Annotated in this window: 50 protein-coding genes and 1 pseudogene; 18 read left to right on the top strand and 33 right to left on the bottom strand. The window is 37.1% G+C overall.

Annotation, left to right across the window (positions count from 1 at the left end; genetic code table 11):
- The first annotated feature begins 425 nt into the window (after positions 1-425).
- The gene (locus B3I52_RS02700) at positions 426-758 is read left to right on the top strand and encodes a nucleotide pyrophosphohydrolase (protein ID WP_293298382.1); all 333 of its coding nucleotides are present in this window, start codon (positions 426-428) and stop codon (positions 756-758) included.
- Positions 759-797: 39 nt separating this feature from the next.
- Here the strand turns inward: B3I52_RS02700 and B3I52_RS02705 are convergent, their stop codons facing one another.
- Positions 798-1205 (bottom strand): HIT family protein, encoded by a 408-nt coding sequence (locus B3I52_RS02705; protein WP_293298385.1) that lies wholly within the window; start codon positions 1203-1205, stop codon positions 798-800.
- A gap of 81 nt (positions 1206-1286) precedes the next feature.
- Positions 1287-1760 (bottom strand): transcription elongation factor GreA, encoded by a 474-nt coding sequence (greA, locus tag B3I52_RS02710; protein WP_293298388.1) that lies wholly within the window; start codon positions 1758-1760, stop codon positions 1287-1289.
- Positions 1761-2193: 433 nt separating this feature from the next.
- Between greA and B3I52_RS02715 the strand changes: the two genes are divergently transcribed.
- On the top strand, positions 2194-3258 hold the full coding sequence (locus tag B3I52_RS02715) for a chloride channel protein (RefSeq protein ID WP_293298392.1): 1065 nt from the start codon (positions 2194-2196) through the stop codon (positions 3256-3258).
- A 28-nt stretch (positions 3259-3286) separates the two neighbouring features.
- Here the strand turns inward: B3I52_RS02715 and B3I52_RS02720 are convergent, their stop codons facing one another.
- The 5 genes from B3I52_RS02720 to B3I52_RS02740 form a co-directional block, all read right to left on the bottom strand.
- Entirely contained in the window at positions 3287-3763 is a 477-nt protein-coding gene (locus tag B3I52_RS02720) for an OsmC family protein (protein WP_293298394.1), read from the bottom strand.
- 571 nt (positions 3764-4334) lie between these two features.
- Complete coding sequence (locus tag B3I52_RS02725) at positions 4335-5231, bottom strand: hypothetical protein (protein WP_293298396.1); 897 nt, start codon at positions 5229-5231, stop codon at positions 4335-4337.
- Between the two features lie 2 nt (positions 5232-5233).
- On the bottom strand, positions 5234-6097 hold the full coding sequence (locus B3I52_RS02730; protein ID WP_293298399.1) for a DUF6175 family protein: 864 nt from the start codon (positions 6095-6097) through the stop codon (positions 5234-5236).
- A 91-nt stretch (positions 6098-6188) separates the two neighbouring features.
- Positions 6189-7061, bottom strand: coding sequence for a CsgG/HfaB family protein (locus B3I52_RS02735; RefSeq protein ID WP_293298402.1), 873 nt, complete (start codon positions 7059-7061; stop codon positions 6189-6191).
- 44 nt (positions 7062-7105) lie between these two features.
- Positions 7106-7381, bottom strand: coding sequence for a hypothetical protein (locus tag B3I52_RS02740; RefSeq protein ID WP_293298404.1), 276 nt, complete (start codon positions 7379-7381; stop codon positions 7106-7108).
- A gap of 105 nt (positions 7382-7486) precedes the next feature.
- Between B3I52_RS02740 and B3I52_RS02745 the strand changes: the two genes are divergently transcribed.
- Positions 7487-7846, top strand: coding sequence for a helix-turn-helix domain-containing protein (locus tag B3I52_RS02745; RefSeq protein WP_293298406.1), 360 nt, complete (start codon positions 7487-7489; stop codon positions 7844-7846).
- A 186-nt stretch (positions 7847-8032) separates the two neighbouring features.
- On the opposite strand, the gene B3I52_RS02750 is transcribed toward B3I52_RS02745, so the two are convergent.
- Together B3I52_RS02750 and rsmA are read right to left on the bottom strand one after the other, a co-directional pair.
- Positions 8033-8962 carry a 2-hydroxyacid dehydrogenase gene (locus tag B3I52_RS02750; protein WP_293298409.1) on the bottom strand — a complete coding sequence of 310 codons (930 nt, stop codon included), beginning with the start codon at positions 8960-8962 and terminating at the stop codon, positions 8033-8035.
- The gene (rsmA, locus tag B3I52_RS02755) at positions 8959-9738 is read right to left on the bottom strand and encodes a 16S rRNA (adenine(1518)-N(6)/adenine(1519)-N(6))-dimethyltransferase RsmA (RefSeq protein WP_293298411.1); all 780 of its coding nucleotides are present in this window, start codon (positions 9736-9738) and stop codon (positions 8959-8961) included. Before rsmA ends, B3I52_RS02750 begins: the two co-directional genes overlap by 4 nt.
- Before the next feature lie 159 nt (positions 9739-9897).
- Here rsmA and pdxA point away from each other — a divergent pair, with 159 nt between their 5' ends.
- The 9 genes from pdxA (at position 9898) to rsgA (ending at position 18016) form a co-directional block, all read left to right on the top strand.
- Positions 9898-10977, top strand: coding sequence for a 4-hydroxythreonine-4-phosphate dehydrogenase PdxA (gene pdxA / locus B3I52_RS02760; protein WP_293298414.1), 1080 nt, complete (start codon positions 9898-9900; stop codon positions 10975-10977).
- Positions 10978-10994: 17 nt separating this feature from the next.
- Positions 10995-11843 (top strand): sulfurtransferase, encoded by an 849-nt coding sequence (locus B3I52_RS02765; protein ID WP_293298417.1) that lies wholly within the window; start codon positions 10995-10997, stop codon positions 11841-11843.
- Between the two features lie 271 nt (positions 11844-12114).
- Positions 12115-12645, top strand: coding sequence for a YceD family protein (locus B3I52_RS02770; protein WP_293298420.1), 531 nt, complete (start codon positions 12115-12117; stop codon positions 12643-12645).
- Between the two features lie 19 nt (positions 12646-12664).
- Positions 12665-12856, top strand: a complete 192-nt coding sequence (rpmF, locus tag B3I52_RS02775; protein WP_293298423.1) for a 50S ribosomal protein L32 — start codon at positions 12665-12667, stop codon at positions 12854-12856.
- Positions 12857-12950: 94 nt separating this feature from the next.
- Entirely contained in the window at positions 12951-13892 is a 942-nt protein-coding gene (gene plsX, locus B3I52_RS02780; protein WP_293298426.1) for a phosphate acyltransferase PlsX, read from the top strand.
- Positions 13893-13905: 13 nt separating this feature from the next.
- Complete coding sequence (locus B3I52_RS02785) at positions 13906-14901, top strand: beta-ketoacyl-ACP synthase III (RefSeq protein ID WP_293298429.1); 996 nt, start codon at positions 13906-13908, stop codon at positions 14899-14901.
- A 144-nt stretch (positions 14902-15045) separates the two neighbouring features.
- A complete protein-coding gene (gene accB / locus B3I52_RS02790; RefSeq protein ID WP_293298432.1) occupies positions 15046-15522 on the top strand; it encodes an acetyl-CoA carboxylase biotin carboxyl carrier protein in 477 nt (158 codons plus the stop codon).
- 45 nt (positions 15523-15567) lie between these two features.
- Positions 15568-16908 carry an acetyl-CoA carboxylase biotin carboxylase subunit gene (gene accC / locus B3I52_RS02795; RefSeq protein WP_293298435.1) on the top strand — a complete coding sequence of 447 codons (1341 nt, stop codon included), beginning with the start codon at positions 15568-15570 and terminating at the stop codon, positions 16906-16908.
- Positions 16909-17095: 187 nt separating this feature from the next.
- Positions 17096-18016: a ribosome small subunit-dependent GTPase A gene (rsgA, locus tag B3I52_RS02800; RefSeq protein ID WP_293298437.1), complete on the top strand. Its 921-nt coding sequence runs from the start codon at positions 17096-17098 to the stop codon at positions 18014-18016.
- A 42-nt stretch (positions 18017-18058) separates the two neighbouring features.
- On the opposite strand, the gene B3I52_RS02805 is transcribed toward rsgA, so the two are convergent.
- Positions 18059-18577: a GNAT family N-acetyltransferase gene (locus B3I52_RS02805; RefSeq protein WP_293298440.1), complete on the bottom strand. Its 519-nt coding sequence runs from the start codon at positions 18575-18577 to the stop codon at positions 18059-18061.
- A 135-nt stretch (positions 18578-18712) separates the two neighbouring features.
- Here B3I52_RS02805 and B3I52_RS02810 point away from each other — a divergent pair, with 135 nt between their 5' ends.
- Both B3I52_RS02810 and B3I52_RS02815 read left to right on the top strand, forming a co-directional pair.
- Complete coding sequence (locus B3I52_RS02810; RefSeq protein WP_293298443.1) at positions 18713-19969, top strand: metallophosphoesterase; 1257 nt, start codon at positions 18713-18715, stop codon at positions 19967-19969.
- Positions 19970-20041: 72 nt separating this feature from the next.
- Positions 20042-20935 carry a hypothetical protein gene (locus B3I52_RS02815; protein ID WP_293298445.1) on the top strand — a complete coding sequence of 298 codons (894 nt, stop codon included), beginning with the start codon at positions 20042-20044 and terminating at the stop codon, positions 20933-20935.
- Positions 20936-20948: 13 nt separating this feature from the next.
- Here the strand turns inward: B3I52_RS02815 and B3I52_RS02820 are convergent, their stop codons facing one another.
- From B3I52_RS02820 to B3I52_RS02830, 3 genes are all read right to left on the bottom strand, one after another.
- A complete protein-coding gene (locus B3I52_RS02820; RefSeq protein ID WP_293298448.1) occupies positions 20949-21641 on the bottom strand; it encodes a response regulator transcription factor in 693 nt (230 codons plus the stop codon).
- A gap of 73 nt (positions 21642-21714) precedes the next feature.
- Positions 21715-23391 (bottom strand): sensor histidine kinase, encoded by a 1677-nt coding sequence (locus B3I52_RS02825; protein ID WP_293298450.1) that lies wholly within the window; start codon positions 23389-23391, stop codon positions 21715-21717.
- 3 nt (positions 23392-23394) lie between these two features.
- Positions 23395-25287 (bottom strand): alpha/beta hydrolase family protein, encoded by a 1893-nt coding sequence (locus tag B3I52_RS02830; protein ID WP_293298452.1) that lies wholly within the window; start codon positions 25285-25287, stop codon positions 23395-23397.
- A gap of 221 nt (positions 25288-25508) precedes the next feature.
- On the opposite strand from B3I52_RS02830, the gene B3I52_RS02835 reads away from it, so the two are divergent.
- Genes B3I52_RS02835 through rfbC form a run of 3 tightly spaced genes read left to right on the top strand, consistent with a single transcriptional unit; the run spans position 25509 to position 28213 of the window.
- The gene (locus tag B3I52_RS02835) at positions 25509-27317 is read left to right on the top strand and encodes a tetratricopeptide repeat protein (protein WP_293298455.1); all 1809 of its coding nucleotides are present in this window, start codon (positions 25509-25511) and stop codon (positions 27315-27317) included.
- A 14-nt stretch (positions 27318-27331) separates the two neighbouring features.
- Positions 27332-27634 (top strand): DUF4286 family protein, encoded by a 303-nt coding sequence (locus tag B3I52_RS02840; protein WP_293298457.1) that lies wholly within the window; start codon positions 27332-27334, stop codon positions 27632-27634.
- Positions 27635-27658: 24 nt separating this feature from the next.
- On the top strand, positions 27659-28213 hold the full coding sequence (rfbC, locus tag B3I52_RS02845; RefSeq protein WP_293298460.1) for a dTDP-4-dehydrorhamnose 3,5-epimerase: 555 nt from the start codon (positions 27659-27661) through the stop codon (positions 28211-28213).
- Between the two features lie 97 nt (positions 28214-28310).
- Here rfbC and B3I52_RS02850 read toward each other — a convergent pair whose 3' ends face one another.
- The 19 genes from B3I52_RS02850 to B3I52_RS02940 form a co-directional block, all read right to left on the bottom strand.
- Positions 28311-29153: an OmpA/MotB family protein gene (locus B3I52_RS02850; protein WP_293298463.1), complete on the bottom strand. Its 843-nt coding sequence runs from the start codon at positions 29151-29153 to the stop codon at positions 28311-28313.
- Between the two features lie 19 nt (positions 29154-29172).
- Entirely contained in the window at positions 29173-29835 is a 663-nt protein-coding gene (locus B3I52_RS02855; protein WP_293298466.1) for a DUF2461 domain-containing protein, read from the bottom strand.
- Between the two features lie 75 nt (positions 29836-29910).
- Complete coding sequence (locus B3I52_RS02860) at positions 29911-30156, bottom strand: hypothetical protein (protein ID WP_293298468.1); 246 nt, start codon at positions 30154-30156, stop codon at positions 29911-29913.
- 36 nt (positions 30157-30192) lie between these two features.
- Positions 30193-30732: a DUF420 domain-containing protein gene (locus tag B3I52_RS02865; protein WP_293298472.1), complete on the bottom strand. Its 540-nt coding sequence runs from the start codon at positions 30730-30732 to the stop codon at positions 30193-30195.
- Between the two features lie 30 nt (positions 30733-30762).
- Complete coding sequence (locus B3I52_RS02870) at positions 30763-31479, bottom strand: SCO family protein (RefSeq protein ID WP_293298474.1); 717 nt, start codon at positions 31477-31479, stop codon at positions 30763-30765.
- A 2-nt stretch (positions 31480-31481) separates the two neighbouring features.
- Positions 31482-31853, bottom strand: a complete 372-nt coding sequence (locus B3I52_RS02875) for a cytochrome C oxidase subunit IV family protein (protein WP_293298477.1) — start codon at positions 31851-31853, stop codon at positions 31482-31484.
- Between the two features lie 25 nt (positions 31854-31878).
- Positions 31879-32613, bottom strand: coding sequence for a cytochrome c oxidase subunit 3 (locus B3I52_RS02880; RefSeq protein ID WP_293298480.1), 735 nt, complete (start codon positions 32611-32613; stop codon positions 31879-31881).
- 31 nt (positions 32614-32644) lie between these two features.
- Positions 32645-33226, bottom strand: a complete 582-nt coding sequence (locus B3I52_RS02885; RefSeq protein ID WP_293298483.1) for a cytochrome c oxidase subunit 3 — start codon at positions 33224-33226, stop codon at positions 32645-32647.
- Between the two features lie 2 nt (positions 33227-33228).
- The gene (gene cyoE, locus B3I52_RS02890; protein ID WP_293298486.1) at positions 33229-34149 is read right to left on the bottom strand and encodes a heme o synthase; all 921 of its coding nucleotides are present in this window, start codon (positions 34147-34149) and stop codon (positions 33229-33231) included.
- 10 nt (positions 34150-34159) lie between these two features.
- Positions 34160-35221: a COX15/CtaA family protein gene (locus B3I52_RS02895; RefSeq protein WP_293298489.1), complete on the bottom strand. Its 1062-nt coding sequence runs from the start codon at positions 35219-35221 to the stop codon at positions 34160-34162.
- Between the two features lie 96 nt (positions 35222-35317).
- Positions 35318-37189, bottom strand: a complete 1872-nt coding sequence (locus B3I52_RS02900) for a cytochrome c oxidase subunit I (RefSeq protein ID WP_293298492.1) — start codon at positions 37187-37189, stop codon at positions 35318-35320.
- A 21-nt stretch (positions 37190-37210) separates the two neighbouring features.
- Entirely contained in the window at positions 37211-38446 is a 1236-nt protein-coding gene (locus B3I52_RS02905) for a cytochrome c oxidase subunit II (RefSeq protein ID WP_293298495.1), read from the bottom strand.
- 59 nt (positions 38447-38505) lie between these two features.
- Positions 38506-39741 (bottom strand): quinol:cytochrome C oxidoreductase, encoded by a 1236-nt coding sequence (locus B3I52_RS02910; RefSeq protein ID WP_293298498.1) that lies wholly within the window; start codon positions 39739-39741, stop codon positions 38506-38508.
- Positions 39742-39756: 15 nt separating this feature from the next.
- The gene (locus B3I52_RS02915; RefSeq protein WP_293298501.1) at positions 39757-40344 is read right to left on the bottom strand and encodes a c-type cytochrome; all 588 of its coding nucleotides are present in this window, start codon (positions 40342-40344) and stop codon (positions 39757-39759) included.
- Positions 40337-40873, bottom strand: coding sequence for a DUF3341 domain-containing protein (locus tag B3I52_RS02920; protein WP_293298503.1), 537 nt, complete (start codon positions 40871-40873; stop codon positions 40337-40339). The genes B3I52_RS02915 and B3I52_RS02920 overlap by 8 nt, the downstream gene beginning before the upstream one ends.
- Positions 40874-40875: 2 nt before the next feature.
- Positions 40876-42348 carry an NrfD/PsrC family molybdoenzyme membrane anchor subunit gene (gene nrfD, locus B3I52_RS02925; protein WP_293298506.1) on the bottom strand — a complete coding sequence of 491 codons (1473 nt, stop codon included), beginning with the start codon at positions 42346-42348 and terminating at the stop codon, positions 40876-40878.
- 24 nt (positions 42349-42372) lie between these two features.
- On the bottom strand, positions 42373-45414 hold the full coding sequence (locus tag B3I52_RS02930; RefSeq protein ID WP_293298509.1) for a TAT-variant-translocated molybdopterin oxidoreductase: 3042 nt from the start codon (positions 45412-45414) through the stop codon (positions 42373-42375).
- A gap of 47 nt (positions 45415-45461) precedes the next feature.
- Positions 45462-46751, bottom strand: coding sequence for a c-type cytochrome (locus B3I52_RS02935; RefSeq protein ID WP_293298512.1), 1290 nt, complete (start codon positions 46749-46751; stop codon positions 45462-45464).
- A 254-nt stretch (positions 46752-47005) separates the two neighbouring features.
- On the bottom strand, positions 47006-47986 hold the full coding sequence (locus B3I52_RS02940; RefSeq protein WP_293298515.1) for a deoxyhypusine synthase family protein: 981 nt from the start codon (positions 47984-47986) through the stop codon (positions 47006-47008).
- 166 nt (positions 47987-48152) lie between these two features.
- On the opposite strand from B3I52_RS02940, the gene B3I52_RS02945 reads away from it, so the two are divergent.
- Complete coding sequence (locus tag B3I52_RS02945) at positions 48153-49364, top strand: MFS transporter (protein ID WP_293298518.1); 1212 nt, start codon at positions 48153-48155, stop codon at positions 49362-49364.
- A 4-nt stretch (positions 49365-49368) separates the two neighbouring features.
- On the opposite strand, the pseudogene B3I52_RS15900 reads toward B3I52_RS02945, so the two are convergent.
- Positions 49369-49539: pseudogene (locus B3I52_RS15900) on the bottom strand (response regulator transcription factor); the annotation flags it as partial.
- Positions 49540-49701: the final 162 nt, after the last annotated feature.

Genomic DNA, 49701 nt, shown 5'->3' on the forward strand with positions numbered 1-49701 from the left:
TCTTATTGAAATTTAAACAGTTTTTAAATCAAATCAATGTGTATGATCATAGATCTTAGTGTTTCCATCTATACTTAATGGTTTTCACCGCCAAACTATTAACTGCAACTTATCGATATGCAACTCTTTAGCGCTTTACTCCTCCCATAAATCATTATAAGCTCATCTATAATATTTACACCATTTTTATAGAGGTTTAACCCGAACTTTACAGGGATTTAATCCTATGACACCCCTGTTTCATCCCTGTTATCTCCCTATTATTCCCTTTTAAAAAACAATGACTTATCAATAAATTTAAAGGGGCGATATAGGCAAAGCTGTATAAATTTCTTGATGCTTGGAGTAGAAGATAATTTACAGGAAACTTGTCTGCATAGATCAAATTTTCTATACCTTAGGATTATCGATAAAAAGAACAATATATGACCATTACCGAAGCACAAGAAACGATAGACCGTTGGATTAATACCACAGGCATACGCTATTTTAACGAATTGACCAACACTGCAATTTTAATGGAGGAAGTGGGTGAAGTTGCCCGTATTATGGCCCGCAAGTACGGCGAACAATCTTTCAAGAAAAGTGATGAAGAGGTAAACCTAGCCGACGAAATGGCCGACGTACTTTTTGTGCTCATGTGCTTAGCTAACCAAACAGGCATCAATTTAGACGAAGCGTTAGTAAAAAACTTGGAAAAAAAATCTATCCGCGATGCAGAAAGACACAAAAATAATGAGAAGCTGAATACCCCCTAACCCCCAAAGGGGGCGCTATACAAGTCCCCTTTAGGGGATTTAGGATTGGTTTGGTGTTACTGCCCTCCTGATCTTCGCTGCAACTTCTGCCAATTGTTCTTGGCTTAATTTCAATTTAGGGTTAGCAAAGTTCATGTCGTTCATGGTATTAATTGGAACAAGGTGCACATGCGCATGCGGCACTTCTAAACCAATTACAGCTACACCTACCCTATCGCAGGGATAAGCTTTTTTAATGCCCGCAGCTACTTTTTTGGCAAATAGCATTAACCCTTGGTACAGCTCATCTTCTATATCAAAAATATAGTCAACCTCTTTTTTAGGGATTACTAAGGTATGTCCATAAGCTAAGGGGCTAATATCCAAAAATGCTAAAAAGTCGTCCGTTTCGGCTACTTTATGCGCCGGAATATCGCCTGCCACTATTTTAGAGAAAATGCTTGCCATAAAAGTATTAAGTTTTAAGTAATACGTTATACGTAGGCACAGCCAAAACGTAAAACGCATTACTTATTACGTACAACGTAGTTATCTAGATATTTCCAGAATTTCAAATTCAATTTTGCCTACCGGCACTTGTATTTCGGTTTTATCGCCTACCGACTTGCCTAATAAACCTTGGGCAATGGGAGATTTTACAGATATTTTTCCCGATTTTAAATCAGCTTCGCTCTCTGCTACCAATTGATAAGTCATTGTGGCACCGTTCTTTACATTTTTAATTTTAACAATAGAAAGTGCCAATACTTTAGACAGGTCTAATTTCGACTCGTCTAACAGCCTCGAGTTTGCTAACGTAGTTTCTAATTTTGCAATTTTTGCTTCGTGCAAACCTTGCGCTTCCTTGGCTGCATCATATTCTGCATTTTCCGATAAATCGCCTTTATCGCGAGCTTCTGCAATTGCTTTTGCGATCGAAGCTCTGCCTTCGGTTTTTAACTGATGTAATTCTTCTTTTAATTTTTCTAATCCTTCTTTACTGTAATAGGTAATCTCTGCCATAGCGCTATTTCTTTTCTTTAATCCTATAAAAAACAAACAAGACTACATGGGTTGTTAAACCTACATAGTCTTGCTTTGTGTTATAAACGAAGATATAAGCCTTAAATTACAAAAGCAAATAAAAATGCTTTTATTACACCAATTTTAAAAAAGCGCTTTTATTACATTCCTGCAAGCCTTAACTTTGCTTTCCCTACCGTTAATCATTTTACTACACTTTGGAACGAAAAAAAATCATCGGGCATAACTATTTTAAACTCATCATCACATCGGCCTTTGTTGGCTTTTTGAGCACTTTACTAGCATTTAGCCTAAAGCACCTTACCGAGTTTTTCGAACATCGAATTTTTGCACTAACAAATAGCTACAGCCCTTTATTGTTTATCGTATTACCTTCTATTGGCATTACAGCCATATACTTTTTACGCAAGTTTTGTTTCGTGGCAGAAAAAACAAGGGAATTACCGAAATTTATAAAACGCTTGACGAAAGAAAAGAACACTTACCTTGGTTTAAAATTCCATCCCATTACCTCAATGGTTTTCTCACCGTAATTTTTGGAGGTTCAACAGGTGTAGAAGTGTCAACCGGTGTAGCTACCGCAGCTACAGGCAATATGGTTTACGAAAAAGAGTTTTCGGCCCGAATATACAAGCGAGAATTGGTATGTGCCGGCGTTGCCGCAGGAGTTGCCGTATTATTTGCCAGCCCCTTGGCGGGATGGCTTTTTGCCATTGAGGTAATTGCCAAAAAGCTACGAAAATCGTTATTTATAAGCTGTACGGTGGCTGCCATGGTAGCTTGGGCATTCATTTATTTTTTCGATAATAAAACCTTATTAGATTATCGTATTGATAGCTGGAGTTGGTATGCTCTTCCATTTTTTGTGGTTTTAAGCATTTTAAGCGGGGGCCTTTCAGTTTATTTTACTTTATTGGTTACCCGTATGAAGCTGTTATTTTCAAAAATACCCAATAATTTTCTTAGGGTAAATATTGGCGCTGTAACGGTAGGCATCATGATTTATTTTTTCCCGAGCCTATATGGCGATAGTTACCATGGCCTTAAAGAGATTTTACATGACGCGACCACCATTCCAAGCATTGCCATTCTTACACTTTTAATTCTCGCTGTTTTAAAACCTTTGGCGGCATCGCTTACCTTAGGAGCTGGAGGCGATGGAGGTGTGTTTGCTCCGAGCATTGTAGCCGGGGCATTTTTAGGATTAATGTTTGCGATATGTTGTAACCGATATTTTGGCACTCACCTGCTTGTGCTTAACTTTGCATTGGTTGGTGCAGCAGCTACTCTATCGGCTTCCATTTACGGTCCGTTTACTTCTTTAGTATTGGTATGCAGCTTACTACCCAATGGTTTTCAGCTATTTTTCCCTATATTATTAGCCTGCATTATTGCAAAGTTGTTTGCTAAATTGTTGCTGCCTTACAACGTTTATAGCTATGATCTTTACCTATCGGCACAACATCAAAAAAGTTAATTAAATTTTAACTGCTTTTAAAAAAGGGTTAGCCTCCAATAGCGGTACAAACAGCCTTGTGCTTCACCGGAAAATTTAACGAACTGGCAATAAAGCACATCCTATTGGCCTCTGCATGTAACGAATTTGCCCAAGAAATATCCTCTGGTTTAGAAATTACCACTTCTGGACGTAAAAGGACCTCTGTAAACTTACCACTACCATCGGCATTTTCGGTCATGGTACCTTTGGCCCGGTCTCTGTATTCTATCACCACAATGCCGTTTTTAGAACACAGGTGCAAATACCATAACATGTGGCACGAAGACACCGAAGTCAACAATAAATCTTCTGGATTATATTTAGATTTATCGCCCAAGAAAATAGAATCTGAAGAACCCGAAAGTGCTTCTTTTCCGTCTATTTCTACCGTGAAATCTCTATCATAGGAGCGGTAGTCCATGGTTCCCGAACCTTTGTTGCCCATCCAAACCAAGTTGGTTTCGTAAATATGTTGCTTAGCCATAATTAGATACGAGTATTGAGATATGAGATTGGATATGATCCATGCCCCTATCAGACCTTAAATTATTTTGTTTATAGCAGCAATTTAGAAAATTATCTGTTGATTTCAACCAATTCAACAACCAAAGCACCCAAAATTTTATAGATAAGACTTTTATCTCCTTAATAACCAACTATAAGCTTTGACAACTTTAATAACAAGCCGCAAAGAAAAAGTTGTCAAAGCTCCTGTACAAGTAACCCCAATAGCATTTAATAGCTTTACTCAAGCAAATAACGCACGCACAAACAAAGTCTTAACCATAAGCTGTAAAGAAATTTGTCAAAGCTTATGGTTTTTCATGGGGTTATTCTAATATTCTGTGTAGAATTTAACAACTACATTTATTACTAACACACTGTTTATAGGTATTTTGGGGTATATATTTGGTTTTTACGGGTATTTTTGGGTGTATATTTGGACAATACAAGTCAACTCACTCCGCATAACACCCGAAATTTTAAACATCATTACAGCCATAGATGAATTTAAAGGCACTATAATCTTATATAGGCTTGTTAGCATAAAGATTTTATCTTACAATTACATTGTATTTTACAGTTCTTACAGAATTTGAATAATAGGCTTTTGCAATTTCTTTGATTGCGTTTATTCTTCTGATTTCTAAATCAAGTTCTTTTTTATCATTTTTTTCTACCTTATCAGAAATTTGATTGATTAATTTTTCAACTTCTGAATAACAGCTAGAACTACCATCAATCATATTTAAGTAGGATAATGCAGTCTCGTAGTTTTTAACGGCAATTTCTGATTTTGCCTTTGTTATATTTTCTTTACAAAGTTTTGATTGATAGCCCTTATAATAAACCAAAGTATTTTTTTGAGCTTCTGAAAAACAATTATTTCCAGTTTCTGGAATTGATTGCAATAAACTTATCGCTTGTTCAAAATCTTGTCTCGCATAAGAATTTGAGGCTTTACTCATTATTTTTGAACAGTTTTCATCAAAATATTTATAAATGTTGCCTTTTCCGATTTTGAGGAACTCAATTAAATCTTTATCGGCAGTGTTTATTAATGAGAAAGCATTCGTAATTGCAAGCTGTTCTGTTTTTCCACTCCCCTTAATTTTTCTTGAAATTATATTAAAGGACTTATTTGATGAGATTTGTTTGATGTTTAATGTCAAGTCAATTGTTGTAACTGTGATATTCTCTAATCCACCTTGTACAATACTCACATCATCAATATTTACAATTGGAAAAATTATAAAGTCATTATTATAGCCATAAGTTACAACTCCAGAGTTGTTAATTAAATTAGATAATTTGCTTTCTAACTTCGTTATCTGTGCTTCATTTATTTTTTGACTTGGCTCGGGAAGAATTATACCAAGTGTGAAATCTGTATTTTGTGAAAAACAAAAACTTGGCAAAAACAACATAAGCATTAAGAATAATTGCCCCATAACTAATTGATTGTTATATAAATTGTATTTCCTTTAATTTCTTTGCTGGGATCTAAGCCAAGCGTTTTTAAATACTTAAAAAAATCAAGAGCAAATCTGTTTGTAGTATAATTATTTTGGTTTTTATCTTTTATTGGAATTTTCACATCATCAAAAATCATTTTAAAATTGGTTGTTCCTTGTATATGATAGTTGTTATTAAAAGAATTGGTTGAAAACCATTCTTCAAGCACATCGGATAAAGCTAATTTATCGTTCCCAAAAGGGCTTGTCATATTATAAGATGAATTTTCAGAAAATGAAATGTCGACTAAAACCGAACGCCCGTTTTTATTTATCTCTGCAAATTTTAAATTCATCATGGCAATAAATTCTTCCATAGATTTATCAACCGCCTTTGAAACAAGCCTACCTATGTCATCAGTTTCAAATTTACCAGAATTACCAACCTTATTTGATAGGGAATTTCCCGTAGAAGTTTCGTAAGAAGAAATAATAACGCTGGCACTTGAGCCAGTATTATCTTTTTTTGTATCGACTTCTGCAACTACATAAATGTCACATCCAGCCATTTCTATTATTTTAGATTTAATATCACTTTGATTATCTGATGTGAATATCTGATTGTCTTTTGCGGTCTTTAGTTTGCCAACAAAATCTACTGTGGTATAGCCACGACTATCAAAACCTTCTTTAATTTTAGTAATTGCAATTCTGCTGTTAATGTCTTTATCTAAAATTGTCCTTAAATCTTCCCCATCTTTTGTGAAAGGGATTACCATTATTTTTGGCAATAGAATAGGTAATTGTGCATAAGTTAATGACGAAGATAAAACAACAATAAAAAGGAAGATTATTTTTTTCATCCGTATAAAATTTGTTTTCAATGGTGATGAAGCTATCATGACTTTATTCATTCCTCTGTGAGTTTTGAAAAATCATGATGGTTTCATAAATTTATTCAGCAATTATTTCACATTTCAAATTTGTGCCACCTTCTAATTTTGATGCAATTAATGCTCCACCAGAAGTTACTTTGCAAATTGAAAAATTTTCGTCTTCTACTTTTTCAACTACAATTTGACCGACTTCCTTTTTTCTAGGTATTTTTCTACCGTCAACTGTTAATATTGCCACCTCAAACACCTTTAAAGTCATTTGTGGTTTTAGTCCAATCCCAGTTCCACCCGAAATTAAAACTTTTGTAGCTTCGTTTGTAGCATTTTTCTCTTCAACACTAGCAATTGAAACAGTAATTTTAAAGTTATCTTTAATAAATTTTTCAATATTTGGTTTAATGATATTTAAAGCATTATCAAACCCATTTTTCCCTTTTGCTTCGGAAGAAAATTTTTCAGATGCCATAATTTCTCCTGTTGAAACATCTATCACTTTAATGTTAAATGAAATCTTTGCTTTTCTACTTGAAATAGATAAACCACCATATCCAATCGAATTATTTTGTTCTTCAAATGAAGCTTCTGTAACATTTCCCGTAACAATGTAACTTGCTCCCAGTGATTTTGATTGCTCAACAGTTTGCCCGTCTATATAGTCTTCTCCTTGTTGATTTTTTTTCTCGCCCGTTATAAGGTTCATTTTCTCTCTTTCAACAAGGGTAAATCTTTTTGCATTTAAAAAAGCGTCTGAAACTGCATCTTGGATAGCGACAATATTTTTTTCATTATTTTGATTGTAATAGACGTTATAAAGCCTATCATTATTGCCCGAAGAAGTATTAAAAGGCATTATTCCAACAATTGTTTTTGTTTGAGCAAATATTGCAAATGATAAAAATGTTAAAATTGTTGCTAAGTAGAGTCTTCTCATTGTTTTTGTCTAAAAATTTTTATTTGGTTTAAATGTTTCAATTATTACCACTTATCTTCTATTATCTCAACAGGTTCGGCCCCACTCCAGCTAATATTTATTGAGGTATTAGGATTAGTAACTATGAAATGAATAATATTTTCATGAACAATGCCGTCCCCCTTAAACTTGTATGTTCTGGCAAAAGGCTTACTTTCATGCGTTATATTAACTATCAATATATCATCAGCACATACTTTTGTTGTATCTATTTTATAGTTCTTTGATTGTTCTTGCCGAGATGATGGTCTAATAACCCTGTTTCTTATGATTTCTGCCACTATGTATAATCCTGTTTAATGCTTTCAAAGATTTCTATATTCTATTAAAATATTATTTTTCTGCTTGCAATCTTTATGTATATTTGCGCATAATTTATTATAATTATGCAGACGGCAGGTAGAAAAATCAAGAAATTCAGAGAGTTAAGAAATTTTACCCAAGGGTATATGGCCGAACGGTTGGGCATAAGCCAAAGCAATTATGCACGTATAGAAAGCGAAGACATTAGCCTCAGTGAAGACCGCTTATTAAAAATTGCGGAAATATTGGATACGGATAAAGAATCTATTTTAGGTTTCGATGAAAGATATGTATTCAACATTAACAATGCCCAAAACTCCAATAACGGCATTGTACATCAATACCAAATAAGCCCCGAAATTAAGCAATTGTACGAAGACAAAATAAAGCTGTTAGAAGAACGGATAAAAGATTTGCAGGATAAATTGACCAAAAACCATTAGCTATTTTCGTACCCGTGGTCTGTGAGCCACGGACCATGGTTGGGGCTTTTATATCTTTAATAACCAAAACACAATAAGCTTTGACAACTTTAATAACAAGACGCAAAAAAAAGTTGTCAAAGCTCCTTTTCTGGTTTAACCGCTTTAGAACAAACCGCAAGAAATCTGTAGAAGCTTATTGTTTTTTCACAACGTTATTTCCACTAACTTCTTTGCCAAAACTTCAGAAATTTTACGGTACGAATCGAAAGTCCAGCCAGCAATGTGCGGTGTTAAAATTACTTTCTCGTTAACTTTAAGTTCATCATACCATTCTTGTTCAGCCAACATTGGAAATTTTTCCTTCTCCAAAACATCTAAACCTGCTCCTAAAATTTTGCCATTGGCAATATTATTCAACACTGCTTGGGTGTTTACAATTTCGCCACGGGCTGTATTAATAAAGAAAATAGGCTTTTTAAAATGGAAGAAATATTCATCGTTAACCATTTGTTTGGTTTCTTTAGTTAATGGAATGTGTAAGCTCAATACATCGCTATGTTTCACTATTTCTTCCATGCTCACTTCTTTGGCAAATTCATCACTAAAGCCAGTTTTGTATTTATCGTAAGCAATTACGTTAACCCCAAAACCCGAAAGTTTACGGGCAAAACTTTGCCCCATAAAACCGTAACCAATGATGCCTATGGTTTTGCCCTTTAATTCGTAGCCACGATTGCCTTCCCTATCCCAAACACCGTTTCTAATTTCTATATCCGCCTTACGAAAATTGTTCATTAACGATAGCAAAAGACCAATAGCATGCTCACCAACGGCATCCATGTTGCCTTCGTTAGCGGCTAAAAGTGTAATTCCTTTTGCTTTCGCAATGTCGATATCAATATTATCCAACCCGGCACCAGCTCTCGCTACAAATTTTAGGTTCGGCGCTACATCAAACAATTCTTTATCTATCCTAAACTTGGTACGTACCGCAATGCCCTCATAATCCTTAACCACTGCCAACGTTTCGGCTCTGGTAATTGCTGGTCTATTATCAACCTGATAACCTAAAGCCTCTGCACTTTCTTTAAAAACTGGATGTAAATCATCTACTATTAATATTTTTTTGCTCATGCTTTAGTTGCTACAAAATTGGTCAATTCAACAAAATCGGCTACACTTAAGGTTTCCGCTCTTTTTTCATAAAATGGATGTTCGCCTAGCCTATCTTTTGGCACTACCGCAGATAAGGCATTTCGTAAAGTTTTTCTACGTTGATTAAAGCCTGCTTTTACCACTCTCCAGAACAGCTTTTCGTCACAAGCTAACTCCTCCACATTATTTCTAGTTAATCGAATTACACCAGAATTCACCTTTGGTGGCGGATTAAAAGTTCCCGGCTTTACGGTAAATAAGTATTCGATCTCATAGTAAGCCTGAATAAAAACACTTAAAATACCGTACTCTTTGCTTCCCGGTTTCGAAGCACAACGTTCGGCCACTTCTTTCTGAAACATCCCTACCATTTCAACCACATTTTGGCGGTTTTCTAAAATCTTAAATAAAATCTGCGAGGAAATATTGTAAGGAAAATTACCAATCACCGCAAACTTACCGGGAAAAATATCTTTAAAGTTTAGTTTTAAAAAATCGCCATTAATTAACCTATCGCCCAGTTGGGGATATTTTTCTCTCAAAAAATTGAACGACTCGATGTCAATATCGATGAGAAAAGTTTGCAAATCTTCTCGTTGCAACAAAATGTCGGACAGGATGCCCATACCCGGACCAACCTCTAACACTTGGTGGTATTTATCGGTATGGATCAGACCATCCACAATGCGTTGTGCAATGTTTTTATCCGTTAGAAAATGTTGCCCTAAGTGCTTTTTTGCTTTAACTAAACTCATATAACCCCCAACCCCTAAAGGGGCTTTAAAATTTGAAGTTCAAAGTTACAAAATTAGTCCGAGCTCGGGAGGGAAGTCCGATGATATAGTGCAAATCTCAAATCTCATATCCTACATCTCATATCTATTGTTTATTTTGCGCTAAATTTGAATACGGACATGAGCAACAAAGTTAAGATAGGCATTAGTATAGGCGACGTTAACGGTATTGGTTTAGAAGTTATTTTAAAAACACTTGCCGAAAGCAAGATTTTAGATTATTGTACGCCAATTGTTTACGGGCATACTAAAGTTGCGTCTTTTCATCGCAAGGCACTACACCTTAGCGATTTTATGTTCAACGTAATCCCTAATGCAGAAGCAGCCGTTGCGCACAAAGCCAACATGATTAACTGTTGGGAAGAAGATGTGAAAATTGAATTGGGAGAGGCTAACGAAATTGGCGGCAAATACGCGTTCATTTCGTTGCAAAAAGCTACCGACGACTTAGTGCGTGGTGCCATTGATGCTTTGGTAACCGCTCCTATCAACAAAAACAATATCCAATCGGAAGATTTTAAATTTCCTGGACATACCGAATACCTACAAGAAAGAAGTGGCAGTAACGATGTGTTGATGTTCCTAATAAGCGATCTTTTACGTGTGGGCGTGGTAACGGGACATATTCCGGTAACCGAAGTAGCTAAAAGTATCACCAAAGAGAAAATTGTTAAAAAACTACAGTTGATTAACGAAAGCTTAAAAAAGGATTTCTGGATTGAGAAACCAAAAATTGCAGTTTTGGGCTTAAACCCTCACGCTAGCGATAATGGTTTGTTAGGCGACGAAGAAGCAACTGTTATTGCTCCGGCTATTCAAGAAGCTTTCGATAAAGGCATCATTTGCTTTGGCCCATACCCTGCCGATGGCTTTTTTGGTAATGGCACTTACAAACAGTTCGACGCGGTTTTGGCCATGTACCACGACCAAGGCTTAATTCCTTTTAAAACCATTGCCTTTGAAACTGGGGTTAACTATACTGCAGGCTTGAAATTTGTGCGCACTTCGCCAGACCACGGAACGGGTTACGGCATTGCAGGTAAAAACCAAGCAGACCCAACTTCTTTTATGGAGGCGCTTTTTGCGGCGATACATATTGTTAACAACAAGCGAGAACAAGAAAGCTTATTACGCAACCAATTAAGAACTGGCGGAAAGATTGTGGAAACCGCTGGCGATATTAAGGATGATGCGAATTAAATTTTAAACAACAATTTATGAGTAAAATTTCTGCAGTTATACAACCAAAAGAGTTACTCGAATTAAAGGTTCAGAAAAAGAAATTTATACTTATAGATGCTGATGGAGGAGGTAAAGAACGTTATTTAGCTAACCACTTAGATGGCGCTTACTTTGTAGATTTAAAAACTGATTTATCTGCAATACAGAAAGACACTAAAAATGGGGGACGTCATCCGCTTCCTTTGCCTAGAGTTTTTGCGCAAACCATCAGCGAATTAGGCATTACCCCAAAAACCCACGTAATTATTTACGATGATAAAAATGCAGCAAATGCAGCTGCTAGATTTTGGTGGATGCTTACCGCTGTCGGTTATGAAAACATACAAGTGCTAAACGGCGGTTTTAAAGCAGCTTTAAATATTGGTTTTCCGAGTAATGCTCCTATAAATATCCCTACTGCCGTACCTATGGACAATTCAATATCTGATTGGAAGTTACCTCTAGTCTTTATTGATGAGGTTGAAAAAGCCAGCAAAACGAAAAGCAAAACCATTGTAGATGTTAGAGCAAAAAATAGATACGATGGCTTGATTGAACCTTTAGATCTGATTGCTGGCCACATTCCTAATGCCATTAACATACCGCTTACCGAAAACTTAGATGAACTTGGTTTTTTTAAAGAACCATCTTTTCTGCAGGAGAAATACAGCGAAGTTTTTAAGGACAAGGCATCAGGAGACATTATCGTTCACTGCGGGTCTGGAGTAACTGCTTGCCATACCCTATTAGCTTTTGCCTACGCAGGCTTAGCTGTCCCAAATTTATATGTAGGCTCTTGGAGCGAATGGTCGAGAAGTGAAAATGAAATGATTTTGGCTAAATAGCATTTTGGTTTGTTTACATCTAGTGTTTTAAATTTTCACCGATAAAACTCTTGCTTTGTAAAATAAACCTTATTGAAGCGAACACATAGCGAAGTGCAACGAGCGCAGTAAAGCGGAAAGAAGGACTGCTTTTGCCAAGATATGCAGGCATTGTTTTTCAAATCATCATTAGGGTAATTTTTAACAGTAAATTTTCATCTATTCATTTTTCTAAAAACATTTTAATTTCAAAAAATAATACATACCTTTGCAGGCTAAAATTTAGTTACAATTGAAAGCATTAAAACAATTTTCTATCCCGTTTACAGGTTTAAAATTGGGAAAGCACTATTTCGATTTTGAAATTGATAAAAGCTTTTTTGATGCCTTTGAGCATTCTTTAGTTAAAGATGGAGCGCTTAAAGCAAAAGTTGAACTGGATAAACAAGAAACCATGTTAATTTTAGGCTTCCATGTTGAGGGAACACTAAGATTAACTTGCGACACCTGTTTGTCTGATTTTGACCAACCAATTGAACTAAACGAAAGACAGATTGTAAAATTTGCTGAAGCGGTAGAAGAAGATGAAATCGAAGATTTAGAAATCATCATTTTACCAAGAAAAGAGACAGCTATAGACGTTGCTGAATTGATTTACGAATTCATTACCGTAGCCGTACCTTTCATTAACAAATGTGAGCAAGCTGGACAAACCTGCGACGAGCAAATGCTAAGCACTTTAGACAAGCTTGCCGCCGGAAATGAAGAACAAGAAGAACAACATGACGACCCACGCTGGGAAGCATTAAAAAAATTAAAATAGTAATTAAAAAAATCAAGCAATGGCACATCCAAAACGCAAGGTTTCTAAACAAAGAAGAGATAAAAGAAGAACGCACTACAAAGCTGTAGCACCTTCATTAACTACTTGCCAAACTACTGGTGCGGTACACCAACCACACACAGCTTACAACGTTGATGGTAACCTTTACTACAACGGTAAATTAGTAATAGAAAACACTTCGATAGGTTAATTTTCTGAAAAATTTTTGTGTTTTCCGTTAGTTTAAGATTAACTTAGCCTAATAGAAATGAAAGCCTTTGGCTTTATCACAAAAGATTTTTACTATGAAAATAGGTCTCGATATTATGGGTGGAGACTATGCTCCCAAAGCTAATGTTTTGGGGGCAATAGCTGCCCATCAGTCTCTTTCTGCCAACGAGCATTTAGTGCTAATTGGCGATACACAGCAGATTAAACTTCTACTTTCTGAGCAAGGATTCAACCCGGATCACTTCGAATACGTGCATACCGAAGAAGTTATTGGTATGGGCGAACATGCTACAAAGGCAATTCTTCAAAAACCCAATTCTAGTATTTCTGTTGGCTTCCAATTATTAAAGGAAGGCAAAATAGATTCGTTTGCAAGCGCTGGCAATTCTGGTGCAATGTTAGTGGGTGCTGTTTTTAGCGTAAAACCAATTGCGGGTATCTCTAGGCCTTGTTTATGTACTATTGTACCTAAATTAAAGGGCGGCGTTGGCTTACTTTTAGATGTGGGTGCCAATGCAGATTGCAAGCCAGACAACTTGTTAGAGTTTGGCGTTTTGGGCAGTTTGTATGCAGAACACATCATGCAAATAGAAAACCCAAAAGTGGCGCTAATGAACATTGGCGAAGAAGATGAAAAAGGCAATATGCTTACCTTAGCTAGTCATCGTTTGATGAAAGAAAAAGCATCTTTTAATTTTGTGGGCAACGTAGAAGGAAGAGATTTGTTTAACGACAAAGCTGATGTAATTGTTTGCGATGGTTCTACTGGAAATATTATGCTGAAATTGGCAGAATCGTTCTATGTATTGACCATTAAAAAAGGATTGAAAGATGAGTTTTTTGACCGTTTCAATTATGAAAACTATGGTGGCAGCCCTGTATTAGGGGTAAATGCGCCAGTTTTAATAGGCCATGGCATATCGAGCCCCGAAGCCGTGAAGAATATGATCTTCCAATCTAGGGACATGATTAATACCGGATTGGTAGGAAAAATACAAGCCGCATTCCGACAATAATAAAAATAAAAAAATGAGTAAAATTCACGCTGCTATTACCGCAGTTAATGGTTATGTTCCTGATTACGTTTTAACCAACCAGGAGCTGGAAACAATCGTTGAAACTAACGACGAATGGATTACCACCAGAACGGGTATAAAAGAGCGAAGAATATTAAAGGGCGAAGGCTTGGGGACTTCGGATATGGCCGTGCCTGCCGTAAATGGCCTATTGAAAAAAAGAGGGATCGATGCTAAAGAGATTGACCTCATTATTTTTTGTACCACCACCCCAGATTTTACTTTTCCGGCTACCGCAAACGTACTTGCTGATAAAATTGGGGCCGTAAACGCTTGGGGATACGATTTACAAGCTGCCTGCTCTGGTTTCGTTTTTGGGCTAACTACGGGTGCTCAGTTCATAGAATCGGGCAAGCATAAAAAAGTATTGGTAGTTGGCGGCGATAAAATGTCTTCAATTATTAATTACGAAGACCGTGCTACCTGCATCATTTTTGGCGATGGCTGTGGTTGCGCATTATTAGAACCAAACGAAGAGGGATTAGGTGTACAAGATTCGATTTTAAGAAGTGATGGCGCTGGCGGCAAATATTTGGGAATGAAAGCGGGCGGTTCTGTAAAACCTGCTACTCACGAAACCATTGATGCCAAAGAGCATTTTGCCTACCAAGAAGGACAAACCGTATTCAAATTTGCTGTAACCAACATGGCAGATGTAGCTGCAGAAATTATGGAGAGAAACCATCTTTCTTCTGATGACGTGGCTTGGCTAGTACCTCACCAAGCTAACAAACGTATTATAGATGCTACCGCTGCCAGAATGGGCGTAAGCGCAGAGAAAGTAATGGTAAACATTGAGCGTTACGGAAATACTACTAATGGCACTATCCCTCTTTGCTTATGGGAGTGGGAAAAAGACCTTAAAAAAGGCGACAATATTATTATTGCTGCTTTTGGAGGAGGCTTTACTTGGGGTTCTGTTTACCTTAAATGGGCCTATAATAGTTAGTTTTTTGGTTGTTAGATAGTTGGTTAGTAAATGATATTATGCTAAACAACAAAAAAACCAAACAACAAAAAAACTAATAAAAACCTTAACTTAGTTAACTCAAATTAAATAGACACAACAATTATTTAACATAACAAAAAGAGAATGGATATTAAACAAATTCAGGAACTTATAAAATTTGTTTCTCGGTCGGGAGTAAATGAAGTTTCTTTAGAGCAAGAAAACTTTAAAATTACCATCAAAACTAACCAAAATCCAGTTTATGTAAACGCGGCAGTACCTGCAGTAGCTCCAGTTGCAGCGGCTCCGGCAGCGCCAGTTGCGGCACCTGTACAAGCAGCACCAGCAGCAGCGGCGCCAGCTACAGAAGACACATCTAAATACATTACGATAAAATCTCCAATGATCGGTACGTTCTACCGCTCTGCAAGCCCTGAAAAACCTTCGTTCGTAAACGTAGGCGATGAAATAGGCACTGGCAAAGTAGTATGTATCATCGAAGCAATGAAATTGTTCAACGAAATTGAAAGCGAAGTTTCTGGCCGTATTGTTAAAATATTGGTTGACAATGCCTCGCCCGTAGAGTACGACCAACCGTTATTCTTAGTTGAACCTATTTAATTAGCAAATTAATCAATTAGCTAATTAGCTAATTAAGGAGAAATTATGTTTAAAAAAATATTAATTGCCAACAGGGGCGAAATCGCTTTGCGCATTATACGTACCTGTAAGGAAATGGGCATTAAAACCGTGGCTGTTTACTCTACAGCAGATAGAGAGAGCTTACACGTGCGTTTTGCCGACGAGGCTGTTTGCATTGGCCCACCGCCAAGCAAAGACTCTTATTTAAGTATCCCCAACATTATATCTGCAGCAGAACTAACTAATGCAGACGCCATACATCCAGGTTACGGTTTTTTATCAGAAAACGCTAAGTTTTCTTCGGTTTGCCGTGATTACGGAATTAAATTTATTGGTGCTACACCAGAGCAAATCAACGGCATGGGCGATAAATCATCGGCCAAAGAGACGATGAAAAAAGCAGGTGTACCAACCATCCCGGGTTCTGAAGGCTTATTGACCAGCGTAGCTGAAGGCATTAAATTAGCCAACGACATGGGCTATCCGGTAATTTTGAAAGCTACTGCTGGTGGTGGTGGCCGTGGTATGCGTGTAGTGTGGAAAGATGAAGAGTTTGAAAATGCTTGGGACAGTGCCCGTCAGGAATCGGGTGCCGCTTTTGGTAACGATGGCCTTTATCTAGAAAAGTATATCGAAGATCCCCGCCACATTGAAATTCAAATTATTGGCGACCAATTTGGCAAAGCCTGCCATTTATCAGAAAGAGATTGTTCTATCCAACGTCGTCACCAAAAATTAGTAGAAGAAGCGCCTTCTCCATTTATGACTGATGAGTTGCGTGAGAAAATGGGCGAAGCTGCCATTAAAGGCGCTTTAGCAGTAAATTACGAAGGTGCTGGAACTATCGAGTTTTTGGTAGATAAACACCGTAATTTCTACTTCATGGAAATGAATACCCGTATCCAAGTAGAGCATCCGGTTACCGAAGAGGTAATTAACTTCGATTTAATTAAAGAGCAAATTAAAGTGGCTGCAGGCATTCCAATTTCTGGCAAAAACTATATGCCAGATATGCACGCTATTGAGTGCCGCATCAATGCAGAAGATCCGTTTAACAACTTCCGTCCTTCACCAGGCAAAATTACTAATTTCCATTCGCCAGGTGGCCACGGTGTACGTGTAGATACACATGTTTATGCAGGTTATCAAATTCCACCCAACTACGATTCGATGATTGCCAAACTTATTTGTGTGGCACAAACCAGAGAAGAGGCAATTTGCACCATGGAGCGTGCTTTAAGCGAATTTGTAATTGAAGGTATTAAAACTACCATTCCGTTCCACTTGAAGTTGATGAAAGACCCTAACTTTAGAGCTGGTAATTTTACCACTAAGTTTATGGAAACTTTTGATTTCTCAGAATAGCAATATTAAAATTTTAGCGAATGCCTCGACAAATTGTTGGGGCATTTTCTTTTTAATTCCTCCGCCTGCCCCCTCGAGAGGAGGATATGCAAATTGCATAAGCACCTTGTGCCTCCCTTTGGAGGGAGAATAAAGAGGGAGGAAAATATTCACACTTCAATCTCAAAAACGTACCTTTACCCAAAATATGCAGGGATTAGTTATTAAATCTACAGGGAGTTGGTACCAAGTATTTGCCGAAGATGGCAGCACTTACGCCTGCCGAATTAAAGGCAAGTTTAGGATTAAAGGCATACAAACCACCAATCCTATTGCGGTTGGCGACCAAGTAGATTTTGAATTAGAACCCAATGCAGACACTGGTGTAATTAATCATTTCCACGACCGTAAAAACTACATCATCCGCAAATCGATTAACCTGAGCAAGCAATCGCAAATTATTGCAGCAAATTTAGACCAAGCTTTTCTCATTGTTACCTTGGCTTCTCCCCGCACCTCTTTAGGCTTTATTGACCGATTTTTGGTAGTTGCCGAGGCTTACGATATTCCAACTTCGTTAGTTTTCAATAAATTAGACCTTTATAACCAAGATGGTTTGGCCATACTGGCAGATTACAAAGCTATTTACGAAAACATTGGCTATCCTTGTTACGAAGTTTCGGCATTAGAGGGCACTAATATTTCACAAATCGAAGCACTGCTTAAAGATAAAACTACTTTATTTTCTGGACATTCTGGCGTAGGAAAATCGAGCTTAATTAATGCCATTTTACCAGACTTCGAATTAAAAACTGGCGAAGTAAGCGAGTGGAGCGATAAAGGGCAACACACTACTACGTTTGCAGAAATGCACCACTTACCTTTTGGTGGTTATTTGGTAGATACGCCAGGCATTAGAGAACTGGGCATTGTTGACATTGAAAAAGAAGAGCTAAGCCACTATTTTGTAGAAATGAGGGATAGGCTAAACCAATGTAAGTTTAACGATTGTAGGCATATTAACGAACCTGGTTGTGCCGTAATTAAGGCGCTAGAAGAAGGCGAAATTGAACCATCTCGCTACGACAGTTACCAAAGTATTTATTTCGGAAACGATACAAGAGCTTAGGCAGTTTTCAGTGGCAAGTTATCGGTTAATCAAATAGCACAATTACAGCTTTATCTCAAACAAGTTCAACGTAATTCCTTCGTAGTGTTTAGGCAAGCCGCTATTTGCTGCTATTTTAATTTCTCCTACATGATTAAAACCGCAACCGGTATAATATTTCAATAAACGTTCGTTATCTGCCCAAGTATCCATACGTATGTAATCTAACGGTTTAGTTTTACGATATTCTTTTGCCCAATCGATGATTACTTTTACAAAACCATAACCACGATAATTGGGATGGGTTACAATACGATGAATATAAACTGCTGCCTCTCCATCTTTACCTAGCCAAATTTGCGGATCTTTATAAGTTACTGCAAAAATTGCAGCTACATTTCCATCCACCAAGATTTTATACTGTCGGCCATCGGCAATTTCCTCTTTTATCAGCTCACTATCGAAACCTTGCCATTGCTTAGGCGATACTTTCTTTTGGTGTTCGATAGCCAAATCATAAAACTCAAAAATGATAGTGATGTCTTCGGGCGTACTATTGGCTACTTGTATAGCGTTTTTCATCAACTTAAAATTTAAGATGTAAAATGGTTTTTTTTAATGTCTTTTGCAAAACCAAACCATCTAAAAATCATTTTACTATATAAAACCTAACAACACTTGCTTTTAACAAAAACATCTCCTTAACTTTATATCCACATGGGAAGAACTACACTTTTAACGATACTTTGCTTCATTGTCATTTTACTAGATTTTTACTGCTATCACGCTATTCTGGCCGTTTTTAAAAATTGGAAAAGCAGTACTAAACAATTTTTCAAAAAAGCCTGGTGGACCGTAAGCATCTCTTTAATTATTGGTGTTTTTTGTGCCATTTATCTCAACTTATTTTTAACTGCTAGAGCTGTTATCCTAGTGGCTTTTTTCTTAACTAGTATTGGAAAAATGGCCATGTTCCCCTTTTTATTGATAGACGATTTAAGACGTTTAGCCATTAAAATCTTCCAAAAAAAAGACGCTGTTAAAGCCGAACAAGCGGCTAACACCATTAACGTGGGCGAACCTATTAGCAGGTCGTCTTTTTTAGTAAAAGCGGGTTTAATTACTGGTGCCATACCGCTAAGCTCCTTAAGTTGGGGCATTATTTCTGGTGCTTACGACTATCAAATTAGACGAGTTAACTTAAAGCTGCCCAACTTACCCAAAGCTTTTGATGGCATTACCTTTGCACAGGTTTCGGACATCCACTCGGGAAGTTTTTATAATAAAACAGCCGTAAAGGGCGGCGTGGAAATGTTACTGGCAGAAAAACCAGATTTTATTCTCTTTACAGGCGATTTGGTGAACAACCTTACCAGCGAACTGAAAGACTACCAAGATATTTTTAGCAAGCTTAGCGCTCCTTTAGGCGTTTACTCGGTATTGGGCAACCACGATTATGGCGAGTATCATTTTGGCAAAGGCACTTCTCCCGCTAAGGTAAAAAACCTACAAGACATGATTGCTTCGCATAAAATTATGGGTTGGGAGCTGTTAATGAACGAAAACCGCAGGCTTAAAGTAGATGGTGAAGAAATTGGCATTCTGGGTGTAGAAAACTGGGGCATGGGCCGATTTCCAAAATACGGGAAAATGGAACTAGCTACGCAAAACACCGAAGATTTACCGATAAAACTACTGCTTTCTCATGATCCATCTCATTGGCGAGGCGAAATATTACAAAAATACCCAGAAATAGATGCCATGTTTAGCGGCCATACCCACGGTATGCAATTTGGGGTAAGGTTAAAAGACATGCAATGGAGCCCAGTACAATATATTTATAAAGAATGGGCTGGTTTATACCAAGAACAACATCAACAATTATATGTTAATGTAGGCTATGGCTTTTTAGGATACCCGGGACGTGTAGGTATATTGCCAGAAATTACGATATTTACGTTAAGTAGAACTTAATAAATTGTAGGTTATAAGTTAAAATTTGTTTCGTGACTTTAGCCTACCACATGTAACTCGTAACCGAAATAAATGCTCAAAAAACTAGGTTTAACTATCCTCGATTTTTTACTGTTTAGCAATTTGTTTATTGCCGTTTGTGCCGTTGCCCAAGCTTTAGTTACCTACCATTTGCTAAATGCCCAGCCAAGCAACTATGTATTGGCCTTTGTTTTTTGCTCTACTTTATTGGTTTATAACCTAAGCATGTTGCTCTCTAAGCCAAAAGAGCCACAAAAATCTCCTTTTAAAAGGGTGAGGTGGATTTTTTCGCACCATAGGCTAACCATATCCATCACCTTAATTGCTATACTCTGCATTATCCCCCTAGGCCTGCTATACCTTAGTTTCGAGGCTAAATTGCTCATGGCATTCATCGGCATTATTTCCATTGCCTACAATTTGCCCTTTCTAAGTATCAATAATAAAAAAATAGGGCTAAGAAATATTCCGGGTATTAAGCTTTTTCTAATCTCTTTTGTATGGGCTATCAGTTGTGTGTTATTACCCATTGTAGAATTAGAGAGTACGCATCAAATTGTAGTTCCCTTAAGCGAAACTGTATTATTGATAGCAAAGCGATTTTTATTCATCTGTGCCATTACCGTACCTTTTGATATTAGAGACTTGTTTCAGGACAAATTGTACGAACTAAAAACAATTCCGGTAATGCTGGGCGAAAAAAAAGCCTGGATTTTTTGCCAGGCATTATTGGTAGCTTATCTTGTACTGTTAATCTTGTTTACCCAAACCATTAATATAGATGTAATTGGCATTGGATTAACTATTTTATTAACAGGATGGTTAATTTTCAAATCAAATATTAAAAGAAATGAATATTATTATTTCTTTTATTTAGATGGCACCATGCTTTTACAGTATCTTATATTAGTATTGTGCGCTTGGTTGGGAGGTGTTGCCTTATAAACGCTCTAAACAACTAGCTTCCTACATTAAATCTGTAACCTATACCCCTTACGGTTTGTAATAGTTGTGGATTATCCGGATTATTTTCAATCTTCTTGCGTAAACGCACAATGTGCATATCTAAAGTACGTGTGTTTACATCAGAGTTGTAGCCCCAAACTTCCAGCATCAAATCTTCACGGCTAATTACTTGGTTAGGGTTGCGCAAGAAATAAAGCAAAATCCTATTTTCTAGTATTGTTAATTCAATTTTCTTGCCATCTTTAAAAAGTGTATGTACATTCGGATGATGCTCCATATTGCCAAACCTATGTATTTCGGATTTGTCTGCATTGAGGAGAAATTTCACCTTGCTTTCTAACATGGCCATCAAAACATCCATGTTAAATGGCTTGGTTACATAATCAGACGCACCAAATTGATAAGCATCAATTTTATCTACGTCCTGTGCTTTGGCGGTCATCATAATTACCAAACCTTCAAATCCCTGTTTACGCACTTCCTCGCAAACTTCAGAGCCTTCTTTGCCCGGCAACATCCAATCTAGCAGCACAATCTCTGGTTTTTCTGCAAGAATAATCTGTTCGGCACTAATACCATCTGCTGCCTCCAATACCTGGTAGCCCTCGCTTTTTAAACGCATAACTGCTAAAAAACGTAGGTTTTCATCATCTTCTACAATTAATATTTTGATATCTTTTGACATAACTTTTATTGTTTTAATATGGGCAAATTAAAAGTTGTAAGGTTGACCCACAACTCTATAACATTACAGCATTTCAATTAATATAGGGCAGTACAATTTTAAACTCGGTTCCTTTATTTACAATGCTGTGCACCGTAATTTCGCCTTTCATAAAATTAACAAGTTCTTTGCAAAAAGCCAAGCCCAAACCCACACTTCCTGCTTGGTTGTATTGGTTTTGTACACGATAAAATTTTCTAAAGATATTGTTTATTTCTGAAGGTGGTATGCCTATGCCTGCATCTTTAAAGCGCAGTACAATTTTATCTTTTATTAGCCTAGCGGTAATGTGCAACTGTTTCCTATCGGGCGGAGAATATTTATAAGCATTCTCTACCAGGTTATCGAACAAGCTGCCCAACAAAACCGGATCTGTAATAAAATGTGTTAAATTGCTGATTTCGTAACTAAGCTTAAAATCTGGGTATTTTAACTGGTGAACATCAATGGTGCTTTCTATAAATTCCTTAATGTTTATTCTATCTTCGTTTAGTTTGATGGCCTTATTTTCAATTTGTGTAAATGCCAACAGTTTATTCATCAACCCGTTTAGCTTATCGGCTTCCTCATCTAGAATTTTACCGTAAAGTTTTTGCTCACGCGGTGTAATAGATGTGGCACTTTTGATATTGTTGCCCGCAATTTTAATTACACTTACAGGCGTTTTAAATTCATGTGTTAGGTTGGTAAGAAAATCGTATTGTAGCTTAAACATTTTATGGTTAATGTTCAGGTTTCTATAAATTAAGAACGCTACTAACAACAACAAGGCATAAAATATGAGTATTAATGCTGCAATAGGAAAAAAGTAGCTAAGTATTTCTTTTTTTATGAAAGATTTGGAAGATATAAAATACAACTTGTATGCAGAAAAGGGACCGCCCAAGGTAATTTCGCCAGTTTCATATTCCGAAGAAGTTTCTAACGGATCGTAAGTTACCGGCTCTATTCTTACAGATTGGTAAAGCAATGGCCTATTATTTCTGATCTTTATCTTAGAAGGATCGAGCTCAAAAGAGAGCATGTCTTGCTGGTAAACAGGTTCTGAAGGCAGCTTCTTGGTGATCATCTGCCTGTAAACCTTTAAATCTTCGAAACGGGGAATATTAAAATAATCTATCCTATTGGGCTTGATATTTGAAAAATTGCTGAACAAATCTTCTTGCGTAGGCATTTTAGTGGTATCTAGCTTATGGATAAAAGTGTAAAGCTTTAAGGCCAGTTCATTAAAGTTTTCTAGCGTAGTATTGTTTATAACGGAGTTTGGGCCAAAAATCTTCACAGAATCGCTAGAAACATAAGGTCCAAATTGATATACACTTTTCATGCCCGCAGAAAAACTGCCCACATTTAAGCCGTTTTCTTCATATCTTTCGTTGCGAATTTGGGCATCAAAAAAAACCACTCGTTTTACAAATGGATATTTGAGCAAAATGGTATCTACAAATTTTGCTGCTGTACCAGAATCTAAATAGCCATTGTAATAAGAAATTTCTGGAAGTTTGTTGAGGAAAAAATCGTTATACGGCTTAATACTTTCTTCCAATACATTTGTTTTTGCAGAAATAAAATCGCCTTCAATTTTTTTCTTACTGAAAGTAAAAGCTAAGAAAAGCGATAGAATAAACAGCACAGAAATTAAGCCTATAAATGTAGCAATTAAGGAGAAATTTTTGCGATAGCCGCTCTCTTTAACAGATGGTATAGCCATAGCTTAGCGCTTATTTAAGTTTTCTAGTAAAAACAGTTCTAAAGCTGCATAAGATTTTTTTCTTGCTTCTTCTCTATTGAGTACCGATCTGCTGTCTTCCTTTTCTAAATAAGTTACGGGCTTGCCTAATTTTTTCAACTCTTTAACAAACTGCACCGCATCATTGCCATTAATACGTGGGTCTTTAGGGTTTTGAGTTATAAACAAAGGGATTTTAACTTTACCTGCATGGAATACTGGCGAAGCTTGTCGCATATACTCCGCATCTTTATCTGGGTTTCCAACCACTTCGTAATACATCTGTAGCTTAGAGGTTAAAAAAGGCGGAATGGCTTTAAGGTAGCTAAAAAGATTAAGTATGCCGGTATTGGCTGCAGCGCATTTATACATTTTTGAATTAGCAATTGCATTATTTATGGCAATTAGTCCACCAAAACCATTACCGTAAATGGCTACCCTTTGTGGGTCGGCTATTTTCTGGTCGATAAGCCATTTTACACCGGCATCTACATCTTGCTGTATTTTTAGTCCCCACTCCTTAAATCCGGCAGCGTAAAACTCTTTCCCATAACCTGTAGATCCACGGTAGTTTACCTGTAATACCGCATAGCCTCTATTTGCTAAAAATTGCACATCGGCATTAAAGCCCCATACGTTACGCTGGCCTGGCCCGTTATGTGGCATTACCACCACTGGAAGGTTTTTAGGTTTTACGCCCAAAGGTAACGTGAGATAACCATTAATTTTAAAACCATCGGCCGTGATGTAACTAATGGGTTTCATTTCGCACATTTCTTCTTCTTTTATCGAAGAGTTGATATCGCTCAGCTTCTTTAAAGAATTATTTTTGGCATAGTACAAATAGTAAGCTCCTGGACTACGGCCGGTAAAAGTTCGAATGATAAAAAGCTGTTCGTTCTTGTCTTGATGGATAATTCTAGATTCGGCTTCTGGAATTAACTTTTCGAGTTTGTGGTAAAGTTTTTTAGATTCTTCATCGAGGTAGTGCTTCTCTTTTTTCCATGTTTCATAGATCACAAAATCCATTTTGCCACGGCGTTTAGAATATTGTGCCTCTACTACATTTAGGGTATCATTACTAAATAGTACACTTTTCTCTTTACCATTGGTACAATCTATCTCTACTAAAGCATTTTTATCTCTATTTACATTAGAAATGGCATAAAACGTATTTGGGTCTTGCTCAGCAAAAGCAACTGGTTGTAGTGTAGTTTTAAAATTATTGGTAATAATTTTCTGGAACGGTTTATTTTCGTTTTCCCTATACCAAACAGATTCGTTTACTCCGTCGGTAGAAATGGCCATACGTAATTTACCTTTGCTATCGGTAAGCCAATTGGTAAAATTACCCGGATTTTTTGCGGCAATAGTCATTTTACCGTCTCTCACATTTAATCGGTAAACGTCAAAAATGGTAGAATCTCTTTTATTGCTAGTTACCAACAAAAACTTATCGTCTATCAATTGATCTTCTAACAGCCTAATTTTACTCTTTGCATCTGCATTTAAAAGACGTTCGTCGGTACCATCCTTGTTCACAATGTACAAATCTGTTTGAAACCTACTGCCTTCTTTTTCTTTGTAGTAAAGAATTTCTTGGTTACTTACCCAATAATAAAAACTAATGTTACGTTCTTCGAGCTTTGAAATCTTGGTCTGGGTGCCATGCTCTAAATCTTCCACTATTAAATATTGGTTTTTATCTATAATTGTAAGGTAAGAAAGGTATTTGCCATTAGGCGATAATCGATAAATTGCCTTATCCTGTGTTTTAAAAAAATCGTTAACAGGTATTTCCCTTACTTTCTGTTCCTTATTACAGGCAAAGCACGCCACCGTTACCAACAACCATACGTATTTTCTCACTCCAATCATTATATCACAAAATTACATAACGCTCTTATGGCTATGTTATAAGCATTAACATTGTTACTTACTTTAAATAGTTAACATCTAAATAAAACAAAATTTTGGCACTTAGTAAAAAAAACTAGCGTAACATTTAAAATACAGTTTACCAGCAAAGCGTTATTTTATATTAGCTACCTAATTATACTTTAAAAATTTTAATTTTAACAATTAGTGAAAGAACAATAATGAACCGTTTTTTATTTCTTATTCTCATTTGTTGCTTAGTTGTTAAACTTAAGGCCCAAGAGCAGGTTGATGAGGCTTTGGCCTATCAATACTACCAACAAGCCGATTACGAAAAGGCGGCGTTATTGCTTGAAAAAATCTTTAACAAAACAAGAAACGACAGCTACTTTGAGCTTTATTACACTTCGTTGCTTAAAATAAAAAAGTATGACGAAGCGGAAACTCTAGTAAAAAAACTAATGAGGCAATTCCCTCAAAAACTAAACTATCAGATTGCATTGGGCAGAGTTTATCAGGAAAATGGTAAAACTGCCGAAGCCAATAAAATTTACACTGCTGCCATACAAAGCGCACCTAAAAACGAATTTCAGTTTAGGGAGCTGGCCAATTCTTTCTATAGATTTGAGGCTTACGATATGGCGGCAAATGCCTTTTTACAGGGCAGGAAAATTTTGGGAGACGAACAGCTTTTTACTTTCGAACTATTAAGCATCTATCGTTTTAGGAAAGACAAGCCCGCCTTAATTAACGAATACCTTAACGCCTTGTCCGTTCATCCTCAGTTAATGTCTCAAGCACAAAGTGTATTGGCCAATTTGTTCGACACCAATAACGATTATCAGCTGCTACAATTTGCATTGTTAAAAAAAATACAGAAAGAACCCCAAAACGAACTATTTACCGAATTATTAATTTGGCAATACATACAGCAGCAAGAATACGAAATGGCCCTACGCCAACTCATAGCACAAGACCGCCGTACCAAAACTACTGCAAATTTGGTTTTTAATACTGCCAATACTTTTGTTGCCAACAAGGCATTTGCTACGGCGGTTAAAGCTTATGAATACCTGCTGGCCAAAGGTCCAACACATGAGCTTTACCTTCCTGCTAAAATACAGCTAATTAATACTAAGTATGAATTGGCCATGCAAGGTAAAATAGATCAAATAGCCATTAAAGCATTGGCCGACGAATTTTCTCAAGTAATTGCCGAATATGGGATTAGCGGACAAACTGTGTTTGCGTTAAAAAAGCTATCTTATCTACAAGCTTATTACCTAAATAATTTGCCCGAAGCCGAAAAAACCTTAGAACAGGCTTTAAAAATTACAGGCTTGCCCGCTACAGAAATTGGACAGTTAAAAATAGATTTAGGCGACATTTATGTTTTAAATAAACAGCCTTGGGAAGCCGTACTTATTTACGAACAGGTGGCCAAACAATATGAAAATTTGTCAATTGCCAGCGATGCCCGTTTCCGTTCGGCAAGGCTATCGTTTTACCAGGGTAACTTTAAATTTGCAAAATCGCAAGCCGATGTGCTAAAAGCCTCTACTTCGCAGTTAATGGCCAACGATGCCATTAATCTTAGCCTACTAATTTCTGACAATCTACAAACCAAAAACGACAGTTTAGCTCTAATGATGTATGCCGATGCCGAGATGCTCCAGTTTGTTAACAATCCTATAGGAGCGTTAAAAAAATTAGACAGCATTTCCATTACTTTTCCAAACAATAGCTTAGCCGATGATATTTTAATGGCCAAGGCTAAGATTTTTATCAAAGAAAATGATTTCGTTAAAGCCGAAGAAAACTTAAAGCAGCTAATTGTTACCTACACTAATAGTATTTGGATAGATGATGCCATTTTTATATTGGCCGGTTTATACGAGCACAAACTGAACAATACCGTTGAGGCTAGAAAGCTGTACCAACAATTAATTACCGATTTTCCGGGCAGCATGCTTACCACCGAAGCCAGAAAAAGATATCGGAATATCCGCGGAGATAATACAGGTACTTAATGTATCTTTGCAACATGTTATTATACAACGTAACCGTAATTATGGAAGAACCCATTGCTGCCGATTGGCTACAATGGATGAAAACAACGCAAATCCCAACGGTGATGGCAACAGACTGTTTTGTTTCTTACCGACTTTTAAAGATTATGGATTCGCCAAACGAAGGCCTAAGCTATTGTGTGCAGTTTATTTCGGAAAACGAAGCTAAACATGAAGAATTTAGAAATTTGCACGAACAGCAATTTACGGCCGAAATGTACACTAAATATCCAAATCAATTGGTTTCGTTTAGTACATTAATGGAATTTGTAGGATAAATTCTATCACGATAAAAAAACACAATGACTTTTACCGCCACGCCAATAAAAGACCTTTTTGTAATAGAACCTAAATTATGGAAAGACAGCAGAGGTTATTTTTACGAAAGTTTTAGCCAGAAAGCCTTTGCCGAAGCTGGTATTAACGCAACCTTTGTGCAAGACAATCAATCTTTTTCGCAAAAAGGGACATTAAGGGGGCTACATGCACAAGCAGCGCCATTTGCGCAAGGTAAATTAGTTAGGGTAATACAAGGCGCTGTGGTAGATATTGTTGTTGATATTAGAAAGAACTCCGCCACTTACGGGCAACATTTTGCGGTGGAGTTAAGCGGCGAAAACCATAAGCAACTTTGGGTACCCCCAGGCTTTTTGCATGGCTTTTTAACCTTAACAGATGATACCATTTTTACCTACAAGGTAACCAATTATTATGACAAAGATTCGGAAATTGGTGTAATTTGGAACGACCCCATATTAAATATTGATTGGGCAGCTTACTTAGACCCCAGCGAGTTTTTACTATCGGATAAAGATCTGGTACTAAACGATTTTAGCTCATTAAAATCTCCGTTTTAAATAATTGTACCGCCATCGAACGTATGTGAGAAATCTATGAACTAAGCACTTCTAATTCACAGACTTCTCCTCGTTCCTCGTCGAAATGATGGCGCAATTACTGCTTAATCAAATTATACAGTTCATCCAATTTTGGCGAAAGCACAATTTCAATTCTACGGTTTTTACTTCTTCCATCTGCGTTAGCATTATCTGCCAAAGGCTGAAACTCCCCTTTTCCGGTAGCTGTCATTCTTACGCTCTCTACTTTTTGTTCATCTGTTAAAAAACGAACTACCGAGGTAGAACGCAATACACTTAAATCCCAGTTATCTTTAATTTGTCCTAAATTGCTAATACGTTGCGAATCGGTATGGCCTTCTACTGCAATATTAATATCGGGCTGTTGCTTTAAAACCTGTGCCAATTGCGTTAAGGCTTGCTTGCCTTTTTCATCAATAATGATACTTCCCGATGGAAACAACAGCTTATCAGTTAACGAAACATAAACTTTACCGTCTTTTACCTCAACAGTTAAGCCACTTTTTGTAAAGCCCAACAATGCCTCTTGTAATTTTTCTCTTAACTTATTGGTAGCCTCATCGCGTTTACGCAACACTTCTTCTACTTCTTTTAGGCGTTGCTCTCTTTTAGCCAAATCGCCAGTTAACTTATTAATTTCCGAAGAGCTATTACTTCTCAGTTTTGTATAATTTGCATCTAAGTCGCTATATCTTTCGTTAAGCACAGCCAATTTACTATTCAACTCGGCGGTATCTGCTTGTAAACGTTTAATACGTTGCGCTAAGCTTTCATTGTTCAACTGCGATTCGTTCCAGCCCATATTTAATGAATCTTGCTTAGCCAAAAGAGATTTATAGCGCTTTGTAGAAAGCACCACGCAAGAGCTTAATGTGGCTGCCAATAAGAATAATGCTATAAAAAGGTTGAATTTCTTCATGTGTGTGTCTAATTTTTATTTAATGATTAACTGCTTTACGCAAAAATAAGATGAAAGGCTGAATAGTTTTAAAAGCATTCACCAACTTTTCAACGATATTTTTTTCATAAAATTCTTTTTCATTTAAAGGATAGATAGAAATAAAGCTTTTCAGTTTTAGGTAATCAATCATCGGATGATCAATTTCGTAGCCTTTTGGTGCTTTCTTCAACGTATCTTCGGTGCTTAGCGAAAAAACAGCTCGATATGTTTTATCGTTTATTATCGTTAAAAATTCTTCGCCGCTATAGTCTAATTCTTCTCTTATGCTTTTAAGAACCTTGCTTTCGGGCATCCAAAAACCTGCGCCAAAAAAACAATTCCCGGGTTCTAGATGCAGGTAGTAACTTGGAGTAGTTGGACCATAACCTTTTACGTCAAAAGCTATTCCATAGTTTTTCTTGTATGGTGCTTTATTAGGGCTAAAGCGGATATCCCTATAAATCCTCAACAAACATTTCTTGGGCGCTGTATCTGCAGAAAAAGATGGATCTATAGCCGAAAACTCCTTAATTAATGGTGCAATAAACGTAAATAAATCGTTCTTGGCGTTTTCGTACAAATGTTTGTTTTTTGCAAACCATTCCCTATTATTATTTGCTGTCAATTCTCTAAGAAAATCGAATGTTGATTTTTTAAGCATAACAAAATCTTACAAATGGCAATTTTAGCCAATGTAGCAATAATATATCTTTTAATAAAAAACTGAGATTTGCAATTAGGCTACTTTGGTCGTATTTTTTTTACGGTATTTTAGGTACCATAGCGCACCTACACATGTAAATAACAAGTAAGGAATAGCCAACAAATATAAAATACCCGTATTTAAACCTGTACCTTGGGTGTTTCCATTTTTTACCGACATCTCGGCATTTGCAGAACACATAGAACATTGGGCTTGTGCTTTGGGCTGCATAGCTACCATTATGGTAAAGAAAAGCAATATGGCCAATACTTTTTTCATTGTATAAAGGTAAGTTACTTAATAGCTATTTACAATTTAATGTGTATAATATGGCGATATCATGAGATAAACTACCACGCCCGTTACGGCTACATACAACCACAATGGAAAGGCAATTTTGGCGATTTTACGATGTTTGTCAAACCGTTGCGCCAATGCCCTAACATAGGTAACCAACACCAAGGGAATAATTACAATAGAGAGGCAAATATGTGTAATGAGTATGAAGTAATAAGCATATCTGATAGCTCCTTCACCGCCAAATTTGGTAGAATCTGATGTCATGTGGTAAGCCACGTACATCCCTAAAAACAATACCGACAAAACAACAGCAAACTTCATTAACCCCTCGTGCAACGAACGTTTACCATTTTTAATAGCCCAAAATGCAGTAACAAGAACTATGGCAGTTAAACCATTTATAGAGGCATATATCGGAGGCAGGAAACCTAAAGGCTCAACATCGTAACCTAACTTTCTTAAATTAACGCCAAATAAGGCCGCTACTACTAAAGGAATTGTTATCGAAAGTATCCAAATCCATTTATTATATTTCTGTTCTACTGCGTTTTTCATTTGCATTAATGTTGATTGCTTACGTCCTAATTATCTTCCGTCTTTTATATTTCTCAGCTCTTCGGCAATTAAAACCTTAATCTCATCATCAAGTTTAGAAAGTGCTTCTTTATTGCTTGCTTCATAAAACCCTCTAATCCTATGCTTCGTATCTAACAATACTATTTTATCACTGTAAATAATCTTACGTTCGGTAGCTGTGCTTTGGTTTATGGCATCGAGTAAAAGCGAGTGTTTTACCAGCTTATTAATCATAGTGGTGTCTCCCGACAATAAATCCCATTTATTGGGTGCTGCATTTATCTGTTTCGAAAATGCAGCTAATGTAGCTTGGTCGTCTAATTCGTCAACACTTACGCTGGCCAAATGTACCATTGTATTTTTTTGATATAGTTTATTAAACCCTTGCATGGTTTTAATTGCCATTTTAGCACCTTCAGATTTAACATTGGTGTAGAAGAGGTTTAATACCACTACTTTCCCTTGCCAGCTTGCTAAGGTTACTGTATCGCCATTTTGGTTTTGAAGCTCAAAATGATCAACTATGTGGTAAATGGTATCTGCAACTTTTTTCCCTTTTACAGAATGAAAAGTTCCAGAAAGCGTTTTAGGCCCAAAAAAAGGCAATGGCCTGTACCTGTTTTTACCCTGATCCTGTAGTAAATAATATAAAAATCCTGGCACGAGTAATATCGTTGCCAGGATTAATATTTTATAAATCTTTTTATTATTAGAACTTGCGTTCATTATTATTTGTTTGGATATATCGGATGCTCATGAAGGTGTGTTGACAAGAAATCTCCTTCTATCAACATCAATACAATGAAATAAACAATAAATATAAACACTATTGAACAAGTAATAATAAAGCTCTTTTTTTCAAATTTTAAGTGCATAAAGAATGCAACGATGTAGTATGCTTTAATTAAAGTAAGTACAACGTAAAATGCATAAAGTGCTGGTCCTTTAGTTACTATTTGCCAATGGTGTACAAAGCCCAAAGCCACTAAAAACTCTATGGCCGTAATAAATAAAAGAATACCAAATACTTGCCAAATGCGCTTAACTCCCATGCCTTCGCCATGTGCGTGAGCATCTAATGTATGATCGTGATGTGCCATTATCTTAAATAAATATTATCTGTAATTAAATCAAATAGAAGAAGGTAAATACGAATACCCACACTAAATCTACAAAGTGCCAGTATAAACCAACTTTTTCAATCATTAAGTAGCTTCCTCTTTTTTGGAAGGTATTGTTTAACACCATACATAAAATAATGATGTTTAAAATAATACCAATGGTTACGTGAAAACCGTGAAAACCTGTAATGGTAAAGAATAAGTTAGCGAACTGTAAGGCTGCTGTATAAGAAATATCGTTGGTAAAATAAGGTTGCAGTGCGGCAGAAATAGCGGCCGGATCTGTTAAGCCTGTAGCTGGGTTTTTACCGAACCAGAAACCAAGGTGATGTAGGTGAGTCCATTCTAAAGCCTGACAGCCTACGAAAGCCATACCACCCAAAATAGTCCACACCATCCATTTTACCACTTCCTTTTTCGAGTTACGGTGTCCGGCCTCTACCGCCAATACCATAGTAACCGAAGACATGATTAAAATAAATGTCATGATACCCACAAATACTAGAGGTTGTCCAGAATCTGCTAAGCCCGGGATAGATTGAAATATTTTATCTGCGTCAATCCACGTTGGTTGAGCAAACTTTTGTGCACCATAATAGATCAAGAATGATGAAAAGGTAAATGCGTCTGACACTAAGAAAAACCACATCATTATTTTCCCATACTCTATCGACCATGGTTCGCGACCACCGGCCCACTGTGTGGTTTTAACTTCGTCTAATTTCGATAATGAATCCATTTAATAATTAGTATAATAGTTTGTTAAAAAATTAACTGTTCAAAAGTAAAAAAACATACAGATATATCCATAATATATCTATAAAATGCCAGAATATTGAGGTAATGTCTTGTCTGTACTCGGCTACCTCCTGCGAAACGTTGTTGTAGTTGCCTAACAAACTACTGATTACAAACGCCAAACCCGCCACAATGTGTAATAAGTGAAAGCCAGAAATGATATAAATCATTGAAATTGCGGCATTATTATTTACTAATACTGCTCCGGTTTGGTAAAGGCTTGTCCAGCCTTGAAACTGTAAGACACCGAAAATTACGCCAAGTACTAAGGTTATCCATAAAAACAATCGCTGTTGGTTGGCCTTTCCTCTTTTTAATGCTCTTGCTGCAAGAAAAAGACAAATGCTGCTTATTACCAAAACTACTGTGCTATAAGTAAAAACTTCTGGTAATACCAAGCCATGCCCTTTGCCTTTTGAGGCCATGAAAACTAAATAATAACTCGTCCATCCACCAAACATAATGGTTGATGATACCACGAACAACCAAACCACAAATTTTTTAGATTTAAGGCTAATCGAGGTTTCTTCTTCTTGTTGTATTGTACTCACCATCTTTATACTACTAAATCAAACAATAAAATTAACTGAACCAATGGGATGTAAAAGAAAGAGCAGAACATTACCTTTCTGGCACTTGCTAAATCTTGTTTCACTACCAGTTGATAGGCATACCAACTGAACAGTAATCCCAAAATAATTGACGCCCCAGCAATATAGTAACCACCAAACCCATAAAATGTAGGCAATAAACTCACCGGAATTAAAATTAGCGTACTTACAAAAGTAAATAAAGCACTGCCTTTATCCCGTTTTTTTGTGGGCAATAACCTAAATCCTGCTTTATTATAATCTTCATCTAATACCCAAGCAATTGACCAAAAATGTGGAAACTGCCATACAAACTGTATCAAGAATAAGATAAGCGCAATCTGTAAATCAACCTGTGGACTATCTTTAGGTAAAACAAACTGTATGCCTTCGTTTCCTAAACCTGCAAAATAACCGATAAGTGGCGGCAAGGCACCTGGTATAGCTCCAACAAAAACTGCAATTGGCGATTTACGCTTTAAAGGTGTATAAGCAAAGGCATATAATAAAATAGAAAAAACAGATAGAAGTCCGGTTTCTAGATTTAATTTACCTAGCAACCAAGTACCAACTATGCCCATTACCAAACCAGAAACCAACCCTTGCCCAGTAGTCATTCTTCCAGCTGGCATTGGTCTATCTTTAGTTCTAGTCATTAACTTATCTAGATCTACCTCTATAATCTCGTTAAAACAATTTGCCGCTCCGGTAACTAAAAAACCGCCAACAATCAAAATTAACCAATTCTCCCAGTTAATCCACTCTATCATATCTCTGGAGATTTGAATTCGTTGTGCTATTAAAAAAGTAATAGACGCCGAAAACACCACCAAGAATGTTAGTCTGAATTTTATAAGTTTAGAAAAATCTGAAAAAAACTGTTTCAATCTTTAATCTTTATGCTGATTTATAAGTTTTAGCCCTATAAACCAACAGGTATAAATAATATTGCACGCTAAACATTATCATCGAAAATAAAATATGGATAGCTTGTGCATAAGGTGGCATTCCTAAATAGGATAATAATAGTCCCGAGAGCACTTGGACAACCAATACTATCATTAAGTAATTTGCCATAATTAATGGCAATGCTTTTCCGCTAAAACGGTCAATTACCATTTTATATACAATAAAATTACTAATGGCAACTATTATAGCCATATCTCTATGGTAAACAAACATATCGCCTACTTTGCTTACCCAAGTGTTTCGTCCGTTGTATTGCAATGATTTCGCAATCATATCAATGGCTTCTCTAACTTCGGTACCTATTACAATTTGAAGTATAGAAATAGCGATGGTAAAGAACAAAAAGCCTTTTAACCACGCCACACGATACATAATTACCGTAGGTTCTTTATATAGCTGTTTTGCGTAATTATAGGTATAAATTAATATGGCCAAAATTACCAACGCCAACAACATATGAATAGTAACTACCCATTGTGTTAAATTAGTAGAAACCACAATAGAGCCTAACCAAGCTTGATAAAATGTTACCCCTATATTTAAGAAGCTTAAAACAATTATCCGCTTTGCCTTTTGCTTATACGCAAAAGAATATATTGCCGTTAAAAGCAACAATATGCCCAAGGCAGCCCCGGTAAGTCTATTAACATATTCGGTCCAGGTTTTTGCTGCATTAAACTCTTCGTGCTCAAGTATCGACTTGTCTTTTCTAAGACTATCGGCCAACTCGTGCTTGCCCATACTTTCCAAGTACTTGGCAAAATTTTCGTTCTTCTTCTTGCGTCCTTCTATATACTTACTTTCATAATCTGCTGGCAGTTGAGCCGCAGAAGTAGGTGGGATGTATTGGTCGAAACACTTAGGCCAGTCTGGGCAACCCATTCCCGAACCTGTGCTACGAACCACTCCGCCTGCCAAGATAACTACCAAAGTAGCTATAATTGCAATTAAGTTTATTCTGATAAATCTATTTTCAGATTTAGCATTCATTGACGTTTGATAGATTATAAAATAAGGTACCTGTAAATGTTAATACACTTAGCAGATACCTTATTACATGTTTTTTTACAAAGTTTTGCTTAGTGCTTATTCTTGCACTGGCTTATTTACAGCTTCCCATTCTCTCTGTATGCGCTCGCCTTCTTCATTGCCTTCAAAATCATGTGGCAAGTTAGAGCTCATTGTTTGTGAGAAAGGAACATTTTGACCTATAAAATCTTCTTCGGCACCTGGCTTACTATAATCGTAAGGCCAACGATAAACAGTTGGTATTTCGCCCGGCCAGTTACCATGTAAGCGTTCTACAGGTGTAGTCCACTCTAAAGTATTTGCTTGCCAAGGGTTCTGTGTTGCTTTTTTACCTTTAAAAATAGAATAGAAAAAGTTAAACAAGAAAGCAATTTGTGCTAAGGCTGCAATAATTGCCGACCATGTTACTAAAATATTTACGGTAATCCATTTATCCATAAATTCAAATTCGGTAAATGCGTAATAACGACGCGGCACACCATCTAAACCTATAAAGTGTAATGGGAAGAAAACCAAATAAGCACAAATAAAGGTTACCCAAAAGTGCAAGTAAGCCAACTTCACATCCATCATTCTACCAAACATTTTAGGAAACCAGTGGTAAACACCAGCCAACATACCAAATATAGCAGCGGCACCCATTACCAAGTGGAAGTGAGCCACTACGAAATAAGTATCGTGTAAGTTAATATCTAATGATGCGTTACCTAACCAAATACCTGTAACACCACCTGATATGAAGAAAGACACCATACCAATTGCGAATAACATACCTGGGGTAAAACGGATATTTCCACGCCATAAAGTAGCTAACCAGTTAAATGTTTTTACTGCCGATGGTACCGCAATAATTAACGTAGTAATCATAAACACACCACCTAAGAACGGATTCATACCTGTTACAAACATGTGGTGGCCCCATACGATAAGTGAAAGTACAGTGATACCAATTAACGAGTAAACCATGGCATGGTAACCGAAGATAGGCTTTCTAGAGTTAACGGCTATAATCTCAGAAGAAAGTCCCATTGCAGGCATAATAACGATATATACCTCAGGGTGTCCTAAGAACCAGAACAAGTGTTGCCATAAAATTGGCGACCCACCTTCGTTTGATAATATTTCTGTTCCGAAAACAATGTCAGACAAATAGAAACTTGTTCCAAAGCTACGGTCGAAAATTAGCAATACTACCCCAGCAACTAACACAGGGAAAGATAAAATACCTAAGATAGCAGTAAGGAAGAACGCCCATATAGTTAAAGGCATTTTCCAAAGGCTCATACCTTTGGTACGCATATTTAATATAGTACTCACATAGTTGATACCACCCATTAATGAAGATGCTACAAACAGGATCATACTAATTAACCACAAGGTCATACCCAAACCTGAGCCTGGCATTGCCTTAGGCACTGCAGATAAAGGTGGGTAAACGGTCCATCCGGCACTTGCGGGTCCTGTTTGGATAAAGAAAGACCCCATCATGATTACACAAGCTACAAAAAAGAACCAGTATGATAACATGTTCATGAATGGAGATGCCATATCTCTAGCACCAACTTGCAAAGGAATTAAAAGGTTACTAAAAGTACCACTTAAGCCTGCCGTTAATACAAAGAATACCATAATGGTACCGTGTATGGTTACCAACGCCAAGAAAAAGTCTGGTTTAATTCTTCCTCCTTCAGCCCATTTACCTAAAAATGTTTCCAATAAAGGAAAGCTTTTGTCTGGCCAAGCAAGCTGTATCCTAAATAAAATAGACAGGAGCATTGCTATAACTGCCATGATGATACCAGTTATCAAAAACTGCTTGGCAATCATTTTATGGTCTTGACTAAATACATACTTAGTCAAAAACGTTTCATGGTGATGGCCATGTCCATGATCGTCGTGGTGTGTATCGTGTAATGATATTGTTGACATAATAAGGTTTTTCCAGTATTATTATTTTTTTAAAGCTAATTGGTTTTTCACATCTAATTCTACCTTAGCGGCAGTTGTTGCTGTAGTATCTTTAACAGCAGGTGCTGCCTCTACAGAAACAGGTAAATTAAATGCTTTTCTCAGATCATCAGTTAAATAAGGATGTTGAGCTGCTAACCACTCTTTGTATTCACCCTCGCTAACTACTCTCACATTTTTTTGCATATTAAAGTGGTTGGTACCACAAATTTTAGAACACAACAAAATGTAGTTAAACTTCGGATCGTTGGTTTTAGTTCTCATTTCCTCAGTAGTAATTGTTGGGGTAAATTCGAAATAAGAAGTCATACCAGGTACCGTATTTAGCTGTACCCTAAAGTGAGGCATATAAAAACTATGAATAACATCCTTACTAGATAAAATAAAACGCACCGGTTTGTTAACAGGAAGTACAATTTCATCAGCAAGTAAGTCATCAATGCTGTTTTTATCATTAAAATCTATACCTAAGCCATTGATAGCTGTAGTTAATTTGTAGTTTCTTTTACCAACAACAGCATCTGGTCCCGGATAGCGAATATCCCATAAAAACTGAGATGAGGTTACCTCTATACTAATGGCTCTATTTTTAGGGTCTTCAGCTTTGTAAAAAATAGATCTCCAAGTAAAAAAGCCCATCAACACCAAGTAGGTTAAAACAATAGCCGGTACAATTGTCCAGATACGCTCTATAGTATTGTTGTGAGGATAATAATAAGCTCTTCTATTTTTATTATATCTATATACATAAGTAAAGATAAATAGCACAATATGGGTTAAAATAAACACAAGTGTGGTAACCCATAAAGTTACATTAAACATCTCGTCTATTTTCTTACCATGTTCTGATGCTGCTTCGGGCAAAATCATTTTACCATGCACCGAGTACTCCCAATAAACACCGTATAATCCTACTATTAAAAATAGCACAAATATTACAGCATTTATGGTGTTCCAATTTATTCCTTCTGGCTTATCTTGAGTTTCGCGGGTAAGCTCATATACTTTTAGGGCCTTCCCTATAATTGCAATGAACAAACACAAAAGTAAAAACAACAAAACATAAAAAGCTGTCGTTTTGTGTACTTTGGCCATATCTACTGCTTTGGTAGTAGCGGTAGCGGCGTCTTGAGCAAAGGCATTAACACTAGAGCACATTATAAATAATGCTGCCAATGCTGCCATTGTTTTATTAACTATTAATTTTCTTAAGCTCATTTTCTTTAAAAGTAGTACGATGTACTGTTTTATATTAATGTTTATCTGTAACCTATTGACTACAAATGATGGTGTAAACTTTCTTGTAAAAATGGGTGGTTTTTTGCCAATAAGGGCTTCTTGCTCAAAGCATTTAATACTGTATAAGTAAACAAACCAACAAATCCAATTGCAATACCAATCTCTAAAACTCCAAATCCACTTCCACTCTTAGTACCAAACTCAAACACACCTGGCATAATCATTTGATAATAATCAACCCAGTGGCCACATACCACAACAATAGATACCACCAATAATATATTCTCGCTTCTCTTACTATCACGATCCATTAACAATAATAGTGGCGCTAAAAAGTTTAGTACCAAGTTAAGGTAAAACCAAAACTCATAGCTATTGAAACGTTTGTGGAAATATACGGTCTCTTCAGACATATTCGCATAGTAAATCAATAAGAACTGAGCAAACCAAACGTAAGTCCAAAAGATAGAGAAACCGAAAATAAATTGGCCTAAATTATGTAAGTGGCTATTGTTAACCCAGCTCATGTAACCAGCTTTTCTTAACAAAATAATAACAATTGCAATAATTGCTAAACAGCTAACCCACATTGCAGCAAAGTTGTACCAACCAAACATAGTTGAAAACCAGTGTGCCTCTATAGACATAATAGTATCAAAAGCAAAAACAGGCGTAGTAAATCCGTAGATTACTAAAAAGATACAAGAGTATTTAAAGCTTTTACGATAAGATGCTAAACCTCCTGATAAATCTTCATTGTATGACCACTTGGTTATAAAATGTGCAAATATGGCATAAGAGCCCAAAAACACGAACTGTCTTGTTAAAAAGAACGGTATGTTTAAGAACACGGCCTTACCCGCAATTAGCTTATCGTATTTCTCGCCACCCTCTACCAATAATGCAGGATCTGCCCAGTGGTGATAAAGATTATGCGTAAACAAGCCCGCAACAATAATTCCTATTAAGATTATAGATGCTAAGGTTAAATTTTTTGCCATTGCTTGTGGCACACGTAATATTGATGCAGACCAACCTGCTTGTGCAACAAATTGTACTGCCAGAAAAAAGGCAGCAGACATACATACACATGCAAAGTAATAGCCCATCAGTAAAAGATTGGCATAAGTACGCTCGTGTGTAACATGATCAGTATTAAGGAATAATCCATAAACTATTGTTGCAATACCAATAACGATACCAACAATACTAAGGATTTTTGTTCTCCCTGTAAACTCAAATTGTTCACTTAAATTATAATGATGAGTTCCCATTTATATCTGCTTTTCTTATTGTATTTTTTGTAATTGTTGAACATACATCACTACTTTCCATCTTTCTTCTGGGCTAAGTTGTGAAGCATGAGATCCCATTGCATTTAAACCATACATAATAGTATGATAAATCTTTCCAGCTGCCATATCTTGTGTTAGTCCACCGCGAGATGAGTTTGCATCGGCACCATGGAAAGCGGGCACGCCCGAAATACCTTTATCTAATTTTACGATATGACCTTGGCCATCACCTTTTTCTCCGTGGCAAGGTGAGCAGAAAACGGTATAAAGATGTTTTCCTTCTACCAAATTCTTTTCTGTTAATGCCAATGGGTTTACCAATGCTACAGAAGCTTCGTATCCTTCTTTCGTGTTAGGATACTCATATCTGATATAATCAACCGGCTTTGTATTTGCTGGTGGAGTTTGTGATGTAGCTCCGTTAGCAAAGTTTTTATTGGGCTGGTCTTGATTGTAAGCAATCGGATCATACATGTTCCTTGCAAATTCTAAACCTGTGCTTTTATTATTATTACAGGCCGAAAGCATTGCCACGGAAGCCAGTACGCTAAATGCTCCTAAAACAATTCTATTCTTATTCATAGCTAAGATACTTCCTTTCATTATGTTTAACTTCTAAAGCACCTGCTCCTTTTAAAAGTTCGTCAATTTTTTCGTGTTCAGTATTTTGCTTCGCATCAATAGCGATGATGAAACGATCATCAGTTGCACGTAAATCCATTACTCTTGGCGCTCTTCCTGGAAACAAGTGGGTAGAGGCATAATAAGAACCTACTAAACCAAATGCGCAGAATAGAATAGTTAACTCGAAAGTAATTGGAATAAAGTCTGGTAAAGCAAAATGCGTTTTACCACCAATGTTTACTGGCCAATCTACCACTGTAGCTAAATAAACTCCAGTAAGCATGGTTATTGTACCCGTAATTCCGAAAAAGAAAGCGGCAACATCTAATCTAGATCTTTTAACGCCTAATTTCGCTTCGATACCGTGAATAGGCATAGGTGTATAAACATCATAAATAGAGATGTTGTTTTCCTGCAATTTCTCGATGCCATGTAGCATTTCATCAGGATCACCAAAACTGCCTAAAATATATTTGATATTACTCATTGTTATATTTTTGCGTATTCTTCTTGTTTAACACTATCAAATTTCTCTAAAGACTCTACATACTCTGCTACGTGTTCTTTATCTAGAGAACCTTCTTTAATTAATTTCATTTTAGACTGCTCACTTGCAGTTTTTAATATCATTTTAACCTCTGCAATAGCAATAGAAGGCAATACTCTTAAGAACAATAGGAATAAGGTAAAGAATACACCTATTGAGCCAACAAACACGCCCACATCTACCCAAGTTGGATAGAACATTGTCCAGCTTGATGGTAGGTAATCACGGTGTAATGAAGTTACGATAATTACGAAACGCTCGAACCACATACCGATATTTACCACGATTGATAAAATCCAAGTTGCGGTAATGCTTAAACGAACCTTTTTGAACCACAACAACTGCGGAGAGATTACGTTACAAGTCATCATCATCCAGTATGCCCACCAGTAAGGCCCGGTAGCACGGTTAATGAAAGCGTACTGCTCATATTGCGAACCAGAATACCAAGCAATGAAGAACTCTGTTAAATAAGCCACACCTACAATCGAACCTGTTAAGATGATAATCTTGTTCATTGATTCGATGTGGAACATGGTGATGTAATTTTCCAATCCTAATACTTTACGTACTACCAACATTAAAGTTAATACCATCGCAAAACCTGAGAAAATTGCGCCCGCAACGAAGTAAGGAGGGAAAATGGTGGTGTGCCATCCCGGAATTACCGAAGTTGCAAAGTCCATGGATACAATGGTGTGTACCGAAAGTACCAATGGTGTAGAGATACCTGCTAAGATTAACGATACCGCCTCAAAACGTTGCCAAGTTTTTACGCTACCTGTCCAACCGAATGAGAAAACTGTATATACTTTTTTACGAAAGCCTGTTGCTCTATCTCTAATTGTCGCGATATCTGGCAACAAACCTGTGTACCAGAATAATAATGATACAGAGAAATAAGTTGAGATCGCAAACATATCCCATACCAATGGTGAGTTAAAGTTTACCCAAAGTGAACCAAATTGATTTGGTAAAGGTAATACCCAATAAGCTAACCATGGACGGCCCATGTGTGATACAACGTATGTAGCGGCACAAATAACGGCGAAAATTGTCATCGCCTCTGCCGAACGGTTGATCGAATTACGCCAGTTCTGGCGGAAGAGTAATAATACGGCTGAAATTAATGTTCCGGCGTGACCAATACCTACCCACCATACGAAACCGGTGATATCCCATGCCCAACCTACTGTTTTATTTAATCCCCAAGCACCAATACCAAACCAAAACGTATAGCCTACAGATACTACCCAAAGTGTAGCTCCGCAAAGTGCAAGGATAAATCCGATCCACCACGCCTTGTTAGGTTTGTTTTCTACCGGCGACAGGATTTCTTTCGTAATTTGTGCATACGTAATATCCTTGCCGGTAATTAATGGTTCTCTTAAAATTGATTCGCTATGTCCTGACATAATTTATATTGCTGTAAGTAAAGCCTAAGCGTGTACTTCTTTTGTTGTTGAATCTATATTTCTAATCTTAGTCATGTAACCAATACCTGGCTCAACGTTAATCTCTTCTAATACGTAGTAAGTACGCTCGCTACGTAGGGCTTTAGAAACTTCCGAGTTAGGATCGTTTTTATCGCCGAAGATAATTGCGTTTGCAGAACAAGCTTGTTGACAAGCCATTTTGATATCGCCATCTTGCAATGCACGTTTTTCTAATTTGGCAGTTAGCTTACCTGCTTGGATACGTTGGATACACATTGAACATTTCTCCATTACACCACGTGAACGTGTAGAAACATCTGGGTTTAATACCAATTGCGTAAACTCATTGTTCAAGTAGTTATCAAAACGCGAATCGTTCCAGTAGTTAAACCAGTTAAAACGACGCACTTTGTATGGACAGTTGTTTGCACAGTAACGTGTACCTACACAACGGTTGTAAGCCATGTGGTTTAAGCCGTCTGAAGAGTGTACCGTTGCCAATACCGGACATACTGTTTCGCATGGAGCGTGATCACAATGTTGACATAACATTGGTTGGTGTACCACAGAAACATTCTCTAGGTTATCTAAATGAGCAATTTCTTTCTCCTCTGTTACCGCACCTTGTTGCTCATCATTAAAGCTATAATAACGGTCGATACGTAACCAGTGCATTTCGCGACGACGGCGAACCTCGTCTTTACCAACCACTGGAATATTGTTTTCTACGTTACAAGCAACTATACATGAACCACAACCTGTACAAGCATTCAAATCAATTGCCATTACCCAGTTGTTACCCAACATTTCGTGCTTATCGGTAGTCCACAAATCGTAAACTTTGTGCTTGTGGTGGTTACCCGAACCAGCTGCTGGATCTTTTAAGAAATCCTTGAAGCTAGCTTCACGTACGATATTTCTACCTTCGAAAGAGTAGTGCGTTTGTGTTTGGGCTAATTCTTCCCAACGGCCAGTACCAGTTAAAGTAGCCGTAGTAGCATATTTTAATGTACCATTAGCATAAGTTACAAATGGGAAAGCATTTTTACCTACGTTGTTACCTGCTTTACCTGTTTTAGTACGTCCGTACCCTAACGCTACAGAAGCTGTACCCATGGCTTGTCCTGGTTGGAACAATACAGGTAAATCTACCGAGTAACCGCTTTCAGACTTGATATTTACGACATCAAATTCTTTATAGCCTAATTTTTCGGCTTGGCGAGGGTTTAAAGCTACATAGTTATCCCAAGTTACTTTGGTAACCGGACAAGGCAACTCCTGTAAGAATGCGTTGTTAGCTTGTTTACCATCACGCATCGGAATGCTTTCGAAAATTTGAAGCTCAATATCTTTCTTCAACGCTTTGCTGCTAACTACGATAGCCGCTGCAACTGCATCTAAAGCTAAAGTGAAACCATAGCTACCTGCTGTTCGAGGCGCAGTAGCGATTACACCTGTTTGTAATACATCTTCCCAAGTTTTACCTGTTGCTGGCAATACATTTTTCTCCCAATAGTTACGCACATATTGGTAGTAATCTTGTACTGGTGCATCGGCCCAAGTTAATAAGCTTTGCTCTGCCTGGCGAGAGTTGAAAACTGGATTGATTGTAGGTTGAACGATGGTATAGTAACCTTCGTATGTATTTGCATCGCCCCAAGCTTCTAAGTAGTTAGGCGTAATAGCCACTACATCAGAAAGGTCGGCAGTTTCATCTTCTCTATCAGAGAAAGAAACTTTTAATGCCACTTTAGCTAAACCATCAGTAAAAGCTTTTGCATTAATGGCATCGTAAGCAGGGTTAGCGTTCAAGAAGAACACAGCGCCTACCTCACCTTTGTTCATTTCGTCAACTAATAATGCAAATTCAGCATCATTACCTTCGTAACGCTTACAAGGGTTATCTAAATCGATAGTAGTACCGTAGCTGCCAATAGCCACGTTAATTGCATTTACTAAAGTTTGCACAGAAACATCGTTAGAGCCAGCTACTACCACTGCTTTACCTTTGTTCTGTAATAATTCTTTAGCTACTAATTTAATTGCTTTGTCTGCATTAGTGTTATCTGGCAAACCAGCACCTGATAAGCTGGCACCTGTAATTGCGTTGTATAAAGCGATTAGTGCAGGCCCCTCTTCTGATAGTTTTAAAGCAATACGAGTATCAGCGTTGGTACCTGTTAAACTCATACCAGCTTCAAACTGGAAGTGACGAGACATTTTCTTTTTCTCTAACGATTTGTAATCTCTGTTAGAAGTATATTGGGCAGTAAATTCTTCTCCGCTAATCCAAGTTCCTAAGAAATCGGCTGCAAAGCTTACAATTAAGTCTGCTTTTTCGAAATTGTACTTTGGCAACACCGCTTTACCGAAGCTGTTTTCGTTAGCTTTGATAATACCAGTGTAAGAAACTGGATCGTATTGAACCAATTTAGTGGTAGGGTATTTCGCTGCAAACTCAGCAACTACCGCCTTAGCCGAAGGACTGTTTAAAGAACTTGCTACCACACGGATTTGTTTACCCGAAGCTTGTACTTTATTCAACTCACCTTTAACGAATTTATCCAAATCGGCCCAAGTAGTTTCCTCTTTCTTTAATAAAGGAGTTTTAAGCTTAGATACATCGTACAAGTCTAAAACTGAAGCTTGCGCTTGTGCATCGGTACCACGATTAAAAGCACCTGCATTAGGGTTCGCCTCAATTTTAATTGGACGGCCTACCACAGTTTTAACCATTACACTGTTTCCTTTAAAACTAGAAACGTAAAAGTTAGGAATACCTGGAGTTACCTCTTCTGGCCTAACTAGGTAAGGAATAGATTTGTGTACCGGTGCTTTTTGACACGCAGCTAAAGTTACAGCTCCTAAACCAAAACCTAGTGCCTTTAAAAAGTCACGGCGTGGGGTAACTGTACTTAATCCTGCCTCACTTAAAACATCTTCTATTGGAAGCGGCACGGCAAATTCGCTTTTGTTGTTGTCAACAAACTCGGGAGTTTTGTTCAACTCCTCCAAACCTTTCCAGTATTTTTTGTTGCTTTCCATTTAAGCTATATTACTGTTTATCGAACGTTCTTAAAAAACTCTATTTATTAATAATGGCACTTACCACACTCTAAACCACCCAATAATGCTGGTGTAATTTTCTCACCTTTTTTAATTTTCTCGTGGGCAGCAATTACGTTAGCATAAAATGCATCACCTTTTTTGCTAGAAATATCAGCCTCTTTATGGCAATTGATACACCATTTCATAGTTAAAGGAGAATATTGGTAAACTTCTTCCATGGTGTTAACCGGGCCGTGACAAGCGAAACAAACTGGATCGTTAGGATTTAATCCTGCTTGTTTACGGATAGCATCTTCACCTACAACAACGTGTTGCGAGTGGTTAAAGTAAGCTAAATCTGGCAAGTTATGTACACGTACCCACTCAACAGGCTTCTCTTTTGTTTTATCGTAAGTTTGTGTATCCGGATTATAACCTAAAGCGCTATATATTTTTTGAATTTCTGGAGAGATCAATCCGTCTTCTGTTCTTGCCTGTACGTTTTTATGGCAGTTCATACAAACGTTAAGCGAAGGGATAGAGGCATTTTTAGATTTAAACGCTCCAGAGTGACAGTACTGACAATCGATCTGATTAATACCAGCGTGCAATTCGTGAGAGAATTTAATAGGTTGAGTTGGCTGATAGCCAGTATGAACACCCGTATTCCACATGCCCATCCATCCGAAAGAACCTAGAACCACCACTAAACACAGCACGGTAAAGAATACAAATTTCTTGTTTTTAAACAATCCTTTTAGGCCAGTAGCCAAAGAAACGTTCTCTTCCTCAACAATATCAATACCTTGTTTTTCTAGGATTAAACGCTCTAGCATCTTTACGGCTCTACCTAAAACCACCAACACCAAGATAGCTAATACAATAATAGCGATTACCCCAGCAATAGAAAGACCAGAAACACCTTCATCTGCAACAGGCGCACCAGCTTCGGCAGCTTTTTTAGGCTCACCTACCTTAGCATACGCAATGATGTTTTTAATTTGATCATCAGTCAACGTAGGGAAAGCAGTCATCTCTGAAGGAGAGAATTTAGCGGCCTCGATTGCTTGCTTATTTCCAGAAGCAATTAAAGCTTGGTTGTTTTTAATCCAAGGAATTAAAAACGCCTCATCTAACTCGTTCACTTTTGGAGTTAAAGCCGGCCCTGTCCCATCATGGTCTAAGGCGTGGCAAGACGCACATTTAGACTTGAACAAAGTCCTTCCCTCTACAACATCCTGCGCTTTCGATACAGTTACAGTCAAAAAAGATAGTACAGCCAATATAAACGTTGCTTTTCTAAATTTTTTAAGTCCGAATGAGATATTCCTCATAATGAGTATTTTATGCTTTATTTTGAAATAAAATTGTTAACCTGAGGGTGAATGAGAATTCACCGCTCAGTAATAATTGGACAAAAGTAAGCTTTATTAGTATATCAATGACACATTAATGACAATGAAATGTAATTTATAACCATTCTAAATTACTATATTTTTCTTGGCTTATAGTAATAAAATCGGCGATTTTTCAAGAAATCACCGACTATAATACAGTTGCTTTTAAGTCCTTATATTTTGATTTTTGGTTATTGCTTTAATACCCAAGCAAAGATAAGCGGAGCCACGATAGTCGCATCGCTCTCTACAATAAATTTAGGGGTATTGATATCTAACTTACCCCATGTAATTTTCTCATTTGGAACAGCTCCCGAATAAGAACCATATGAGGTAGTCGAATCAGAAATTTGGCAGAAATAGCTCCAAAAAGGAATGTTTTCCATCTCCATGTCTTGATAAAGCATTGGCACTACGCAAATAGGGAAATCGCCTGCAATACCGCCACCAATTTGAAAGAAACCAATTCCTTTACCAGCAGAATTAGCAATATACCAATCGGCTAACCAGCCCATATACTCTATACCGCTTTTCATGGTAGTTGCTTTTACTTCCTTTTTCATCACATACGAAGCAAAAATATTTCCCATTGTAGAATCTTCCCATCCTGGCACTACAATTGGCAAATTCTTTTCAGCAGCGGCCAACATCCATGAGTTTTTAGGATCAATTTCATAGTACTGTTCCAAATCGCCACTCAATAACATCTTATACATAAATTCATGTGGAAAAAAACGTTCGCCTGCGGTATCAGCATCTTTCCAAATTTTGTAGATGTGCTTTTGTAACCTACGGAAAGCTTCTTCTTCCGGAATACAAGTATCAGTAACGCGGTTATAGTGGTTTTCTAACAAATCCCACTCATCTTGCGGACTTAAATCGCGATAGTTAGGTACGCGCTTATAGTGCGAATGAGCAACAAGATTCATGATATCTTCTTCTAGGTTAGCCCCAGTGCAGGAAATAATCGAAACTTTATCTTGTCTAATCATTTCTGCTAAAGAAATACCTAATTCTGCGGTACTCATCGCTCCTGCTAGGGTAATCATCATTTTACCCCCTTCATCTAAATGCGTTTCGTAACCTTTAGCTGCATCCATCATTGCCGCCGCATTAAAATGGAGATAATTAGTCTCCATGAATTTTGATATTGGTCCTCTGTTAGTACTCATTTTATATTCATTTTGTTTTCGCCGCAAAAATACAAATGATTTATGATTTTAGGCTTACGATTTACGATTTGGCACAAAACCTTGAACAGTGGCTGTTTTAAGTCGAAAAGGCTTGCCGTTTTACCACAATAATAAAATATGTAGTTTTGCTTAAAATCTCTTATTCATGAACTCAAATCCTTCAGATTTAAGCAAAACGAATGCAACTGTATTTCCTATTTTGTTTGCCTTAAGCTTCTCTCACCTCTTAAACGACACCATACAATCTTTAATTCCGGCCATTTACCCACTTGTTAAGGCTTCTTATCATCTTACTTTTTCACAGATTGGACTAATTACACTTACTTTTCAATTAGCGGCATCCCTATTTCAGCCGTTTGTTGGTCGCTATACCGACAAAAAACCACAGCCTTATTCTTTAGCCATAGGCATGGGCTTTACTTTAACCGGCCTGGTTACCCTCTCGTTGGCCAACAGCTTTCCTCTCCTCTTATTTTCCGTTGCTTTAGTAGGCACAGGCTCTTCTATCTTCCATCCGGAGGCTTCAAGAATGGCTCATGCCGCATCTGGCGGAAGAAAAGGCTTGGCGCAATCAGTTTTCCAGTTAGGAGGAAATTTTGGCAGTTCTATTGGCCCATTGTTAGCCGCATGGATCATTGTTCCCAAAGGACAATTTAGTGTAATTTGGTTTTCGGCAATTGCTTTGTTAGCCATTACGGTGCTAAGCTACGTGGGCAAGTGGTACAAAAACTACCTTATTAATCGCGAAACGAAAAAAAGTATTTCCGCTACAGAAACCCATCAACTTTCGAGAAAGACAGTAATATCGGCCATTGTGATTTTATTAGTGCTAATTTTTTCAAAGTACTTTTACATGGCAAGCTTAACCAGCTATTTCACTTTTTATTTGATAGATAAATTCCATGTATCGGTACAAACTTCGCAAATTTATCTGTTTGTATTTTTGTTCTCGGTTGCTGCGGGAACTTTGTTGGGCGGGCCAATTGGCGATAGAATTGGACGCAAATATGTAATTTGGGCATCTATCTTGGGTGCGGCACCATTTGCGCTATTATTACCCCACGCAAATTTATTTTGGACAGGCGTTTTAGTTGTCCCTATCGGGATAATTTTGGCGTCGGCATTTTCGGCTATCCTTGTATATGCGCAAGAGTTAATTCCGGGCAAAGTAGGCTTAGTTGCCGGCCTTTTCTTTGGTTTTGCCTTTGGCATGGGCGGATTGGGCTCGGCCCTAATAGGCAACCTTGCAGACAAAACCAGCATCAACTATGTTTTTAACATTTGTGCTTATTTACCATTAATAGGTATGATAACTGTATTTTTACCAAATATTAGCACCACCAAAAAAATAAAGTAAAAGCTTAAATTTTATGGGTATTGGCAAACTGAATTAACTCGGCAGTGCCTTGCAAATTTAGTTTGCGGTAAATATTTTTTCGATGTGTTTCTATGGTGTACAAACTTAAAAAGGTATTTGCGGCGATTTCCTTATTGCTATTTCCGGCTTTAACCAGTTTAATAATTTTAATTTCTCTTGGAGATAGCTTGAACTTTTCGGCGAAACAAGTAGTCGAAGACTACCTGTTGAAAAACTATAGCCTACGCAGTAACGATCGCGACTTTTAGAATAAAGGATATAAACATAGAACATTAACCCGTAGTGTATTATCAATAAAACAATAAATAGTTGATAT

The sequence above is a fragment of the Pedobacter sp. UBA4863 genome (assembly GCF_002399615.1).
Taxonomy (GTDB): domain Bacteria; phylum Bacteroidota; class Bacteroidia; order Sphingobacteriales; family Sphingobacteriaceae; genus Pedobacter.

What these genes read in the sequence shown, in the direction of transcription:
- B3I52_RS02700 (WP_293298382.1), top strand. Translation starts at nt 426, where the DNA reads ATGACCATTACCGAAGCACAAGAAACGATAGACCGTTGGATTAATACC.
- B3I52_RS02705 (WP_293298385.1), bottom strand. Translation starts at nt 1,205, where the DNA reads ATGGCAAGCATTTTCTCTAAAATAGTGGCAGGCGATATTCCGGCGCAT.
- greA (WP_293298388.1), bottom strand. Translation starts at nt 1,760, where the DNA reads ATGGCAGAGATTACCTATTACAGTAAAGAAGGATTAGAAAAATTAAAA.
- B3I52_RS02720 (WP_293298394.1), bottom strand. Translation starts at nt 3,763, where the DNA reads ATGGCTAAGCAACATATTTACGAAACCAACTTGGTTTGGATGGGCAAC.
- B3I52_RS02725 (WP_293298396.1), bottom strand. Translation starts at nt 5,231, where the DNA reads ATGGGGCAATTATTCTTAATGCTTATGTTGTTTTTGCCAAGTTTTTGT.
- B3I52_RS02730 (WP_293298399.1), bottom strand. Translation starts at nt 6,097, where the DNA reads ATGAAAAAAATAATCTTCCTTTTTATTGTTGTTTTATCTTCGTCATTA.
- B3I52_RS02735 (WP_293298402.1), bottom strand. Translation starts at nt 7,061, where the DNA reads ATGAGAAGACTCTACTTAGCAACAATTTTAACATTTTTATCATTTGCA.
- B3I52_RS02745 (WP_293298406.1), top strand. Translation starts at nt 7,487, where the DNA reads ATGCAGACGGCAGGTAGAAAAATCAAGAAATTCAGAGAGTTAAGAAAT.
- B3I52_RS02750 (WP_293298409.1), bottom strand. Translation starts at nt 8,962, where the DNA reads ATGAGCAAAAAAATATTAATAGTAGATGATTTACATCCAGTTTTTAAA.
- rsmA (WP_293298411.1), bottom strand. Translation starts at nt 9,738, where the DNA reads ATGAGTTTAGTTAAAGCAAAAAAGCACTTAGGGCAACATTTTCTAACG.
- pdxA (WP_293298414.1), top strand. Translation starts at nt 9,898, where the DNA reads ATGAGCAACAAAGTTAAGATAGGCATTAGTATAGGCGACGTTAACGGT.
- B3I52_RS02765 (WP_293298417.1), top strand. Translation starts at nt 10,995, where the DNA reads ATGAGTAAAATTTCTGCAGTTATACAACCAAAAGAGTTACTCGAATTA.
- rpmF (WP_293298423.1), top strand. Translation starts at nt 12,665, where the DNA reads ATGGCACATCCAAAACGCAAGGTTTCTAAACAAAGAAGAGATAAAAGA.
- plsX (WP_293298426.1), top strand. Translation starts at nt 12,951, where the DNA reads ATGAAAATAGGTCTCGATATTATGGGTGGAGACTATGCTCCCAAAGCT.
- B3I52_RS02785 (WP_293298429.1), top strand. Translation starts at nt 13,906, where the DNA reads ATGAGTAAAATTCACGCTGCTATTACCGCAGTTAATGGTTATGTTCCT.
- accB (WP_293298432.1), top strand. Translation starts at nt 15,046, where the DNA reads ATGGATATTAAACAAATTCAGGAACTTATAAAATTTGTTTCTCGGTCG.
- accC (WP_293298435.1), top strand. Translation starts at nt 15,568, where the DNA reads ATGTTTAAAAAAATATTAATTGCCAACAGGGGCGAAATCGCTTTGCGC.
- rsgA (WP_293298437.1), top strand. Translation starts at nt 17,096, where the DNA reads ATGCAGGGATTAGTTATTAAATCTACAGGGAGTTGGTACCAAGTATTT.
- B3I52_RS02805 (WP_293298440.1), bottom strand. Translation starts at nt 18,577, where the DNA reads ATGAAAAACGCTATACAAGTAGCCAATAGTACGCCCGAAGACATCACT.
- B3I52_RS02810 (WP_293298443.1), top strand. Translation starts at nt 18,713, where the DNA reads ATGGGAAGAACTACACTTTTAACGATACTTTGCTTCATTGTCATTTTA.
- B3I52_RS02815 (WP_293298445.1), top strand. Translation starts at nt 20,042, where the DNA reads ATGCTCAAAAAACTAGGTTTAACTATCCTCGATTTTTTACTGTTTAGC.
- B3I52_RS02820 (WP_293298448.1), bottom strand. Translation starts at nt 21,641, where the DNA reads ATGTCAAAAGATATCAAAATATTAATTGTAGAAGATGATGAAAACCTA.
- B3I52_RS02825 (WP_293298450.1), bottom strand. Translation starts at nt 23,391, where the DNA reads ATGGCTATACCATCTGTTAAAGAGAGCGGCTATCGCAAAAATTTCTCC.
- B3I52_RS02830 (WP_293298452.1), bottom strand. Translation starts at nt 25,287, where the DNA reads ATGATTGGAGTGAGAAAATACGTATGGTTGTTGGTAACGGTGGCGTGC.
- B3I52_RS02835 (WP_293298455.1), top strand. Translation starts at nt 25,509, where the DNA reads ATGAACCGTTTTTTATTTCTTATTCTCATTTGTTGCTTAGTTGTTAAA.
- B3I52_RS02840 (WP_293298457.1), top strand. Translation starts at nt 27,332, where the DNA reads ATGTTATTATACAACGTAACCGTAATTATGGAAGAACCCATTGCTGCC.
- rfbC (WP_293298460.1), top strand. Translation starts at nt 27,659, where the DNA reads ATGACTTTTACCGCCACGCCAATAAAAGACCTTTTTGTAATAGAACCT.
- B3I52_RS02850 (WP_293298463.1), bottom strand. Translation starts at nt 29,153, where the DNA reads ATGAAGAAATTCAACCTTTTTATAGCATTATTCTTATTGGCAGCCACA.
- B3I52_RS02855 (WP_293298466.1), bottom strand. Translation starts at nt 29,835, where the DNA reads ATGCTTAAAAAATCAACATTCGATTTTCTTAGAGAATTGACAGCAAAT.
- B3I52_RS02860 (WP_293298468.1), bottom strand. Translation starts at nt 30,156, where the DNA reads ATGAAAAAAGTATTGGCCATATTGCTTTTCTTTACCATAATGGTAGCT.
- B3I52_RS02865 (WP_293298472.1), bottom strand. Translation starts at nt 30,732, where the DNA reads ATGAAAAACGCAGTAGAACAGAAATATAATAAATGGATTTGGATACTT.
- B3I52_RS02870 (WP_293298474.1), bottom strand. Translation starts at nt 31,479, where the DNA reads ATGAACGCAAGTTCTAATAATAAAAAGATTTATAAAATATTAATCCTG.
- B3I52_RS02875 (WP_293298477.1), bottom strand. Translation starts at nt 31,853, where the DNA reads ATGGCACATCACGATCATACATTAGATGCTCACGCACATGGCGAAGGC.
- B3I52_RS02880 (WP_293298480.1), bottom strand. Translation starts at nt 32,613, where the DNA reads ATGGATTCATTATCGAAATTAGACGAAGTTAAAACCACACAGTGGGCC.
- B3I52_RS02885 (WP_293298483.1), bottom strand. Translation starts at nt 33,226, where the DNA reads ATGGTGAGTACAATACAACAAGAAGAAGAAACCTCGATTAGCCTTAAA.
- B3I52_RS02895 (WP_293298489.1), bottom strand. Translation starts at nt 35,221, where the DNA reads ATGAATGCTAAATCTGAAAATAGATTTATCAGAATAAACTTAATTGCA.
- B3I52_RS02900 (WP_293298492.1), bottom strand. Translation starts at nt 37,189, where the DNA reads ATGTCAACAATATCATTACACGATACACACCACGACGATCATGGACAT.
- B3I52_RS02905 (WP_293298495.1), bottom strand. Translation starts at nt 38,446, where the DNA reads ATGAGCTTAAGAAAATTAATAGTTAATAAAACAATGGCAGCATTGGCA.
- B3I52_RS02910 (WP_293298498.1), bottom strand. Translation starts at nt 39,741, where the DNA reads ATGGGAACTCATCATTATAATTTAAGTGAACAATTTGAGTTTACAGGG.
- B3I52_RS02915 (WP_293298501.1), bottom strand. Translation starts at nt 40,344, where the DNA reads ATGAATAAGAATAGAATTGTTTTAGGAGCATTTAGCGTACTGGCTTCC.
- B3I52_RS02920 (WP_293298503.1), bottom strand. Translation starts at nt 40,873, where the DNA reads ATGAGTAATATCAAATATATTTTAGGCAGTTTTGGTGATCCTGATGAA.
- nrfD (WP_293298506.1), bottom strand. Translation starts at nt 42,348, where the DNA reads ATGTCAGGACATAGCGAATCAATTTTAAGAGAACCATTAATTACCGGC.
- B3I52_RS02930 (WP_293298509.1), bottom strand. Translation starts at nt 45,414, where the DNA reads ATGGAAAGCAACAAAAAATACTGGAAAGGTTTGGAGGAGTTGAACAAA.
- B3I52_RS02935 (WP_293298512.1), bottom strand. Translation starts at nt 46,751, where the DNA reads ATGAGGAATATCTCATTCGGACTTAAAAAATTTAGAAAAGCAACGTTT.
- B3I52_RS02940 (WP_293298515.1), bottom strand. Translation starts at nt 47,986, where the DNA reads ATGAGTACTAACAGAGGACCAATATCAAAATTCATGGAGACTAATTAT.
- B3I52_RS02945 (WP_293298518.1), top strand. Translation starts at nt 48,153, where the DNA reads ATGAACTCAAATCCTTCAGATTTAAGCAAAACGAATGCAACTGTATTT.